This window comes from Roseateles sp. P5_E1, assembly GCF_054049335.1.
The window spans coordinates 1-46,684 of sequence record NZ_JBFUMN010000041.1; the positions used below are offsets into that span (position 1 = coordinate 1).

Annotated in this window: 45 protein-coding genes; 36 read left to right on the forward strand and 9 right to left on the reverse strand. The window is 67.1% G+C overall.

Features of this window, described 5'->3' with window-relative positions:
- The 33 genes from ACXJKJ_RS22690 to ACXJKJ_RS22850 form a co-directional block, all read left to right on the forward strand.
- The coding region (locus ACXJKJ_RS22690; RefSeq protein WP_457392706.1) for an EF-Tu C-terminal domain-related protein at positions 1-249 on the forward strand (249 nt) is incomplete at its 5' end.
- Between the two features lie 65 nt (positions 250-314).
- Positions 315-626: a 30S ribosomal protein S10 gene (gene rpsJ, locus ACXJKJ_RS22695; protein ID WP_056194266.1), complete on the forward strand. Its 312-nt coding sequence runs from the start codon at positions 315-317 to the stop codon at positions 624-626.
- Between the two features lie 263 nt (positions 627-889).
- A complete protein-coding gene (rplC, locus tag ACXJKJ_RS22700) occupies positions 890-1,561 on the forward strand; it encodes a 50S ribosomal protein L3 (protein WP_056194263.1) in 672 nt (223 codons plus the stop codon).
- The gene (gene rplD / locus ACXJKJ_RS22705) at positions 1,561-2,181 is read left to right on the forward strand and encodes a 50S ribosomal protein L4 (RefSeq protein WP_056194259.1); all 621 of its coding nucleotides are present in this window, start codon (positions 1,561-1,563) and stop codon (positions 2,179-2,181) included. Before rplC ends, rplD begins: the two co-directional genes overlap by 1 nt.
- A complete protein-coding gene (rplW, locus tag ACXJKJ_RS22710; protein WP_056194256.1) occupies positions 2,178-2,492 on the forward strand; it encodes a 50S ribosomal protein L23 in 315 nt (104 codons plus the stop codon). The genes rplD and rplW overlap by 4 nt, the downstream gene beginning before the upstream one ends.
- Positions 2,493-3,317 carry a 50S ribosomal protein L2 gene (gene rplB / locus ACXJKJ_RS22715; RefSeq protein WP_056194253.1) on the forward strand — a complete coding sequence of 275 codons (825 nt, stop codon included), beginning with the start codon at positions 2,493-2,495 and terminating at the stop codon, positions 3,315-3,317. It abuts the gene before it with no gap.
- A 10-nt stretch (positions 3,318-3,327) separates the two neighbouring features.
- Positions 3,328-3,606 (forward strand): 30S ribosomal protein S19, encoded by a 279-nt coding sequence (gene rpsS, locus ACXJKJ_RS22720; protein WP_056194250.1) that lies wholly within the window; start codon positions 3,328-3,330, stop codon positions 3,604-3,606.
- 11 nt (positions 3,607-3,617) lie between these two features.
- Positions 3,618-3,947, forward strand: a complete 330-nt coding sequence (rplV, locus tag ACXJKJ_RS22725; protein WP_056194291.1) for a 50S ribosomal protein L22 — start codon at positions 3,618-3,620, stop codon at positions 3,945-3,947.
- Between the two features lie 14 nt (positions 3,948-3,961).
- Positions 3,962-4,825, forward strand: a complete 864-nt coding sequence (gene rpsC / locus ACXJKJ_RS22730; RefSeq protein ID WP_056194248.1) for a 30S ribosomal protein S3 — start codon at positions 3,962-3,964, stop codon at positions 4,823-4,825.
- Between the two features lie 2 nt (positions 4,826-4,827).
- On the forward strand, positions 4,828-5,244 hold the full coding sequence (gene rplP, locus ACXJKJ_RS22735) for a 50S ribosomal protein L16 (RefSeq protein WP_056194244.1): 417 nt from the start codon (positions 4,828-4,830) through the stop codon (positions 5,242-5,244).
- 10 nt (positions 5,245-5,254) lie between these two features.
- Positions 5,255-5,455 carry a 50S ribosomal protein L29 gene (gene rpmC, locus ACXJKJ_RS22740; protein ID WP_056194241.1) on the forward strand — a complete coding sequence of 67 codons (201 nt, stop codon included), beginning with the start codon at positions 5,255-5,257 and terminating at the stop codon, positions 5,453-5,455.
- Positions 5,452-5,730, forward strand: a complete 279-nt coding sequence (gene rpsQ / locus ACXJKJ_RS22745) for a 30S ribosomal protein S17 (RefSeq protein WP_457323017.1) — start codon at positions 5,452-5,454, stop codon at positions 5,728-5,730. The genes rpmC and rpsQ overlap by 4 nt, the downstream gene beginning before the upstream one ends.
- A gap of 93 nt (positions 5,731-5,823) precedes the next feature.
- Positions 5,824-6,333 (forward strand): peroxiredoxin, encoded by a 510-nt coding sequence (locus ACXJKJ_RS22750; protein WP_056194236.1) that lies wholly within the window; start codon positions 5,824-5,826, stop codon positions 6,331-6,333.
- A 263-nt stretch (positions 6,334-6,596) separates the two neighbouring features.
- Entirely contained in the window at positions 6,597-6,965 is a 369-nt protein-coding gene (gene rplN, locus ACXJKJ_RS22755) for a 50S ribosomal protein L14 (RefSeq protein ID WP_056194233.1), read from the forward strand.
- Positions 6,966-6,988: 23 nt separating this feature from the next.
- Complete coding sequence (gene rplX, locus ACXJKJ_RS22760) at positions 6,989-7,303, forward strand: 50S ribosomal protein L24 (RefSeq protein ID WP_056194230.1); 315 nt, start codon at positions 6,989-6,991, stop codon at positions 7,301-7,303.
- Between the two features lie 10 nt (positions 7,304-7,313).
- On the forward strand, positions 7,314-7,853 hold the full coding sequence (rplE, locus tag ACXJKJ_RS22765) for a 50S ribosomal protein L5 (RefSeq protein ID WP_056194227.1): 540 nt from the start codon (positions 7,314-7,316) through the stop codon (positions 7,851-7,853).
- 8 nt (positions 7,854-7,861) lie between these two features.
- Positions 7,862-8,167 (forward strand): 30S ribosomal protein S14, encoded by a 306-nt coding sequence (rpsN, locus tag ACXJKJ_RS22770; protein WP_056194224.1) that lies wholly within the window; start codon positions 7,862-7,864, stop codon positions 8,165-8,167.
- 23 nt (positions 8,168-8,190) lie between these two features.
- On the forward strand, positions 8,191-8,586 hold the full coding sequence (gene rpsH, locus ACXJKJ_RS22775) for a 30S ribosomal protein S8 (RefSeq protein ID WP_056194221.1): 396 nt from the start codon (positions 8,191-8,193) through the stop codon (positions 8,584-8,586).
- Positions 8,587-8,604: 18 nt separating this feature from the next.
- Positions 8,605-9,138: a 50S ribosomal protein L6 gene (gene rplF, locus ACXJKJ_RS22780; protein WP_056194218.1), complete on the forward strand. Its 534-nt coding sequence runs from the start codon at positions 8,605-8,607 to the stop codon at positions 9,136-9,138.
- Between the two features lie 11 nt (positions 9,139-9,149).
- Positions 9,150-9,509: a 50S ribosomal protein L18 gene (gene rplR / locus ACXJKJ_RS22785; RefSeq protein ID WP_056194215.1), complete on the forward strand. Its 360-nt coding sequence runs from the start codon at positions 9,150-9,152 to the stop codon at positions 9,507-9,509.
- An 18-nt stretch (positions 9,510-9,527) separates the two neighbouring features.
- The gene (rpsE, locus tag ACXJKJ_RS22790; protein ID WP_056194212.1) at positions 9,528-10,049 is read left to right on the forward strand and encodes a 30S ribosomal protein S5; all 522 of its coding nucleotides are present in this window, start codon (positions 9,528-9,530) and stop codon (positions 10,047-10,049) included.
- Positions 10,050-10,069: 20 nt separating this feature from the next.
- Positions 10,070-10,252: a 50S ribosomal protein L30 gene (rpmD, locus tag ACXJKJ_RS22795; protein ID WP_056194210.1), complete on the forward strand. Its 183-nt coding sequence runs from the start codon at positions 10,070-10,072 to the stop codon at positions 10,250-10,252.
- A gap of 25 nt (positions 10,253-10,277) precedes the next feature.
- Positions 10,278-10,709: a 50S ribosomal protein L15 gene (gene rplO / locus ACXJKJ_RS22800; RefSeq protein ID WP_056194207.1), complete on the forward strand. Its 432-nt coding sequence runs from the start codon at positions 10,278-10,280 to the stop codon at positions 10,707-10,709.
- 28 nt (positions 10,710-10,737) lie between these two features.
- Positions 10,738-12,045, forward strand: coding sequence for a preprotein translocase subunit SecY (gene secY, locus ACXJKJ_RS22805; RefSeq protein WP_056194205.1), 1,308 nt, complete (start codon positions 10,738-10,740; stop codon positions 12,043-12,045).
- Positions 12,046-12,103: 58 nt separating this feature from the next.
- Positions 12,104-12,322 (forward strand): translation initiation factor IF-1, encoded by a 219-nt coding sequence (infA, locus tag ACXJKJ_RS22810; protein WP_009855680.1) that lies wholly within the window; start codon positions 12,104-12,106, stop codon positions 12,320-12,322.
- Between the two features lie 57 nt (positions 12,323-12,379).
- Complete coding sequence (gene rpmJ, locus ACXJKJ_RS22815; RefSeq protein WP_056194202.1) at positions 12,380-12,493, forward strand: 50S ribosomal protein L36; 114 nt, start codon at positions 12,380-12,382, stop codon at positions 12,491-12,493.
- A 34-nt stretch (positions 12,494-12,527) separates the two neighbouring features.
- A complete protein-coding gene (rpsM, locus tag ACXJKJ_RS22820; RefSeq protein WP_457392711.1) occupies positions 12,528-12,893 on the forward strand; it encodes a 30S ribosomal protein S13 in 366 nt (121 codons plus the stop codon).
- Between the two features lie 26 nt (positions 12,894-12,919).
- Positions 12,920-13,324, forward strand: a complete 405-nt coding sequence (gene rpsK, locus ACXJKJ_RS22825) for a 30S ribosomal protein S11 (protein WP_056194196.1) — start codon at positions 12,920-12,922, stop codon at positions 13,322-13,324.
- A gap of 233 nt (positions 13,325-13,557) precedes the next feature.
- Positions 13,558-14,181 carry a 30S ribosomal protein S4 gene (gene rpsD, locus ACXJKJ_RS22830; protein WP_056194191.1) on the forward strand — a complete coding sequence of 208 codons (624 nt, stop codon included), beginning with the start codon at positions 13,558-13,560 and terminating at the stop codon, positions 14,179-14,181.
- Between the two features lie 138 nt (positions 14,182-14,319).
- Entirely contained in the window at positions 14,320-15,309 is a 990-nt protein-coding gene (locus ACXJKJ_RS22835) for a DNA-directed RNA polymerase subunit alpha (RefSeq protein ID WP_056194188.1), read from the forward strand.
- Between the two features lie 135 nt (positions 15,310-15,444).
- Positions 15,445-15,834: a 50S ribosomal protein L17 gene (gene rplQ, locus ACXJKJ_RS22840; RefSeq protein ID WP_056194184.1), complete on the forward strand. Its 390-nt coding sequence runs from the start codon at positions 15,445-15,447 to the stop codon at positions 15,832-15,834.
- Between the two features lie 161 nt (positions 15,835-15,995).
- Positions 15,996-16,340 carry a PRC-barrel domain-containing protein gene (locus ACXJKJ_RS22845; protein ID WP_457324254.1) on the forward strand — a complete coding sequence of 115 codons (345 nt, stop codon included), beginning with the start codon at positions 15,996-15,998 and terminating at the stop codon, positions 16,338-16,340.
- Positions 16,341-16,348: 8 nt separating this feature from the next.
- On the forward strand, positions 16,349-16,537 hold the full coding sequence (locus ACXJKJ_RS22850; RefSeq protein WP_457324253.1) for a hypothetical protein: 189 nt from the start codon (positions 16,349-16,351) through the stop codon (positions 16,535-16,537).
- A 9-nt stretch (positions 16,538-16,546) separates the two neighbouring features.
- Here the strand turns inward: ACXJKJ_RS22850 and pdeM are convergent, their stop codons facing one another.
- The 4 genes from pdeM to ACXJKJ_RS22870 all read right to left on the reverse strand — a co-directional run bounded on the left by pdeM (position 16,547) and on the right by ACXJKJ_RS22870 (position 23,024).
- Positions 16,547-17,206, reverse strand: a complete 660-nt coding sequence (gene pdeM / locus ACXJKJ_RS22855) for a ligase-associated DNA damage response endonuclease PdeM (RefSeq protein ID WP_457392714.1) — start codon at positions 17,204-17,206, stop codon at positions 16,547-16,549.
- Complete coding sequence (locus ACXJKJ_RS22860; RefSeq protein ID WP_457392716.1) at positions 17,203-19,713, reverse strand: ligase-associated DNA damage response DEXH box helicase; 2,511 nt, start codon at positions 19,711-19,713, stop codon at positions 17,203-17,205. The genes pdeM and ACXJKJ_RS22860 overlap by 4 nt, the downstream gene beginning before the upstream one ends.
- Before the next feature lie 630 nt (positions 19,714-20,343).
- Positions 20,344-21,987, reverse strand: coding sequence for an ATP-dependent DNA ligase (locus ACXJKJ_RS22865; RefSeq protein WP_457392718.1), 1,644 nt, complete (start codon positions 21,985-21,987; stop codon positions 20,344-20,346).
- Complete coding sequence (locus tag ACXJKJ_RS22870) at positions 21,984-23,024, reverse strand: ligase-associated DNA damage response exonuclease (RefSeq protein ID WP_457392720.1); 1,041 nt, start codon at positions 23,022-23,024, stop codon at positions 21,984-21,986. The genes ACXJKJ_RS22865 and ACXJKJ_RS22870 overlap by 4 nt, the downstream gene beginning before the upstream one ends.
- Before the next feature lie 149 nt (positions 23,025-23,173).
- Between ACXJKJ_RS22870 and ACXJKJ_RS22875 the strand changes: the two genes are divergently transcribed.
- Genes ACXJKJ_RS22875 through ACXJKJ_RS22885 form a run of 3 tightly spaced genes read left to right on the forward strand, consistent with a single transcriptional unit; the run spans position 23,174 to position 39,899 of the window.
- Entirely contained in the window at positions 23,174-24,895 is a 1,722-nt protein-coding gene (locus ACXJKJ_RS22875; RefSeq protein ID WP_457392722.1) for a ShlB/FhaC/HecB family hemolysin secretion/activation protein, read from the forward strand.
- A complete protein-coding gene (locus ACXJKJ_RS22880; protein WP_457392725.1) occupies positions 24,895-38,508 on the forward strand; it encodes a two-partner secretion domain-containing protein in 13,614 nt (4,537 codons plus the stop codon). Before ACXJKJ_RS22875 ends, ACXJKJ_RS22880 begins: the two co-directional genes overlap by 1 nt.
- Before the next feature lie 20 nt (positions 38,509-38,528).
- Complete coding sequence (locus tag ACXJKJ_RS22885) at positions 38,529-39,899, forward strand: caspase family protein (protein ID WP_457392727.1); 1,371 nt, start codon at positions 38,529-38,531, stop codon at positions 39,897-39,899.
- Between the two features lie 16 nt (positions 39,900-39,915).
- Here the strand turns inward: ACXJKJ_RS22885 and ACXJKJ_RS22890 are convergent, their stop codons facing one another.
- The 5 genes from ACXJKJ_RS22890 to ACXJKJ_RS22910 form a co-directional block, all read right to left on the reverse strand.
- Complete coding sequence (locus ACXJKJ_RS22890) at positions 39,916-41,100, reverse strand: hypothetical protein (RefSeq protein WP_457356294.1); 1,185 nt, start codon at positions 41,098-41,100, stop codon at positions 39,916-39,918.
- A gap of 93 nt (positions 41,101-41,193) precedes the next feature.
- A complete protein-coding gene (locus ACXJKJ_RS22895; RefSeq protein ID WP_457322327.1) occupies positions 41,194-41,823 on the reverse strand; it encodes a putative 2OG-Fe(II) oxygenase in 630 nt (209 codons plus the stop codon).
- A gap of 25 nt (positions 41,824-41,848) precedes the next feature.
- Positions 41,849-43,420 carry a hypothetical protein gene (locus ACXJKJ_RS22900; protein WP_457356292.1) on the reverse strand — a complete coding sequence of 524 codons (1,572 nt, stop codon included), beginning with the start codon at positions 43,418-43,420 and terminating at the stop codon, positions 41,849-41,851.
- A gap of 34 nt (positions 43,421-43,454) precedes the next feature.
- Positions 43,455-45,128 (reverse strand): hypothetical protein, encoded by a 1,674-nt coding sequence (locus tag ACXJKJ_RS22905; RefSeq protein ID WP_457392729.1) that lies wholly within the window; start codon positions 45,126-45,128, stop codon positions 43,455-43,457.
- 146 nt (positions 45,129-45,274) lie between these two features.
- Positions 45,275-46,684 (reverse strand): type VI secretion system contractile sheath domain-containing protein (locus ACXJKJ_RS22910; RefSeq protein WP_457392731.1); only part of this gene is annotated, 1,410 nt, incomplete at its 5' end.

Here is a 46,684-nt window from a genome sequence, read left to right on the forward strand (position 1 = left end):
TCCAAGGAAGAGGGCGGCCGCCACACCCCGTTCTTCAACAACTACCGTCCCCAGTTCTACTTCCGTACCACGGACGTGACCGGTGCGGTGGAGCTGCCCAAGGACAAGGAAATGGTCATGCCCGGCGACAACGTCGGCATCACCGTGAAGCTGATCGCGCCGATCGCGATGGAAACCGGCCTGCGCTTCGCCATCCGTGAAGGTGGTCGCACTGTCGGCTCGGGCGTCGTCGCCACGATCCTCGCGTAATTCATGCGTGACGTGCGCCGGGCGGCATCCGCTCGTGCTCACCACCTGCTCTTTAAGGAACCGTCATGCAAAAGCAAAAGATCCGCATCCGCCTCAAGGCGTTTGATTACAAGCTGATCGACCAGTCGGCCCTCGAGATCGTCGAGACCGCCAAGCGCACCGGCGCCATCGTCAAGGGCCCCGTGCCCCTGCCGACGCGCATGGAACGTTTCGACATCCTGCGTTCGCCCCACGTCAACAAGACGAGTCGCGACCAGTTCGAGATCCGCACCCACCAGCGTCTGATGGACATCGTCGACCCGACCGACAAGACGGTTGACGCCCTGATGAAGCTCGACCTGCCCGCCGGCGTCGACGTCGAAATCAAGCTGCAGTAATTCCGAGCCTTCGGGCTTGGTAATCCAAGACCCCGGTCCTGCCTCGGCAGGCCGGGGTCTTGTCTTTTGTGCTGGGCGGGGCCTAACGCTTGCATCGGGGCAACCCCGCAGGCTATACTCACCAGCTTTTCCGGGTTGGCCTATGCCTGCTCGGATATTCGCGCGGTGTTTCGCAAGAGATCCTGCACAAGTCAGCCCGGCCAATCGATGTCGGGTGTTCGCAATAGCTTCCGAGGCGTGAGCCGACGGGGCTGGAGAAAAACATGAGTCTGAGCAACCGTCTCGGTTTGCTGGGCCGCAAGGTGGGCATGATGCGCATCTTCACGGACGATGGCGATGCCATCCCTGTGACGGTGCTGGACGTGTCCAACAACCGCGTGACCCAGGTCAAGACCCAAGAGACCGACGGCTACAGCGCCATTCAAGTGGCGTTCGGTACGCGCAAAGCTTCGCGCGTCACCAAGCCTGAAGCCGGCCACCTTGCCAAGGCAGGTGTCGAAGCCGGTGAAATCCTCAAGGAATTCCGCGTCGAAGCCGACGTCGCAGCCCAGTACCAAGCTGGCGCGACCGTTCCGGTGACGTTGTTCGCCGCCGGCCAGCTGGTCGACGTGCAGGGCACGTCCATCGGCAAGGGCTTTGCGGGCACCATCAAGCGCCACAACTTCAGCTCGCAGCGCGCGTCGCACGGTAACAGCCGTTCGCACAACGTGCCGGGCTCGATCTCGATGGCGCAAGACCCGGGCCGTGTGTTCCCGGGCAAGAAGATGACCGGCCACATGGGCGACGAAACCTGCACCACGCAGAACCTGGACATCGTGCGCGTTGACGAAGCCCGTCAACTGCTGCTGGTCCGCGGCGCGGTCCCGGGTTCCAAGAACGGCCACATCGTCGTTCGCCCGGCCGTCAAGGTCAAAGTCAAGAAGGGAGCCAACTGATGCAGCTCGAGCTCCTGAACGAGCAGGGTCAGGCCACCGCCAAGGTGGAAGCGCCTGACACCATCTTCGCTCGCGACTACAACGAAGCCCTGGTGCACCAGGTGGTCGTGGCCTTCCAGGCCAACGCCCGCCAAGGCACTCGTGCCCAGAAGGACCGTGAACAGGTTCATCACTCGACCAAGAAGCCTTTCCGCCAGAAGGGCACCGGCCGCGCTCGCGCCGGTATGACCTCGTCGCCGCTGTGGCGCGGGGGCGGTCGCATCTTCCCGAACATGCCTGACGAGAACTTCTCGCACAAGCTGAACAAGAAGATGTACCGCGCCGGCATGGCTGCGATCCTGTCGCAGCTGGCCCGCGAAGGCCGCCTGGCCGTGGTGGATTCGATCTCGATCGAAGCCCCCAAGACCAAGCTGCTGGCCGCCAAGTTCAAGGCCATGGGCCTGGACTCGGTGCTGGTCATCTCCGATGTCGTGGATGACAACCTGCTGCTGGCTTCGCGCAACCTGGCCAATGTGCTGGTCGTCGAGCCGCGCTACGCCGACCCCCTGTCGCTGGTCTTCTACAAGAAGGTGCTGGTGACCAAGGCTGCGGTCGAGCAACTCAAGGAGATGCTGGCATGAGCGCCCCCAAGTATTCCGAAGGCCGTCTGGCCTCCGTGCTGCTCGCGCCCATCGTGTCCGAAAAGGCCACGCAAGTTGCCGAGAAGCACAACCAGGTCCTGTTCAAGGTCCTGCGCGACGCCACCAAGCCCGAAATCAAGGCCGCTGTTGAACTGATGTTCAAGGTCGAGGTCGAGTCGGTCAACGTCGTCCAGGTCAAGGGCAAGACGAAGCGCTTTGGTGGCCGTGCCGGCCGCCGTGACCACGTCAAGAAGGCCTATGTGGCCCTCAAGGCCGGTCAAGAGCTCAATTTCTCCGGGGAGGCCGCGTAAATGGCCATCGTCAAAGTCAAACCTACCTCGCCCGGTCGCCGTGGCGTCGTCAAGGTGGTGCACAAGCACCTGCACAAGGGCGCGCCCCATGCAGCTTTGCTTGAGCCGCAAATCCAGAATTCGGGCCGCAACAACAACGGTCACATCACGATTCGCCACAAGGGCGGTGGTCACAAGCACCACTACCGCGTGGTCGACTTCAAGCGCAACAAGGACGGCATTCCGGCCAAGGTCGAGACCATCGAGTACGACCCGAACCGCACCGCCCACATTGCGCTGGTGGTGTACGCCGACGGCGAACGCCGCTACGTGATCGCTCCGCGCGGTCTGGAAGTGGGTTCGACCATCCTGAGCGGCGCGGAAGCCCCGATCAAGGCTGGCAACACGCTGCCGATCCGCAACATCCCGGTGGGCTCGACGATTCACTGCATCGAGCTGCAGCCTGGCAAGGGTGCCCAGATGATCCGTTCGGCCGGCACGTCTGCGGTCCTGATGGCTCGCGAAGGCGTTTACGCCCAGATCCGTCTGCGCTCCGGCGAAGTCCGCCGCGTGCACGTCGACTGCCGCGCCACCATCGGTGAAGTGAGCAACGAAGAGCACAGCCTGCGCCAGTACGGCAAGGCCGGCGCGATCCGCTGGAAGGGTATCCGTCCGACCGTTCGCGGTGTGGCGATGAACCCGGTGGATCACCCGCACGGTGGTGGCGAAGGCCGCACCGGCGAGGGCCAGGTCCCTGTGTCGCCGTGGAACACCCTGACGAAGGGCTACCGCACTCGCAACAACAAGCGCACGCAGACGTTCATCGTCTCGCGTCGCAAGAAGTAAGGGCTAGGCCATGACCCGTTCGCTGAAGAAGGGCCCCTTCGTTGACCACCATCTGATGGCCAAGGTCGACAAGGCTGTTGCCATTAAAGACAAGAAGCCCATCAAGACTTGGTCGCGCCGCTCGACGATCCTGCCCGAGTTCATCGGTCTGACGATCGCCGTGCACAACGGCAAGCAGCACGTGCCGGTTTATGTGTCTGACCAGATGGTCGGCCACAAGCTGGGTGAATTCGCACTGACCCGCACCTTCAAAGGCCATCCGGCCGACAAGAAGGCCGGGAAGAAGTAAGGATGCCGACGATGGAAACCAAAGCAATCGTTCGCGGCGTTCGCCTCTCGTGTGACAAGGGTCGCCTCGTGGCTGACCTGATCCGCGGCAAGAAGGTGGACCACGCCCTCAACATCCTGGAATTCACCCAGAAGAAGGCGGCCGTCATCATCAAGAAGGCGCTGGAAAGCGCCATCGCTAACGCCGAGCACAACGACGGCGCTGACATTGATGAACTCAAGGTCACCTCGATCTACGTCGAGCAGGGTGCCACGCTGAAGCGCTTCTCGGCTCGCGCCAAGGGTCGCGGCAACCGCATCAGCAAGCCCACCTGCCACATCTTTGTGGCTGTCGGCAACTAAGGCGCAAGAAGACTATGGGACAGAAAATCCATCCGGTTGGCTTTCGCCTTCCTGTCACCCGTAACTGGGCTTCGCGCTGGTATGCGAACAATCAGAACTTCGCCACGATGCTGGCCGAAGATCTGCGTGTTCGCGAGTACCTGAAGGCCAAGCTCAAGAATGCTGCCGTTTCGCGCATCCTGATCGAGCGCCCCGCCAAGAACGCACGCATCACGATCTACTCGGCTCGCCCGGGCGTCGTGATCGGCAAGAAGGGCGAGGACATCGAAGCGCTGAAGGCTGAACTGACCAAGCGTCTGGGCGTGCCCGTCGCCGTCAACATCGAAGAAGTGCGCAAGCCCGAAGTCGATGCTCAGCTGATCGCCGACTCGATCACCCAGCAGCTCGAGAAGCGCATCATGTTCCGCCGCGCCATGAAGCGCGCGATGCAGAACGCGATGCGTCTGGGTGCCCAGGGCATCAAGATCATGAGCGCTGGTCGTCTGAACGGCATCGAAATCGCTCGTACCGAGTGGTATCGCGAAGGTCGTGTGCCCCTGCACACCCTGAAGGCCGACATCGACTACGGCTTCTCCGAAGCCAAGACCACCTACGGCGTCATCGGCGTCAAGGTCTGGGTCTACCGCGGTGACCGTCTTGCCAATGGCGAGGCTCCGGTCATCAACACCCCCGCAGGCGCCGAAGACGATCGTCGCCCGCGCCGTAACGCCCGTCCGGGCGCTCCTGGTGGCCGTGGCCGTCCGGGTGGCGACCGTGGCCCGCGTGACGGAGCAGATCAGCCCGCTGCCGCCGCCCCCACGGGTGACGCAGCCAAGCCCGCCGCCAAGCGCGTGGTCCGCAAGGTCCCCGCAGCCGGTGGTGAGGCCAAAGGAGAATAAGCATGCTGCAACCCGCTCGTCGTAAATACCGCAAGGAGCAGAAGGGCCGCAACACGGGTGTTGCGACCCGAGGTGCTGCGGTGTCTTTCGGTGATTTCGGCCTCAAGGCCACCGAGCGCGGCCGTCTGACGGCCCGCCAGATCGAAGCGGCTCGCCGCGCGATCTCGCGCCACATCAAGCGCGGTGGTCGAATCTTCATCCGCGTGTTCCCGGACAAGCCCATCTCGCAAAAGCCTGCCGAAGTTCGGATGGGTAACGGCAAGGGCAACCCCGAGTACTACGTCGCTGAAATCCAGCCCGGCAAGGTGATCTACGAGGTTAACGGCGTTCCCGAGCAACTCGCTCGCGAGGCGTTCACGCTGGCTGCTGCCAAGCTGCCGCTGCGTTGCACCTTCGTGGCCCGCCAGGTCGGCACCTGAGGAAGACACCATGAAAGCAACTGAACTCCGCACCAAGGATGTCGCTGCCCTCGAAAAGGAAGTGACCGACTTGCTGAAGGCCCACTTCGGCCTGCGCATGCAAAAGGCCACCCAGCAGCTGACCAACCACAGCCAACTGGGCAAGACCCGCCGCGACATCGCGCGTGCCAAGACCGTCCTGGCACAAAAGAAGAAGGAGGCCACGAAATGACTGAGGCCCAACAAGTCCAAGCCAAGAACACGCGCACCCTGGTCGGTCGCGTGGTCAGCGACAAGCGTGCCAAGACGGTCACCGTCCTGGTCGAGCGTCGCGCCAAGCACGAGCTCTACGGCAAGATCGTGGCCCGTTCCCGCAAGTACCACGCCCATGACGAAAAGGGCGAGTACAAGATGGGTGACGTCGTCGAGATCAGCGAAGGCCGTCCGATCTCCAAGACCAAGAGCTGGGTCGTGACCCGCCTGGTCGAGAAGGCCGAGATCGTCTAAAGACACCGGTCGCATGACCGCTGCACAACCGGCACGCTGGGCAACTGGCGCGCCGGTTTTTCATTTCCGGAACACTCTCTCAGGAGCGACACCATGATCAAGGTTGGCGACAAGCTGCCCGCAGGCAGCCTGCAGGAATTCATCGAAGTGGAAGGCGAGGGCTGCTCGCTCGGCCCCAACAGCTTCGATATCGAGAAGGCCACGGCCGGCAAGACCATCGCCATCTTTGCCCTGCCGGGCGCCTACACGCCGACCTGCTCGGCCAAGCATGTGCCGGGCTACGTCGAGTCGACCGAGGCGTTGAAAGCTGCCGGTGTTGACGAGATCTGGTGCGTGTCCGTSAACGACGCCTTTGTCATGGGCGCGTGGGGTCGTGACCAGAAGACCGCCGGCAAGGTCCGCATGATGGCCGACGGTAGCGCCCAGTTCGCCCAGGCCACCGGCCTGACGCTGGACCTCACCGCCAAGGGCATGGGCGTGCGCTCGCAGCGCTACTCGATGCTGGTCAAGGATGGCGTCGTCAAGACGCTGAACGTCGAAGGCCCCGGCAAGTTCGAGGTCAGCGACGCCAGCACGATGCTGGCGCAAGCCAAGGCCGCCTAAGCAATTGGTCATTCCGCGGGCCGGCAGCAGCCGGTCCTGCAAAAACTTCTGCGACAGGCATTGACGCCCCAAGGGTTCTCACTGCATAATGCGCAGCTTCGCCGAACACCAGTGCACCTGCTACGCAGCTGCCCATGCTGGTTTCGGATCCGCCCTCAACCGTTGGGCAGCAAGTGGCGCAACGCTACAAGCTGACTGACTTACGGGCCCAAGACTGACCGACGCGCAGCTCTGCTGCAACTCGGGGCAAGTTGGGGACAGACATGATCCAAATGCAATCGCGGCTTGATGTCGCGGACAACACTGGTGCGAAGTCCGTTCAGTGCATCAAGGTGCTGGGCGGCTCCAAGCGCCGCTATGCGCACATTGGCGACATCATCAAGGTCAGCATCAAAGAAGCTGCCCCGCGTGGTCGCGTGAAGAAGGGCGAGGTCTACAGCGCCGTGGTGGTTCGTACTGCCAAGGGCGTGCGCCGCCAGGACGGCTCGCTCGTCAAGTTCGACGGCAATGCCGCCGTGCTGCTCAATGCCAAGCTGGAGCCGATCGGCACCCGCATCTTCGGCCCGGTGACGCGTGAACTGCGTACCGAGCGCTTCATGAAGATCGTGTCGCTGGCGCCCGAGGTGCTTTGAGCCCCCACTGTCTGAGGTAAGCCATGAACAAGATTCGTACCGGCGACCAGGTCATTGTGCTGACCGGCCGCGACAAGGGTAAGCGCGGCACTGTGTCCGCCCGCACTGACGACGCCCATGTGGTCGTTGACGGCATCAATGTCGTCAAGAAGCACGTCAAGCCCAACCCCATGAAGGGCACCACCGGTGGCGTCGTCGACAAGACCATGCCTATCCATCAATCCAACGTGGCGATCTTCAACGCCGCTTCCGGCAAGGCCGATCGGGTGGGCGTCAAGCTCGTCGACGGCAAGCGGGTGCGCGTGTTCAAGTCGACCGGCGAAGAGATCAAGGCTTAAGAGGTCCCTCATGGCTCGTCTTCAAACGCATTACCGCGAAAAAATCGTGCCCGGCCTGGTCGAGAAGTTCGGCTACAAGTCGGTCATGGAGGTGCCTCGCATCACCAAGATCACGCTCAACATGGGCGTGAGCGAGGCTGTCGCCGACAAGAAGGTCATGGACCACGCCGTGGGCGACCTGACCAAGATCGCCGGCCAGAAGCCCGTCGTCACGAAGTCGAAGAAGGCAATCGCCGGCTTCAAGATCCGTGACGCGGTGCCCATCGGCGCGATGGTCACCCTGCGCGGCGTCCAGATGTATGAATTCCTGGACCGCTTCGTGACGATCGCCCTGCCGCGCGTTCGCGACTTCCGGGGTATCTCCGGTCGTTCGTTCGATGGCCGTGGCAACTACAACATCGGCGTCAAAGAACAGATCATCTTCCCCGAAATCGAATACGACAAGGTGGATGCTCTGCGTGGTCTGAACATCAGCATCACGACGACTGCCAAGACGGACGACGAAGCCAAGGCTCTCCTGGCTGCGTTCAAGTTCCCGTTCAAGAACTGAGGTGATCTGTGGCTAAAACTTCCATCAAGCAACGTGAACTGAAGCGCGAAGCACTCGTCGCCAAGTTCGCGAAGAAGTACGCAGAACTGAAGGCCATCATCGACGACAGCAAGAAGTCGGATGAAGAGCGCTACGCCGCTCGCCTCGAGCTGCAGAAGCTGCCCCGTAACGCCTACCCGACTCGCCTGCGCAACCGCTGCGAGCTGACCGGTCGTCCGCGTGGCACCTTCCGCAAGTTCGGCCTGGCCCGTAACAAGATTCGTGAACTGGCCTTCAAGGGCGACATCCCCGGTGTCGTCAAGGCCAGCTGGTAATCGGCCGATAGGAGTATTCGCAAATGAGCATGAGTGATCCCATCGCCGATATGCTGACCCGCATCCGCAACGCGCAGATCGTCGAAAAGACGAGCGTTGCCATGCCGTCGTCCAAGCTGAAGGTGGCGATTGCCAAAGTCCTGAAGGACGAAGGCTATATCGATGACTTCGCCGTTCGCGGCGAAGCAGCCCGCCCCGAGCTGGAAATCGCGCTGAAGTACTACGCTGGCCGTCCGGTCATCGAACGTATCGAGCGCGTCAGCCGCCCCGGCCTGCGCATCTACAAGGGCCGCCACGACATTCCTCAGGTCATGAATGGCCTGGGTGTGGCGATCGTCACCACCCCGCAAGGTGTGATGACGGACCGCAAGGCGCGCGCTGCCGGTATCGGCGGTGAAGTGCTCTGCTACGTCGCCTAAGCGAAGGAGAGACGAACAATGTCCCGCGTAGGAAAAATGCCGGTCGCCATTCCGCAAGGCGTGGATGTGACCGTGTCTGCTGACTCGATCAGCATCAAGGGCTCGCTCGGTACGCTGGTGCGTACCGCTAACAAGCTCGTCACCGTCAAGAACGAAGCCGGCAAGCTGAGCTTCGTTCCCGCCAACGATTCGGCTGAAGCCGATGCGATGAGCGGCACGATGCGTGCGCTGGTGGCCAATATGGTCAGCGGTGTGAGCAAGGGTTTCGAGCGCAAGCTGAACCTGGTGGGCGTGGGCTTTCGCGCCCAGGCCCAGGGTCAGAAGCTCAACCTGCAGATCGGCTTCTCTCACCCCGTGGTGAAGGACATGCCGGCTGGTATCAAGGTCGAGTGCCCGACCCAGACGGAAATCGTCATCAAGGGCGCTGACCGTCAGGTCGTCGGCCAGATCGCCGCCGAGGTGCGCGCCTTCCGTCCGCCTGAGCCCTACAAGGGCAAGGGCATCCGTTATTCGGATGAGAAGGTCTCCCTCAAAGAGACCAAGAAGAAGTAAGGAGCAGCGCCATGATGACCAAGAAAGAACAACGCCTGCGTCGTTCGCGCCAGACCCGCGCTCGCATTGCGATCCAGCGCGTGGCCCGTCTGACGGTGTTCCGCTCCAACCTGCATATCTACGCCCAAGTCGTCTCGGAAGACGGCGCCAAGGTGTTGGCTGCAGCCTCCACTGCCGAGAAGTCGGTCCGCGAACAGCTGAGCAGCAACGGCGGCAACGTCGCCGCTGCCACGCTGGTGGGCAAGCTGATCGCCGAGAAGGCCAAGGCCGCTGGCGTCGAGAAGGTTGCTTTCGACCGCTCGGGTTTTGCCTACCACGGCCGTGTCAAGGCCCTGGCCGAAGCAGCCCGCGAAGCCGGCCTGCAGTTCTGACGCATCAAGGAATAAGAAATGGCAAAGTTTCAACCCCGCGGCGCTCAGGCTGAAGGCAACGACGACGGCCTGAAGGAAAAGATGATCGCGGTCAACCGCGTCACCAAGGTTGTGAAGGGTGGCCGTACGCTGTCCTTCGCCGCTCTGACCGTGGTCGGTGATGGCGATGGCCGCATCGGCATGGGCAAGGGCAAGGCCAAGGAAGTGCCGGTCGCCGTGCAGAAGGCCATGGAGTCGGCTCGCCGCAACATGGTCAAGGTCAGCCTGAAGAACGGCACCATCCACCACAACGTGGTGGGCGAGCACGGTGCTGCACACGTCATCATGGCCCCGGCTCCTGCCGGTACCGGCGTCATCGCCGGCGGCCCGATGCGCGCCGTCTTCGAAGTGATGGGCGTGACCGACATCGTGACCAAGAGCCACGGTTCGACCAACCCTTACAACATGGTCCGCGCCACGCTGGACGCTCTGAAGCGTTCAACCACGCCGGCCTCTGTCGCAGCCAAGCGCGGCAAGACTGTTGAAGAAATCTTCAACTGATCGCCCAAGCGGAGCACAAGATGTCTGACAAGAAAACCGTGACGGTCAAGCTGGTGCGTAGCCCCATCGGCTGCCGCGCCTCGCACCGTGCCACCGTGGTCGGCCTGGGTCTGCGTCGGCTGAACAGCCAGAGCACCCTGGAAGACACGCCCGCAGTGCGCGGCATGATCAACAAGATCGCTTATCTGGTGCAAGTGCTCTAAGCGCGGCACACAAGAGGACAAGACGATGGAACTCAACACGATCAAGCCCGCTGAGGGCTCCAAGCATGCCAAGCGCCGTGTCGGCCGCGGCATCGGCTCGGGCCTGGGCAAGACCGCAGGTCGTGGCCACAAGGGCCAGAAGTCCCGCGCTGGTGGCTACCACAAGGTCGGCTTCGAAGGCGGCCAGATGCCGCTGCAACGTCGCCTGCCCAAGCGTGGCTTCAAGTCGCTGACGCTGAAGTACAGCGTCGAGATCAACCTGTCGGACCTGCAAGGTCTGGCCGGCGAAGAGATCGACGTGTCGACGCTGAAGGCGGTCGGCCTGGTGCCCCAACTGGCTAAGTCAGTCAAGGTCATCCTGTCCGGCGCCATCGAGCGCAAGGTCACGCTGAAGGGCGTGAACGCCACGAAGGGCGCCAAGGCGGCCATCGAGGCGGCCGGCGGCTCGGTCGCTTAATTCACAGCGCACAAGGAACTGATCCAGCGTGGCTACCAACGCGAATCAGCTGGCCAAGAGCGGCAAGTTCGGCGACCTGCGTCGTCGGCTTGTGTTCTTGCTGCTGGCTCTGGTCGTCTACCGCATCGGGGCGCATATCCCCGTGCCCGGTATCGACCCGAACCAGCTGGCCCAATTCTTCAAGGGCCAGGCCGGTGGCATCCTGAGCCTGTTCAACATGTTCTCGGGCGGCGCGCTGTCGCGCTTCACCGTGTTCGCGTTGGGCATTACGCCTTACATCTCGGCGTCCATCGTTTTACAGCTGATGACCTACGTCGTGCCGACGCTGGAACAGCTGAAGAAGGAAGGCGAAGCCGGGCGTCGCAAGATCACCCAGTACACGCGTTATGCGACGCTGGGTCTGGCTCTGTTCCAGAGCCTGTCGATCGCATTGGCGCTGGAAGGCTCTGCTGGCCTGGTGCTGAACCCTGGTTTCGGCTTCCGCCTGACCGCAGTGTCCAGCCTGGTGGCCGGCACGATGTTCCTGATGTGGCTGGGTGAGCAGATCACCGAGCGCGGTCTGGGCAATGGCATCTCGATCCTGATCTTCGGCGGTATCGCCGCGGGTCTGCCGGGTGCGATCGGTGGCCTGTTCGAGCTGGTGCGTACCGGTGCGATGGGTTACGGCTCGGCGCTGATCGTGATCTCGCTGGTTGTGCTGGTGACCTTCGCCGTGGTCTTCGTCGAACGTGGCCAACGCAAGATCCTCGTGAACTATGCGAAGCGCCAGGTCGGCAACAAGGTCTACGGCGGCCAGTCGTCGCACCTGCCGCTGAAGCTGAACATGTCCGGCGTGATCCCGCCGATCTTCGCCTCGTCGATCATCCTGCTGCCGACAACGGTGGTGAGCTGGTTCGCGACGGGTGATGGTCTGCGCTGGTTGAAGGACCTGGCCGGCATGGTCAGCCCGGGTCAGCCGATCTATGTGCTGCTGTATTCGGCTGCCATCGTGTTCTTCTGCTTCTTCTACACGGCGCTGGTGTTCAACAGTCGTGAGACCGCAGACAACCTGAAGAAGAGTGGCGCGTTCATTCCGGGCATTCGTCCGGGTGAGCAGACCGCCAAGCACATCGACAAGATCCTTTCGCGGCTCACGCTGGCTGGTGCGATCTACATCACGTTGGTCTGCCTGCTGCCCGAATTCCTGACGCTGAAGTACAACGTTCCGTTCTACTTCGGTGGCACTTCCCTGTTGATCATCGTCGTCGTGACGATGGACTTCTGGGCCCAGGTGCAGAGCTACATCATGAGTCAGCAGTACGAGTCACTGCTGAAGAAGGCCAGCTTCAAGCCCTGAGGGCGCGGAGCTGATCGTTAACCAAGATTGATTCCAACAACAATCCTGAACGTACGGCATGGCGAAAGACGACGTCATTCAAATGCAGGGCGAGATTCTTGAGAACCTCCCCAACGCCACGTTCAGAGTCAAGTTGGAGAACGGGCATGTCGTTCTCGGTCACATCTCCGGCAAGATGCGGATGCACTACATCCGCATCCTGCCTGGCGACAAAGTGACCGTAGAGCTGACACCCTACGATTTGAGTCGTGCTCGCATCGTGTTCCGGGCGAAGTGAGCTGTTTGAACCCCCGGACGCGTGTGAGCGCAAAGAAGTTAGGCCAAGGAGCAGACCATGAAAGTTTCGGCATCCGTTAAGCAGATGTGCCGCAATTGCAAGATCATCCGCCGCAAGGGCGTGGTGCGTGTGATCTGCACCGACCCGCGCCACAAGCAGCGCCAGGGCTGAGCCCCAGCTCGCACGACAGGACTAGAGGACAACCATGGCACGTATTGCTGGTATCAACATTCCGCCGCAAAAGCACACTGAGATCGGTCTGACCTCGATCTACGGCATTGGCCGTACGACCGCTCAGCAGATCTGCACGAACTGCGGCATTCCGTTCGACAAGAAGGTCAAGGACCTGAACGACGGCGATCTCGAAAAGATCCGTGACGAGGTCAACAAGTTGACCATCGAAGGTGACCTGCGCCGTGAGCAGTCCATCAACATCAAGCGTCTGATGGACCTCGGTTGCTACCGCGGCTTCCGTCACCGCCGTGGCCTGCCGMTGCGTGGTCARCGCACCCGTACGAATGCCCGTACCCGCAAGGGTCCGCGCAAGTCGGCTGCGACCGGCAAGAAGTAAGCTGCCCGAACTGAAAGAAGCTCATCATGGCAAAAGCACCCAACAATTCGGCTGCCCAGCGGGTTCGCAAGAAGGTCCGCAAGAACGTTGCAGACGGCATCGCGCACGTCCACGCCTCGTTCAACAACACCATCATCACCATCACTGACCGTCAAGGCGGCGCCCTGTCGTGGGCTTCGTCGGGTGGCCAAGGCTTCAAGGGCTCGCGCAAGTCGACCCCCTTTGCAGCCCAGGTGGCAGCTGAAGTGGCTGGCCGCGCTGCACAAGAGCAGGGCATCAAGAACCTCGACGTCAAGATCAAGGGCCCCGGCCCGGGTCGTGAGTCGTCGGTTCGCGCCCTGGCAGCGCTGGGCATTCGCATCAACTCGATCTCTGACGTGACGCCCGTGCCGCACAACGGCTGCCGTCCGCAGAAGCGTCGCCGTATCTGATCCCATTCACCTCTAGGTGACAGGGACATTGCAGATTCGGATGGCGGTGCGATAATCGCGCGTTTTCCCGGAGCCGGCGGGCACTTTGTGCCGCGCCGGCTTCAGTCTTGAGTCGATCTCATTTTCGAGACGGCTCATAAGCCCACCGTCCAAGCCCATAAAAACACCGGCTGGACTCGCGTCAACAACCTCGGATTTGAGGCTTGGCGTCAGATTGAACAAGGACACGCAAAGTGGCACGTTACCTCGGCCCCAAGGGCAAACTTTCCCGCCGCGAAGGCACCGACCTCTACCTGAAGAGCGCCCGCCGCGCCATCAGCGACAAGGTCAAGTTCGACTCCAAGCCCGGCCAGCACGGCCGCACCTCCGGCCAACGCACGTCCGACTTCGGCCTGCAGCTGCGCGAGAAGCAGAAGGTCAAGCGCATGTACGGCGTGCTGGAGCGCCAGTTCCGCCGCTACTTCGCCGAAGCCGAGCGCCGCAAGGGCTCGACCGGCGTGAACCTGCTGCAGCTGCTGGAATCGCGTCTGGACAACGTCGTCTACCGCATGGGCTTCGGCTCCACCCGCGCAGAAGCCCGCCAGCTGGTTTCGCACAAGGGCGTCACGGTGAACGGCGAGGTCGTCAACATCGCTTCCTACCTGGTCAAGGCCGGTGACACCGTCGCCGTGCGCGACAAGGCCAAGAAGCAATTGCGCGTCACCGAGTCGTTCAAGCTCGCTGATTCCATTGGCCTGCCGGCCTGGGTCAGCGTCGACGGCACCAAGCTCGAAGGCGTGTTCAAGAAGGCTCCGGACCGCGATGAGTTCGGCGCCGAGATCAACGAATCGCTGATCGTCGAGTTGTACTCGCGTTAATGATTTCCCCCGCCGACCACGCCTGCTTTGGGCGCGGTCGGCGTTTCCTCGTCCGGGCTTTTGCCCTTCGTAGGCTCTGCCCGGCTGGTCCTCAGCCTTATCGGTGTAACGAACCGAGGGTATTGAAAGAAAGACCTCATGCAAACCAACTTGCTCAAACCCAAGTCCATCAACGTGGAGCCCCTGGGCGGTCATCGCGCCAAGGTCACCCTGGAGCCGTTCGAACGCGGCTATGGTCACACCCTGGGCAACGCCCTGCGCCGTGTGCTGCTCTCGTCGATGGTGGGGTATGCGCCGACGGAAGTGACGATTGCCGGCGTGCTCCACGAGTACTCGGCCATCGACGGCGTGCAAGAGGACGTGGTTCACATCATGCTGAACCTCAAGGGCGTCGTCTTCCGCCTGCACAACCGTGAAGAAGTGACCCTGGTCCTGCGCAAGGAAGGCGAAGGCCCCGTCACCGCGGCCGACATCCAGACCCCGCACGACGTCGAGATCATCAATCCCGAGCACGTCATCGCCCACCTGTCGCAAGGCGGCAAGCTGGACATGCAGATCAAGGTCGAGAAGGGCCGTGGCTATGTGCCCGGCACGATGCGCCGTTTCGGCGACGAGCCGACCAAGAGCATCGGCCGCATCGTCCTGGACGCCTCGTTCTCGCCCGTCAAGCGCGTCAGCTACGCCGTCGAAAACGCCCGCGTCGAGCAGCGTACCGACCTGGACAAGCTGGTCATGGAAATCGAAACCAACGGCGCCATCTCGCCCGAGGAAGCGATCCGTGCTTCGGCCAAGATCCTGGTTGAGCAGCTGGCCGTTTTCGCCCAGCTGCAAGGCACCGACCTGGTCGACGCCTTCGACCAGCCGGCCCAGCGCTCCAGCAGCTTCGACCCGATCCTGCTGCGCCCGGTCGACGAACTCGAGCTCACCGTGCGTTCGGCCAACTGCCTSAAGGCCGAAAACATCTACTACATCGGCGATCTGATCCAGCGCACCGAGACCGAGCTGCTGAAGACCCCCAACCTGGGTCGCAAGTCGCTCAACGAGATCAAGGAAGTCCTGGCTTCCCGCGGCCTCACCCTCGGCGCCCGCCTGGAAAACTGGCCCCCGCAAGGCCTGGACAAGCGGTAATCCGCTTCGCTCGAACAGAAAAGACGGCCTGAAGGCCGTCATCGGATGACAAACGCACTTTGGTGCGTTTGATCGTGCAACCAGCAGTACCTGATCCGGCTGCTGGCATTAACAAAGTGAAAAAGGAATAGCACCATGCGTCACCGTAACGGCCTCCGTAAACTCAACCGCACCAGCGCCCACCGCGCTGCCATGCTGCGCAATATGTGCGTGTCTCTGCTCGAGCACGAAGCCATCAAGACCACGGTCCCCAAGGCCAAGGAACTGCGCCGCGTTGTTGAGCCCCTCATCACGCTCGCCAAGGAACCTACGCTGGCCAACCGCCGCCTGGCTTTCGACCGCCTGCGCGACCGCGACATCGTCAGCAAGCTGTTCAACGTGCTGGGCCCGCGCTTCGCGGCTCGTCCGGGCGGCTACACCCGCATCCTGAAGATGGGCTTCCGCGTCGGCGACAACGCGCCCATGGCTTTCGTTGAGCTGGTGGATCGCGCCGAAGGCGAGACCGCTGGCGAAGCCGTCGAATAAGTTCAGCCCGCGCTGATCCATGAAGCCCGCCTCGTGCGGGCTTTTTCATGGGCGCTCGCGGCGTCGGCCCCCTCCTACGCGCAAGGCAAACCCAGCCTGACGACACCGCGGCCCCGGCGCGTGCACAGTGGAACGCCGCTTCCACTTCGCAGGAGCCCGCCATGAGCCTCCACCCCACCATCTCCTCGGCCAAGGTCGAGGGCACTGCGGTCTACGACCTCGCCGGCGACAAGCTCGGCGCCATCGACGACCTCGTCATCGACAAGCGCACCGGCCATGTGCGTTATGCCGCACTGGAATTCGGCGGCTTTCTCGGCCTGGGTACCGACCGCTACCCGCTGCCCTGGGACATGCTGAAGTACGACACCAGCAAGGATGGCTATGTCGTCAACCTGGATCGCGACCTGCTGACCGATGCGCCGCGGTACGCCAAGGACGCAGCGCCGGCCTACACCGAGGACTACGGCCGCAGCGTCTATACCCACTACGGCTTCAACTGGCAGTGAGGCGCACCATGAGCAAGTCCCATCTTGGCCGCAGCCACAACGCCCAGTCCGGCCCTGTGACGCACACCGCCAGCGAATTCGCCACAACCAAGGCCACCCAAGGGCAGACGCTGACCAAGCAGGCCAAGGCGCCGGCGCGCCAGAAAGACGGCACGGCGCGTGAAGCACCCCAGGGCCCGCCTCAGCACAAGATCTGACCAGCCGCGTTAACGGCGCAAAGGCAGCCAGTGCAGATCGCCGTCGCCAAGCACCGCCACTTGCGCGCTGTGCCGGGCAAGGTCCGCGCGCCGCAGCGTCAGCGCACCGGTGAGGCCGCCGAAGGCCGGCAGCACCAGGGCGTGCGGGTAGCGCACGAAGCAAGGCCGGCGCAGTCGGTCCCCCGCACGGCTGGCGATGACGACGGCGGGGTGCCAATGCCCTGCAAGCGTAAAGCCCGCTGCGCCGGGTGGCGGTGGCTCATGCGCAGCTGTCAAAGGGCCTAACGCCCATGCCGTGCTGACAACCTCCATCGGCAAGCCGGGCGGATGAATGCGCCGGTCGTGGTTGCCGAGTACGAGCACGGTCTGTACGCGTCGCGCAAAGCCGTCGACCGATTCGAGCAGGGCCGGCGTCAGCCCCTCGGCGCTGTGCCAGAAATCACCCAGCACGACGAGTCGAGTCGCGCGGTGCGTCGCTACCAGCGCTTCCAGCCGCGCCAGTGTGCGCGCGCTGCTGCCAGCCGGCACCGCCTGACCTTGCGCACGAAAGGCAGCGCCCTTGCCCAGGTGCAGGTCGGCAGCGAACAGCGTGCGCGCGGTGGGCCACCAGACCGCGCCATCCGGTAGCAGCCACAAGGTCTCGCCGGCAGCTTCGATGCTGAGGCTCACCGCCGCCCCCGCCGCGCACCTCTGCGTTTAGCGGTCTTGTCGCTCTCCTGCGCGAAGGCCAGCCGCTCGCCCACATCCTGCGGTATCGCACCGCTGCCCGCCGCCGCCTCCAGCTCCGCCAGCATGCGCGTGAGCCGCTGTGCCAGTGACTCGGTCGTCACCCGTTCTCGCAGCATCTCCACCAGCAGCGGAAAGGCCAGCGGCGAGGTCTGCTTTGGCCGCTGCAAGTCCAGCGGCATTGCAGCCAGCCGGTCCAGCGTGCGCGCCAGCGAGTCCTCGTCCAGTTCGGCCGACAGCAGCTCCTCCTCGGCCTGGCGCAGCAGGCGGTTGCCCGGGTCGTGCTGGCGAAAGACATCGAAGTACAGCGAGCTCGATGCCTRCAGCTGTCGCTGGCTGCGCACCTCGCCGGGATGGCTCTGGAAGATCAGCCCCGAGATGCGCGCGATCTGCCGGAAGCGCCGCCGCGCCAGCTCGCTGGCATTGATGCTGGCCAGCACCTCCTGGCGCAGCGTGTGGCGATCGACGGCCGCAAGCAGCTGCGGCAGGCGCGTGGCCCAGTCGACGTCGGTGGCGCTGAGCAGCTCCATGCCGTACTCGTTGATGGCGACGGTGAAGGTGGCCGGCGTGTCGCGCCCCACGCGCCAGGCCAGCAGCCAGGCCAGGCCCAGGTGCACCGTGCGGCCGGCGAACGGGTAGAGGAAGAGGTGATGGCCGTCCGACGAGGTCTGCACCTCGGCCAGCAGCCGCTGCGGCCCGGGCAGGGCCGACCACTCGGCCTGCAGCTTCAGCAGCGGTGCGACGAAGCGCATCTCCTTGTCCAGATAGCGACCCTGCGCCGCTTCATCGAAGCGCTCCAGCATCGCATCGGCCAGCGTGTCGGAGATCGGGAACTGCCCGCCGTTCCAGCGCGGCAGCAGCGCGCGGCCCGGCTTGCCGATGCGCACATAGGCGGTCAGCCCCTCGACGCGCACCAGCTCCAGCGCCCGGCCACCCAGCAGGAAGACATCACCGGGCTTGAGCCGCGCGATGAAGCTCTCCTCCACCGTCGCGATGCGCCCCCCGCCCAGGAACTGCACGCTCATCATGGCGTCCGACACGATGGTGCCGATGTTGCTGCGGTGGCGCCGCGCCAGCCGCACGTCCGGCACACGCCACACGCCCTCGTCGTCGGACACCACGCGCTGGAAGTCCGGGTAGGCGCGCAGGCTCTCGCCGCCGTGGCGCACAAAGGCCAGGGCCCATTGCCAGGCCTCGTCGCTCAAGCCGCGATAGCTCGGCGCTGTACGCACCTCGGCCAGCAACTGCTCGGGCCGGAAGCCTCCGCCCAGTGCCACCGTCACGAGGTGCTGCACAAGCACATCCAGCGGCGCCACCGGTGCGTGGCGCGGCTCGATGCGGCCGGCCTCCACGGCGGCGCGCAGGGCCGAGGCCTCGACGATCTCCAGGCTGTGCGTCGGCACCATGGTCACGCGCGAGCGCCGCCCCGGCGCATGGCCGCTGCGGCCCGCGCGCTGCAGCAGGCGGGCCACACCCTTGGCCGAGCCGATYTGCAGCACCTGGTCCACCGSCRGRAARTCCACGCCCARRTCCAGGCTGGCCGTGCAGACGACGGCCTTGAGCTGGCCCGCCTTCATGGCCGCCTCCACCCAGCGACGCAGCTCGGCATCGATGGAGCCGTGGTGCAGTGCGATGGCGCCGGCCCAGTCCGGCCGCGCGTCCAGCAGCGCCTGGAACCAGCGCTCGCTCTGAGAGCGCGTGTTCGTGAACACCAAGGTGCTGGCCGCCTTGTCGATCAGCTCGGCGACGGCCGGCAGCATGGTCAGACCCATGTGGCCGCCCCAGGCGAAGCGCTCGATGCGAGCGGGCAGCAGCGTCGCGATGTCGATCTTCTTGTCCTGGGCGCCGCGCACCAGCACGGTGTCAGGCGCCAGCATGTGGCGCGCTTCGTCGAGGTTGGCCAGCGTGGCCGACAGGCCCCAGGTCATCAGCGCCGGGTTCCAGCGCCGCAGCCGCGCCAGCGCCAGCTGCAGCTGCACGCCGCGCTTGGTGCCGAGCAGTTCGTGCCATTCGTCGACGACGACGAGGCGCACGCGCCTGAGCACGTCGGGCGCATCGGCGCGCGACAGCATCAGGCTCAGCGACTCCGGTGTCGTCACGAGGGCGGTGGGCCAGCGGCGCTGTTGAGAGGCACGCTCGTTGGTCGATGTGTCGCCGGTGCGTGCAGCCAGCGTCCAGTCCGGCGCGAGCGCAGACGCCGCGTCCTGCAGGGCTAGCAGCGTGTCGTGGCTGAGCGCGCGCATCGGGGTCACCCAGAGCACGGTCAGCGGAGCTTCCTTGGCACCGAACGCCTGCAGTGCGCCGAGCCAGACGGCCAAGGTCTTGCCGGAGCCGGTGGTGGCGTGGAGGAGGCCGGAGTGGCCTTGCTTCATTTCCTTCCAGACGGTGCGCTGGAAGGGGAAGGCTTTCCAGCCCTTGCTTTCAAGCCAACTGGTGGTAGGGCTAGGCATTGGGAGTCTTTGCCTGGCGTGCGCTTGATCGCCGCATTGCCGGGAGTCCGTCCCGGCGGCCGGGTAACTTTCTTCTGCGGCGCCAGAAGAAAGTCACCAAAGAAGAGGCSCTGAACCGCACACCAGCGCGACGCCGCCAAGAGCGGCGCGCGAAAACGCTCGGTGGATTGCACGACGACGCGACCCGCTGCGCTCTCGCYGCTGTCCCTGTGACGAGCACCATCCGCTGCCGCTTCACGCCGCTTAACGTCGGCTGCACGCCGAACTCATCAACGAATACTGCGTCGCTGGGGCGACGCCACGGCGAGACGGCGCGGGCTTCGCGTCGCCCGAGCGACGCTGTATTGGCTGTTCCTGGTGAGCACGGCGTGCAGCCGCGCGTTAAGCGGGCAGGTGGTGCGATGGATGGTGCTSGTSACAGGGACAGCGGCGAGAGCGCAGCGGCTCGCGTCTGCCCACTCACCGAGCGGCTGTTGCACGGCGCAGCTCGTGCATGTGGTGCTGGTGTGCGGTTCAGGGCCTCTTCTTTGGTGACTTTCTTCTGGCCCCGCAGAAGAAAGTTACCCGGCCGCCGGGACGGACTCCCGGCAATGCATCGATCAAGAGCACTCGTCGCAAAAGCAACCAACATCACGCCACCGCATCCATCAAGGCCCTCAACGACGCCAACGTATCCGCCTCCCACAACGGCTTGTCATCCCTTATCCGCAGCATGCGCGGAAACCTTACCGCGATGCCACTCTTGTGCCGCGAGCTCGCCTGGATGCCCTCGAAGCCCAGCTCGAACACCATCGTCGGCCGCACGCGCCGCACCGGCCCGAACTTCTCGACCGTCGTCTTGCGGATCTCGCGGTCCACGCCCTTGATCTCCTCGTCGGTCAGCCCCGAATAGGCCTTGGCGAAGGGCACCAACGTCAGGTCGCCGCCCGTTGAATCCAAAGCCGCCTCGGCCTCCGCCGCATCCCGTGGCGCGCGGTTCCAGACGGCAAAGCTGTAGTCGGTGTAGAGGTTGGCGCGGCGGCCATGGCCGGCCTGGGCGTAGATCAACACGGCATCCACGCTCAGCGGTGCGACCTTCCACTTCCACCAAACGCCGACGGTGCGGCCGATGCCATAGGCTGACTCACGGTGCTTCAGCATCAGGCCTTCGACACGACGCTCGCGCGAGCCTTCGCGGGCGGCGGCTAGCTCAGACCATTCGTCCGCTTCCACCAGCGGCGATGTCGCGATGCCCAACTGCTCCAGCCGCGCGCGACGGATGTGCATGGGTTCCTGTCGACGATCAACTCCGTCGCTCTCCAGCAGGTCATAAGCCAGCAGCCGCACCGGCGCCTCGGCCAGGATGGCCTTGGACAGCTTGGTGCGGCCGATGCGCTTTTGCAGCAGCGCAAACGGCGCCGGCTCGGCCTCGCCGTGGCGCCAGGCTAGCAGCTCGCCGTCCACCACCGTGCCATCCGGCCAGGTGCTCGCCTCGAGCACGACTTCGGGAAAGCGTTCCGTCACCAGCTCCTCGCCGCGCGACCAGATCCACGCCTGGCCGTCGCGCTTGACCACCTGAGCGCGGATGCCGTCGTACTTCCACTCCGCCAGCCAGTCGCCCCGCTCACCGAGCGCAGCGGGCTCGCCGGGCAGCGCATGCGCCAGGAAGAAGGGGTAGGGCTGGCCGCCACGAGAGCCGCTTGTGTCCTCGGCCAGCAGCGCCTGGAAGCGCGCGGCCGTCGGCGGCGTGTCGATCTGGGTGTAGCCCATTATGCGCTGCGCGATGCCGGCCGCGTCGGCCCCAGACCACTCGGCCAGCGCCCGCTGCACCAGCAGCTTGCTGACACCGACGCGAAAGCCCCCGCCCACCAGCTTGACGAACATGAAGCGCTCGTCCGCCGACAGGCCCTGCCACGCGCTCAACACGGCTTCGCGTCGCGCCGCTGCGTCGAGCGCACGCAGCGGCAGGATGCGCTGCTCCATCCAGTCGGCCAGCGGCTCGTCGAGCTTGTCCTGCGGGTCGGGAAGCACGTAAGCGATGGCCTCCGCCAGGTCGCCGGTGACGGCATAGCCGGCCTCGAACAGCCACTCCGGCAAACCCGCCGCCTCGCAGGCCAGCGCTCGCAGCTCGCTCGTGGGCACCGCTCGGCGCGGCGTGCCGCCGGCCAGCAGATAGACGGCCCAGGCCGCATCACGCGCGGGCGCGTCGGCCAGGTAGCGTTTCAATGCCGCCACCTTGGCCAGTGTGGACGTGCTGGCGTCGATGGCGAGGTAGAGGGCGACAAAGCGCTTCATTGCGCCGCCTCCACGCCATGCGTCTCGTCGCCGTACTCGGTCGCAAAGGCCTCGGCCTGCAGGCCCAGTTCGCTCAGGTAGCGCACCAGCGCGCCTTCGTCGCCATGCGTGACGATGACGCGCTGGGCGCCGGTCGATTGAATGGCCGACAGCAGCCCCGGCCAGTCGGCGTGGTCGCTGAAGACGAAGCCGCGGTCCACGCTGCGGCGCCGGCGGGCGCCGCGCAACCGCATCCAGCCGCTGGCAAAGGCGTCGCTGTGCGGCCCCAGCGCTTTTGCCCAGCGGCTGTCCTGCACGGCCGGCGGCGCGATGACGAGCGCATCGCGCAGCGCCTTGAAGTTCGTTTCCGGCGTCACGGTCTCCGCCTCCGGCAGGGCCACGCCCGCCGCGCGATAGGCCTCGTTCAGCCGCGCAACCGCCGCATGCACCAGCACCGGCCCAGGTGCGTCGGCGGTTGCCAGCCCCGCCACCAGCCGCTGCGCCTTGCCCAGGCTGTAGCCCATCAGCAGCGCCTGCTTGCCCTGGGCTGCGCAGTCGGCCCACCACGCACGCATCTCGGCCAGCACCTCGGTCTGCGGCGCCCAGCGGTAGATGGGCAGGGCAAAGGTGGCTTCGGTGATGAAGACATCGCAGCGCACCGGCTCGAAGGGCGCGCAGGTGGTGTTGGCCTCCCCCTCAGCATTCACCGCGCCGCTGACGAAGTAATCGCCCGACACGACCCAGACCTCGCCGCGGTGCGCCACGCGCACCTGGGCCGAGCCCAGCACATGGCCGGCCGGGTGCAGGCTGACGGTCACCTCGCCCAGTTGCAACGGCTCGCCATAGRCCAGGCCCTGGAAGGCCATGTCGGGACCCACGCGGGAGCGCATCAGCCCTTCGGCGTCGCTGTGGGCGAGGTAGGCGCCGTGGCCCTCGCGGCAATGGTCGGCATGGGCGTGGGTGATGACGGCACGCGCCACCGGCCGCCAGGGGTCGATATGGAAACCGCCCGCCTCGCAATACAGGCCCTCGGGGCGGCGGGTGATCAAGTCAGCCATGGACCCAGTGTGCCCAGGTCGGCGCAGCACGCTTGTCGGACGGCATCCGCTCATTTACGGGACCCGCGCGGAACTCAAACGCCACTGCCGTGACTCACCACGGGTGCGACCGCCAGGTCATGCCCGCCGCCACTGCTACGGACCCGACCTTGCTGCTCGATCCCCGCCATCGCCGATGCTCGCCCTTGCGCCTCAGCCTGCTGGCTGTGCAAACGCTGGCCTGCGCCTCGGGCTGGGCAGCCGGCACGCCGCCGGTGGTGCCCACGCCGGCCGAGCTGACCCGCCCGCCCGAGGCTCGCAACACCGAGCTGCCGCCCGAGCGTCCGCAGCAGGTCACGCGCGAGCTCGGCAAGCCCGACGACGAGCTCAAAATCGACGTCACCGCCTACAGCCTGTCGCCCGACGCCCCAGCCGCCCTGCGCGAGGCCCTGCCGCGATTGACTGCTGCCTTCGTCGGCAAGGACCGTGGCTTCGAGGATCTCGTCAACGCTGCCAACGAGGTGACCCGCTTCCTGCAGCGCGACCTGGGGCTCTACCTGGGTTACGCCTACATCCCGGAGCAGACCTTCGATGGCCAGACGGTGCGCATCGCCGTGCTGGAGGGGCGGCTGGACCGCGTCGTGCTGAACTGGAGCGACGGCCTGCCGGTGGACCGTGAGGTCGTCGAGGCCTATCTGGCACGCCTGAAGCCGGGCGACGTGCTGACGGTGGACGCCGTCGAGCGCACAGTCTTCCTGATCAACGACCTGCGCGGCATCGTCACGCGGGCCGAGGTCAAGGCCGGCAGCGCGCCGGGCACCGCCATCCTCGAATTCACGCCGCGCGCCGAATCGCGCTACAGCGGCAGCGTCGACGGCGACCTCAATGGCTCCAAGGTCATCGGTGCCCAGCGCCTGGGGGCCCAGGTCGTCATGGCCAGCCCGCTGGGCCGCGGCGACGGTCTGTCGGCATCAGTGCTGGCCTCCACCGGCGGCGGCCTGCTGTTCGCGCTGCTGGGCTACACCAGCCCCATCGGCGCCGACGGCTTCAAGGCGGGCGCCTCGCTGTCGGCGGTGCGCTACCAGCTCGACAAGAAGGAATTCCCCCTCGGCCTGGACGGCACCGGCACGACGCTCAACCTCTTCGCCCTCTACCCCTGGGTGCGTTCGCGCAACCTCAACCTGTTTGCGCTCGGGGCGGTGGACGCCAAGCGCTATGTCGACAAGGTCGCGGCCCTGTCGACGAAGAAGCATGTGGACGATGCCAGCGTCGGTGTCAGCGGCGATTTTCGCGACAGCCTGCTGACCGGCAGCGTCAACACCTTCGAGCTCAACCTGGCGCAGGGCCGGCTCAACTTCCCGGCCGGTGCGCCCAGCGGCGGCGACGACGCGGCGAGCTTTCGCAAGCTCAGCTTCGCGGCCTCGCGGCTGCAGAACGTCCTCAGCAACCGGTTGCTGGCCTACTTCACGATGCGTGGGCAGTGGGCCCTGTCCAACCTCGACTCGACCGAGCAGTTCCGCGCCGGTGGCCCGAACGGCGTGCGCGCCTATGCGCCGGGCGAGGGCACGGGTGACAGCGGTGCCGTGGCCAGCCTGGAGCTGCGCTGGCTGCCGCCGGCCAGCCTGTTCGGGCGCTGGGCCAGCGAGCTGGTGCTGGCGGCCTTCTACGACGGCGCCTTCATCCGCTACCGCCACGATCCCAACCTCGTGCTGCGCGAGCCCGGCTACGTGAACCGCGCCTGGCTGGGCGGCGCGGGGCTGTCCCTGGTATGGGCGCGCGGCAACGCGTATGCCTTCCGCATGAGCCTGGCTACGCCCACGCACGGCCATGCCAGCACCGAAAGCCAGTCGAGCAAGCTGCGCCTGTATGCCCAGGGATCGTGGAGCTTCTGATGTGGCGCCTGCAACCCCTCGCCCTCGCTCTGTGCCTTGCCGCAGCCTATCCGGCTGCCCATGCGCTGCCTCAAGGCGCCCAGGTCGTGCAGGGCCAGGTCGCAATTCGCCCGGGCCTGATCCAGCAGAGCAGCGACAAGGCCATCGTCAACTGGCAGAGCTTCTCCATCGCCGCGGGCGAGGGCCTGCGTATCCAGCAGCCCAGCGTCAATTCGGTGCTGCTCAATCGTGTCGTCGGTGGCGACCCGTCCCTGATCCTCGGCCAGATGCAGGCCAACGGCCGGGTCTTCCTGATCAACCCGCGCGGCATCGTCTTCGGGCGGGGATCGCAGGTGGATGTCGGCGGTCTCGTCGCGTCCACGCTGGACCTGTCCGACACCGCCTTCATCGCCGGCAACTACCGCTTCTCGGCGGGCGCGGGCGCCAGCGCGCTGCAGGCTGATGGCAGCATCAGCGCGCCGGGCGGCACGGTGGCGCTGGTCGCCCCCCAGCTCAGCGTTGGAGGCAGCATCGCGGCGCGGCGCGTCGGGCTGGGTGCAGCCAGCACGGTGCAGGTGGATGTGGAAGGCGACGGCCTTGTCCTCTTCAATCTGCGCAACGACGACAACCGCGACGTCGCACTGAAATTCAGCGGCCGCGTGCAGGCCGAGAGCAGCGCCGAGATGCGCGCCCAGGCTCGTGGCGGCGCGGCCGGCCAGGTGCTGAACATGGACGGCATCGTGCAGGCGCGGGGCTTGAGCCAGCAGGGCGGGCACATCGTCATCGACGGCGGCACGGCCGGCATCACCACAGTCAACGGCGGCCTGGACGCCAGCGGCGAACGAGGCGGCAGCATCACCGTGCTGGGCCAGAAGCTCGCGCTGCTGGACGGCGCCCGGCTGGACGCGTCCGGGCGCCTCGGCGGCGGCAGCCTGCAGGTCGGTGGCGGCTTCGAGGGCAGGGGCACCGAGCACAACGCCGAGCAGACCTGGATAGGTGCCGGCGCTGAGCTGCGCGCCAATGCCACCGAACGGGGCGATGGCGGCCGCATCGCTGTCTGGGCTGACGGACGCACCGACATGCTCGGCAGCATCTGGACCCGCGGCGGGCGTCTGGGGGGCAATGGCGGCATGGTCGAGACCTCGGGCCGCCAGCAGCTCAACCTGCTCGGCCGCGTTGACGCCAGCGCACCGCTGGGGCGGTCGGGCCAGTGGCTGCTCGACCCCAACGACGTGGTCATCAAAGCCAACAGCGGCACCAACACCAACGTTGGCGCGGCGCCGAATTTCGCCAGCACGGACGATGCTGCCGTGGTCGACGTTGGCGCCCTCAACAATGCGCTGTCCGGCGGCACGTCGGTGACGGTGCAGACCCTGGCCTTGGGCACCAACGGCCAACATGGCGACATCGACGTCCAGGCCGCCATCGTGCCTACCGGCGCGGCCACGCTGAACCTGATCGCCTTGCGCAACATCAGCTTCAGCGCCGGCAGCATCGGCGCGGGGGCAGGTGCCCTCAACGTCGTCCTGCAGGCCGGCGGCGACATCACCGGCAGCACCCTCAATACAGGCGGCGGCAGCCTCACCGCGGCGAGTTCGGGCGCGGGCACCGTCGCACTGGGCAGCGTCACCAGCGCAGGCCTGACCCTCAGCAGCGTCGGCGGCGACGTCGTCCTGCCGACCGGCACGGTCACGGGCAATGTCGGCGTCACCACCAGCGGCAGCGGCGCGATCACGCAGGCCGGCGCGTTGGCGGTGACTGGCACGACGGGCGTCACCACGGGGTCCGGCAACATCACGCTGACGGCGGCCAGCAACAACCTGCAGGGCGCGGTCAGCCTGACGACCACCGGCATCACCCAGGTCAGCAATGGCAGCGGCCATGCGCTGACCCTGGGCACGCTGAACACCCATGCCCTCACCGCCAGCGCCACCGCCGCCAACCTGAACCTGGGCAGCGGCACGGTCACCGGAAACCTCAGTGCGACGACGACCGGCACCGGCACCCTCACCCAGGGTGGCGCGCTGACGGTGACCGGCACCACGGCCTTGAGCAACGGCAGCGGCAACATCACGCTGGCCTCGGGCAACGACCTGCGGGGGCTGGTGAGCGTCACCACCACCGGCAATGCGCAACTCGTCAATGGCAGCGGCAAGGACTTGTCCCTGGGCGCGCTGAGCGCCGGCGGCCTGACCGTCAGCACCAGCAACGCCGATCTGGACCTCGGCAGTGGCGGCATCACCGGCAACCTCAGTGCGACGACGACCGGCACCGGCACGATCACGCAGAGCGGTGCGCTGACGGTGACCGGAACGACGGGCCTGAGCAACGGCAGCGGCAACATCACGCTGACCACGGGCGCCAATGACCTGCAGGGCGCGGTCAGCATCACCAGCACCGGCGCCACGCAACTCAGCAATGGCAGCGGCAAGGCGCTGACGCTGGGCACGCTGAACACGCACGATCTCACCGTCGGCGCCACGAGCGCCAGCCTGGGCCTTGGCAGCGGCAGCATCACCGGCGCTCTCGATGCGACGACGACGGGCGGCGGCGCCATCACCCAGACCGGCGCACTGACGGTGACCGGCGCCACGACCCTGAGCAACGGCAGCGGCAATATCACGCTGACCTCGGGCAACGACCTGCAGGGGGCGGTGGACATCACCACCACCGGCAGCACGCAGATCAGCAACGGCAGCGGCAAGGCGCTGACGCTGGGCACGCTGAGCACGCGCGCGCTGACCGTCAGCACCAGCGGCGCCGCCCTGGCCCTGGGCAGCGGCACGGTCACCGGCGCCCTCAGCGCGACGACGACGGGCACCGGCACCCTCACGCAAGGCGGCGCGCTGACGGTGACGGGCGTGACGGCCCTCAGCAATGGCAGCGGCAATATCACGCTGACCACGGCCGGAAACGACTTCCAGGGCGCGGTCAGCATCACCAGCACCGGCGCCACSCAGCTCAGCAATGCCAATGGCAACACCCTGACCCTGGGCACGCTGAACACCGGCGTGCTGACCGTCAGCGCCAACCATGCCGACCTGGTGCTGGGCAGCGGCACCGTCGGCGGCAACCTCAGCGCGACGACGACGAACAACGGCACGCTCACGCAGAGCGGCGCGCTGACGGTGACGGGCACCAGCAGCCTCAGCAATGGCAGCGGCGATATCACGCTGACCTCGGCCAACGATCTGCAGGGGGCCGTCAGCGTCACGACGACCGGCACCACGCAGATCAGCAATGGCAACGGCAAGGCCCTGACCCTGGGGACGCTGAGCGTGCGCGACCTGACGGTCAACACCAGCGGCGCCAACCTGGGCCTGGGCAGCGGCACCATCAGCGGCAACCTCGGCGCGACGACGACCGGCACCGGCGCCATCACGCAGAGCGGTGTGTTGACGGTGACCGGCACCAGCGGCCTCAGCAGCGGCAGCGGCGGCATCACGCTGGCGGCGGCCAACGACCTGCAGGGCGCGGTCAGCCTCACCAGCACGGGCAGCAGTCAGGTCGTCAACGGCAGCGGCAAGGCCCTCGCCCTGGGCACGCTGAACACCGGCGCGCTGACGGTCAGCACCAGCAATGCCGACATCGACCTGGGCAGCGGCACGGTGGCCGGCACCCTGAGCGCCACGACGACGGGCAGCGGCACCATCACCCAGAGCGGCGCGCTGACAGTGACCGGCAGCAGCGGCCTCAGCAACGGCAGCGGCAACGTCAACCTGACGTCGGGCAACAACCTGCAAGGTGCGGTCAGCGTCACGACGACGGGCACCACGCAGCTCAGCAATGCCAGCGGCAACGCGCTGACCCTGGGCACGCTCAGCACTCGCGCCCTGACGGTCAGCACCAGCAATGCCAATCTCGGCCTGGGCAGCGGCACCGTCACCGGCAACCTCAGCGCCACCACCACCGGCACCGGCGCCATCACGCAGGGCGGTGTGCTGACGGTGACCGGCACCACGGCCTTGAGCAATGGCAGCGGCAACATCACGCTGACCTCGGCCAACAACCTGCAGGGTGCCGTCGGCATCACCAGCACCGGCACGACGCAGATCGCCAATGGCAATGGCAACGCGCTGGTGCTGGGCACGTTGAACACCCACGCCCTGACCGTCTCCACCAGCAATGCCAACCTGAGCCTGGGCAGCGGCGCAGTCACCGGCAACCTCAGCGCGACGACGACGGGCGCCGGTGCCATCACGCAGGGCGGGGCGCTCACGATCAGCGGCACCACAGCCTTGGGCAACGGCAGCGGCAACATCACGCTGACCTCGGCCAACAACCTGCAGGGCGCGGTCAGCCTCACCACCAGCGGCACCACGACGCTGGGCAACGGCGGCGGCAACCCGTTGACGCTGGGCACGCTGAACACCGGCGACCTGACCGTCAGCACCACGGCCGGCGGTGCGCTGAACCTGGGGCAAGGCAGCATCAACGGCACACTGAATGCCAGCAGCCACGGCGGCACCCTCAGCCAGACCGGCGCGCTGCTGGTCAGCGGCATTGCGACGCTGGACGCCACCACCAGCGGCGACATCAGCCTGCCCAACACCAGCAACCAGTGGCACGGCCTGAACCTGGTCGGCAACTCGCTGGACCTGCACTCGGGCGGCGACCTTGAAATCCTCAGCCTGACCCAGCCCGCCAACCGCGCGCTGACGCTGTCGGCCGGCGCCAACCTCATCCTCGGTCCGGTGGCCAGCATCAACACCGGCACGGCCGACCTCACGCTGACCAGCGGCGGCAGCTTCACCATGGGCGGCACGCTGGCCGGCCACAACGTCGAGCTTCAGGCCCAGACCGGCCTCAGCCTGGGCCAGAACATCACGGCCAGCGGCACGCTGAAGCTGACGACGGCCAGCGGCGACGTCAACCAGACCGGCGGCAGCCTGCTCGTCACCGGCACGACGGCGGTCTCGGCCGGTAGCTCGGTCATCAGCCTGAACCAGCCGGGCAACCATTTCAGCGGCGCCGTCAGCCTGAGCGGCGGCGTCACCGGCGTGACGGACAGTGCCGCGCTGGCGCTGAGCACGTTGAACACCGGCGACCTGACGGTCACATCGACCGGCAACCTCGGCCTCGGCCAGGGCAGCGTCACCGGCACGCTGAACGCGACGAGCAACGGCGGCGCGATCACGCAGACCGGTGGCCTGACGCTGACCGGTGCGACGACGCTGAACGCCGGCGCAGCGGACATCACGCTGAACCAGGCCAGCAACGATCTGCAGGGCGCCATCACCGCCACGGGCGGCGCGGTGTCACTACGCAGCGCCAACAACCTCAACCTCTTCGCGCTGGCTCAGCAGCCCAACAAGGGCCTGGAGCTGGAGGCGGGCGGCACCCTCATCCTGCCTGCCGGCACGAGCAATATCGACACCGGCACCGAGGCCTTGACCCTGTCCAGCGGCGGCGTGTTCAGCACCTTCGGCACGCTCAAGGGCGGTGCCGTTACGCTCAAGGGCCAGTCAGCCACGCTGGCGCATGACATCACGGCCACCGCTGCCCTCGCCGTGACCAGCACCAGCGGTGTCATCAACCAGACCGGCGGCCGCATCAGCGCCGCGGGCACGAGCAGCTTCGATGCCGGCAGCCAGGCCATCACGCTGGACGCGGCGACCAACCAGTTCACTGGCCTGGTCTCGCTGACCGGCGGTACCACCCAGATCAGGAGCCAGGGCGCGCTGGGGCTGGGCAGCCTGGCGACCGGCTCGCTGCAGATCCTGGCTGGCGGCGCACTGGGCTTTGGCACGGGCAGCATCGGCGGCGCCCTCAGCGCCACCAGCAGCGGTGCCGTCACGCAGGCTGCTGGCGGCTTGAGCGTCACCGGCACCGCAACCCTCAACGCCGGCGGCGCCGACATCACGCTGGGCGATCTGGCCAACAGCTGGACCGGCGCGGTCGCGCTGACCGGCAGGAATGCCGTGCTCACCGGCAGCAGTGCTGTCACGCTGGGCCATGTCAATGCCACCTCGCTGACGCTGACGACGGGCGGCGCCGTCAGCCAGGGCGCGGGCACGACCATAGCCCTGACCGGCGCCCTGGGTGTGGACGCGGGCAGCGCGGCCATCACCCTGGCCAACACCGGCAACCAGCTCGGTGGCGTGGTCACGCTGAAGGGTGGCGCCACGCAGCTGCGCACCACCAACGCGCTGACGCTGGGCACGCTGGACACCGGCGCGCTCACAGCCAACAGCACCGGCGCCCTGAACCTGGGCCACGGCACTGTTGCCGGCAACCTGAGTGCCACCAGCGGCAACGGCGTCGTCACGCAGGCCGCTGGCGGCTTGAGCGTCAGTGGCACTTCCAGCATCAATGCGGGCACGGCCGACATCACGCTGGACGACGCGGCCAACAGCTGGACGGGCGCCGTGGCGCTGACCGGCCGCGACGTGCGCCTCACCGACACCAGTGCCGTCGACCTCGGCGCAGTCAGCATCCACTCCCTCGTGCTGAAAGCCGGTGGCGATGTGACCCAGAGCGCGCCGCTCAGCCTGACCGGCGCCTTGAACGTGGATGCGGGCAGCGCCGCCATCACCCTCAACAACACCAGCAACCAGCTCGGCGGCCTGGTCACGCTCAAGGGCGGCGTCACGCAGGTGAAAACCGCGGCCGGGCTGACCTTGGGGCCGTTGACCACCGGCGACCTCACGGTGGGCGCTGCCGGCCCGCTGAACCTGGGCCAGGGCAATGTCACGGGCAACCTCGTGGCCAACAGCGGCAATGGCGCCATCAGCCAGTCCGGCGCGCTGCACGTGACCGGCTCCGCCGCCTTCACCTCCGGCAGCGGCAACATCACGCTGGCCAACGCCGGCAACCAGTTCCTCGGCGCGCTGAGCCTGACCGGCAATGCGGTGACCCTCTTCAACCAGCCCAGCCTGAGCTTCGGCACGCTGAGCTTCAACAGCCTGGACGCCACCAGCAACGGCAGCATCACGCTGGGTAGCGGCACGCTCAGCGGCGCGTTGACCGCGCGCGCCCTCGGCGGCGCCATCACGCAGATCGCCGGCGGCCTTACCGTCGCCGGCAACGCGACGCTGCAGGCGACGACAGGCATCACGCTGACCGATGCGGCCAATCACCTCAACGGCGTCGTCAGCCTGAGTGGCAGTGCCAGCGCGGTCACGAACGCCAGCGGCCTGCGCCTGGGCACGCTGGCCACCGCCGGCCTGACGCTCAACGCGGCCGGCACGCTGGACCTTGGCAGCGGGTTCGTTGGCGGCATCCTCACAGCCGTCAGCAGCGGCGCCATCAGCCAGTCGGGTGCCCTGTCAGTGAGCGGCGGCACCAGCCTGAATGCGGGCAGCGCCGGCATCTCGCTCGGCCAGGCCGGCAATGCCTTCGCCGGCAGCGTCGACCTGCGTGGCGGCACCACCGTCATCACGGGTGCCGGCGCGCTGAGCCTGGGCAGCCTCAATGTCGGCGGGCTGACGGCGTCGGCCTCCGGCGCGCTGCGCCTGGGGACAGGCACGGTGGGGGGCAACCTCAATGCCGGCGGTGCGGCCATCACCCAAGTCTCCGGCGGCCTGGCGGTCAGCGGGGCGTCCACGCTGAGTACCGGCAGCGGCAACATCGATCTTGCCGAGGCGGGCAATGCCTTTGCCGGCGCGGTCAGCCTGGTGGGGGGCGATGTGACCCTGGCCAACAGCGGCGCCCTGCACCTGGGCAGCTTCGCGGTGCATGACCTCAAGGCCAGCGCCGGTGGCGACCTCGACCTCGGTGGCGGCACCGTGAATGGCGAGCTCACGGCCACCACGCGTGGCAGCAGGATCAGCCAGTCCGCGGCGCTGACGGTCAACGGCGTGGCCAACTTCGTCGCCGATGGCGGCCTGGCCACTCTGGTGCTGGACCAGCCGGGCAACCAGTTGCTGGGCGGCATCGCCATGCGCGGAGTAAATGGCGGCAGCTTCGCCAGCGCCGACATCAGCAGCGCGCTGGACCTGAGCTTCAGCGGCGATGTTCAGACGCTGAAGCTCAGCAGCGGCGGCCTGCTGACCCTTGGCGGTGGCCGGAGCACGACGCTGACGGCCGCGGCCCACAGCGGCATCGTGCAAACCGGCGCGCTGCAGGTCAGCGGCCTGACGACCCTGATCGCCCAGGGCGGCACGGTCATGCCAGTCGACATGGTCCATGCTGGCAACGACCTGAACCGCGTGCAGTTGCAGACCCAGGCCGGCGGTAGTCTCGGCCGTGTGCAGCTGCGCGATGGCGACGGCAGCCGGCACGACGGCCTGCAGTTGCTGGGCGACGCGACCAGCCTGGAGATCACCTCAGCCGGTGCGCTGGACTTGGGCGGCGGCCGCTACGGCAGTCTGATGGCTGACACGAGCGCCACCGGCGCAGCCTTCACGCAGAGCGGCGCTCTGGCGGTCAGCGGCCCGGCGACGCTGAAGGCTGGCGGCGGCGCGATCACGTTGATCCGCCCCGACAACGACTGGGGCGGCCTGGTGCAGCTCGGCGGCGGCACAGTGCAAATCACCGCCGCCGGCGCGCTGACCCTGGGCGATATCGCCACAGACAGCCTGAGCRTGAATTCGGCCGGTGCCCTCAACCTGGGCCAGGGCGTGATCGGCGGTGCCCTGCTCGCAAGCAGCGGCGGCAACGCCATCACGCAATCTGGCGCACTGCAGTTCGGTGGCATGGCCACGCTCAACGCCGGTGGCGCGGACATCGCGCTGCCCCACGCCGGCAATCAGTTCCTCGGCGTCATCAACCTCGCCGCCCGCGACGCGACGCTGTTCAGCCTGCCCGGCCTCAGCCTCGGCACATTGGCTCTGCGCAGCCTGGACGCGAGCAGCAACGGCGGCATCATCCTGGGCACCGGCAACCTGAGCGGCGCGCTGAGCGCACGAGGCGCCACGATCACTCAGATGGCGGGCGGCCTCGCCGTGGCGGGCGGCAGCACGCTGCAGGCAGCGGGCGACATCACGCTGACAGAAGCGGCCAACCAACTGGGCGGCCTCGTGAATCTGACTGGTGGCACGACGGCCCTGAGCAATGCCGGCGACCTAAGTCTGGGCAGCGTCGCGACCGGTCCCCTGACGCTGGAGGTGGCCGGCGCGCTGAACCTCGGCGGCGGCCGGATTGGCGGCGAGCTGAAGGCGGTCAGCCGCGGGCTACTGACCCAGACCGGTTCGCTCGCGGTCAGCGGCGCAGTCACGCTGGACGCTGGCGCCGCGGCCATCAGCCTCGGCCAGGCCGGCAACGCCTTTGCCGGCACAGTCATCAACCTTACCGGCGGCAACACCCTGCTCATCAACAGTGGCCCGCTCAGTCTCGGCCTGCTGGACGTGGGCGACCTGACGGTCGCCTCGAATGGTGTGTTGCGGCTTGGTAGCGGCACGGTCGGCGGCGAGTTGAAAGCGAGCAGCGGCGGGGGCGCGATCGGCCAGGTCGCTGGCGGCCTCAGCATCGCCGGCGCGTCGACACTGGACGCAGGCAGCGCCGCCATCCAGCTCAACGAGGCCGCCAATGCCTTCGGTGGCCCGATCCATCTGCTGGGCGGCGATGTGAGCCTCGTGGCCAGCGGCGCGTTGCGCCTGGGCAGCTTCACAACGCGCGATCTCAAGCTGGGCGCCGGCGGCGACATCTCGCTGGGCGGCGGCCGCGTCAGTGGCGATCTGACGGCACTGATCCGGGGAACGACCCTCACCCAGACCGGTGCGCTGTTTGTCGCAGGCTCGAGCGATTTCATCGCCGACGGCAGCCTCGTGAATCTCGTGCTGAACCAGCCCGGCAACCAGTTGCTCGGTACGGTCAGCATGCGCGGAGTGAACGGCGGCAGCTTCGCCAGCGCCGACATCAGCAGCGCGCTGGACCTGACGTTCAGCGGCGATGTGAAGACGCTTACGCTCAGCAGCGGCGGCCTGCTGACGCTGGGCGGCGGCCACAGCGACAGCCTCAGCGCCGCGGCGGCCAAGGGCATTCTGCTGACCGGGCCGCTGCAGGTGAGCGGCCTGACGACGCTGATCGCCAACGGCGCGGCCGTGCCCGTCGACCTGGCCACCCATGGCGCGGGCAACGACCTCAACCGTGTGGAGCTCAAGGCCCAGGCCGGCGCCAGCCTCGGACAGGTGCAACTGCGCGATGGTGACGCCGCGCGCCATGACGGTCTCAAGGTCACGGGCGACGCCGCCCAGCTCGAAGTCACGTCGGCCGGCGCGCTGGACCTCGGTGGCGGCAGCTACGGCAGCTTGGGCGTGGACACCGCGGCGACCGGCGCTGCCGTCACGCAAAGCGGCGCGCTGACGGTCGCGGGTCTCGCGACCATCAAGGCTGGCAGCGGCAATGTCACGCTGACCCGGCCCGACAACAGCCTGGCGCGCTTCGCGATCGACAGCGCCGGCATCGCCAGCCTTGTCAGCGCGGCCGACTACAGCGTCAACGCGAGCAATGTCTCGACCCGGCTCGAACTCGGCGGGCCCGGCGCCATCAGCCTGGTGGGCCCGCTGTCGGGCAGCGGCGAACTGGTCATGAGCGGCAGCGGCAGCCTGACGACGACGACGGCGCAGAGCTACAGCGGCGGCACGCGCATCAACTCGGGCACCGTGGTGCTGTCGGGGCCCTCGGCCCAGGCCGGCAGCGGTGCGGTGCAACTCGAAAGCACAGGCCAGCTCGATCTGCGCGACGGTGCCGTCATGAGCGCGGAGCTGGTGGCCAATGGTGGGCGCGTGATCAACACCGCGGGTGCTGGCACGCTGGCCGGTGCCGTGACGCTGAAGGCGGCCGTGACGGAGTTCCTGCCTGGCACCGGCGGGCTGACGATCAGCGGCTCAATAGTCGACGGCGATGCCGGCTTCGGCCTGCGCCTGGCCAGCAGCGGCACACTGACGCTGGCTGGCAGCAATCACTACGGGGGCATGACCGACATCGCCTCCGGCACCCTGCGCGTCACCGGTGAGCTGCCCTCGGCAAGCGCGGTGCAGATCGCCAGCGGTGCGCTGTTGGCCCTGGGCAAGGACCAAGCCATCGGCTCGCTCGCCGGCGCGGGCCGCGTCGAGCTCGGCAGCTTCACGCTGGGCACGGGCCTGGATGGCACGAACACGAGCTTTTCGGGCAGCCTCACCGGCAGCGGCGGCCTGACCAAGCTGGGCAGCGGCCGCTTCGTACTGAGCGGCAGCGGCGCCCACACCGGCGCGACGCGCGTGGCGGCGGGTGAACTGGTGCTGGCGAGCAGCACCGCGCTGAACGACGTCACGGCCGTGAGCGTGGAGGCGAACGCCACGCTGACGGTGCAGCAAAGCCTCAACCTCGGCTCGCTCGCCGGCGCCGGCACGGTGGACGTGCAGGCGGCGCTGCTCGGCGTCGGCAGCAATGGCGGCAATACGCGTTGGGATGGCGCCATCATCGGCAGCGGCGGCCTGGCCAAGCTCGGCACCGGCGTCTTCACGCTGGCCGGTCACAACACGCTGGCGGGCGATCTGCAGGCCAATGCCGGCACGCTGCAGCTCGAAGGCGCCGGCGCTGTCAAACCCTTGGCCGCCGGCGCAGCAACAGCGCCGGTCGTGCCGACCTCGGCTGGCGTCAACGTGGCCGACGGTGCGACGCTGGAGTTGCTGACCGACGTCGACCTTGGTGCGCTGAGCGGTGCCGGCCAGGTGCAGCTCAATGCCAACACGCTGGTCCTGGGCGCCAGCGGCCGCAGCAGCCGCTTCGACGGCGTCATCGGCGGCGATGGCGGCCTGAGCAAGGCGGGCAGCGGCACGCTGACGCTGGGCGGCGCCAACCTCTACACCGGTGCCACGCGGGTCGACGGCGGCAGCCTGGTGCTGGATGCGGAACAAACCCTGGCGGCGGCCAGCGCTCTCGTCATCGAGACGCCGGGGCAGGTGCAGGCCAATGCGCGCCAGACGGTGGCCTCGCTGAACGGTGGCGGCAACCTGGTGCTGAACGGCGCTTCCCTGGCGGCCGGCGCCGATGGCGCCGACGGCCGCTTCGACGGTGTCGTCAGCGGCAGCGGTGGCCTGGTCAAGCAGGGCGCCGGCATGCTGACGCTGACGGCCGCGCACCGCAACAGCGGCGCCACCGTCATCGAGGCCGGCACCCTCCAGCTGAGCGGCAATGGCGCCCTGGGTTCGGGCGAGATCCAGAACCAGGGCGAATTGCGGCTGTCGCGCGGCGACGCGCTGGCGCTGGACCAGGCCATCATCGGCCGCGGCAGTCTCGTCGTCACCCAGGGCCAGGTGACGCTGGGCAGCGCCGGCAACAGCTACAGCGGCGCCACCCAGGTACTGGGCGGCAGCCTCATCACGACGGCGGCCGAGCGCCTGTCCGACGCCAGCGCGGTGCAGGTGGCCGCCGGCGCCCAACTGCAACTGGGGGGCGCCGAGACCATCGCCTCGCTGCAGGCCGCCGGCAGCGTGCGCCTGGCCGGCAACCTGACGACGCGGGCCGAGCAGGTCTACACCGGCAGCCTGACCCTGGCCAATGCGGCCGGGCTGACGCTCACCGGCACGCTGATCGACGCCAGCCGCAGCAGCAACCAGTTCGGCAGCGCGTCGCTGGGCCTGAGCGGCGGCCAGGCCCTGGTGGCCGCCAAGGACAGCCTGCAACTGGGCGACGTGACCCTGTCGAGCGGCGGCCGCATCGAGGCGGGGCGCCTGGCCATCAACGGCAAGCTGCAACTCACGGGCGGCAGCCTCGCGCTGGTGGCCCAGGCCGCGCCTGACGACGCCAAGGCCACGCTGCAGGGCACGGCCCAGGTGCCGGTCGCCGGCCAGCCGCTGGCGGTGGCCGAGGCGACCGTGCAGCAGGGCAGCGCGAGCGCCATCACGGTCGCCGAGGGTGCCTCCCTGTCGGTGCAGGCCGCCGGTGGCGGCTCGGTGCTGCTGGCCCAGGATGCCAACAGCTTCAAGGGCCAGCTCTCGGCGCTCAGCGGCGCGAACTACAACTCCGCCTGGGCGCCGAATGCCAAGGGCGGCCAGGCCGTGCAGTCCGAGGTGCGCGTGTCCGGCCAGCAGGTGGGGGTGGGGGGCAGCGGCATCGAGGCCGACCTGATCTACATCCGCGCCGACCAGCTCGCCACGGCCGGCGACACCAAGCTGGTCGCCCGCATGCCGTTCGACGAGATCGTGCTCGGCAGGGCCCTGTCGGCACCGGGCATGGTGCTGGAGCTGGCGCCCGGCGCCTTCGGCACGCCCGGCAGCTTTGGCGCCGTCAACGGCCAGCCCATCCGCATCGAGGTGGGTTCCACGGCAACGGGGGGCCGCACGGTGGGACCGAACGCCGGCTATCTGACCGTGCTGCCCAAGGCCGGTGCGCAAGGCTCGACAGCGGTCGTGCTGATCGGCCCCGAGGTTGGCAGCCAGCCCACCACCGGCGGCACGGCCTATCGCTTCTTCCATGATGGGGCCAGTCAGGCAACGGAGATCCCGGTGGTCTATAACGGAGTCCTGCCGCTGACGCCGGCGGCCTCTGGAGCCCTGTCTTCCATCAATGGCGACGCCGAGGACGCCCGCCGTGCCCGCTTCCAGGAGACCGTGCGCACCGAGAACGTGACGGTGCGCCTGCGTTCCGGCGTCATCGCCGAGGTCGGCCCCGGCCGGCCGTCCACCCAAGGCAGCGAGGGCGCCAAGCCGCCCGAACTGTGCGACCCCGCCGCCCAGCCTGCGCTGAGCTGCAAGCCTGCGAGCCCATGACCGTGCAGTCCGAACCCCCCATGTCCCCCCGCCTCGCGCGCCGCCGCTTCCTGTGGGGCTCGTTGCTCGGCGCAGGACTGGCCGTGCGGCCCGTCGCGCGGGCCGCCGCGGACTCTCAGCTGCCGAGCACCGAGATCCGCCTGGCGCTGCTGCTGGGCAACCGCAACTATCCCCAGCCCTTCGACCTGCCGCCGATCCCGAAGAACCTGCGCGACCTGGAGGCCGTGCTGGAGCGGCGCGGCTTCAAGGTCACGTCGGCGCTGGACCTGGACCTGCCGGCAGCGCGCCGTGCGCTGGAAGTCTTCATCGCCGAGGCTGCAGCGAGCCCGGCGGATGCGACCGTGTTCTTCTACTTCAGCGGCCACGGCGTGCAGGTGGACGCGTCCAACCTGCTGCTGCCCGCCGGGCTCAACCCTTCGGCCAAGGGCGAGCTGTTGCAAAACAGCAGCATGCAGCTGCTCAGCGACGTCGTGCGCCGCCTGCCCGCGCGCCGCGAGGGCATGATCATCGCGGTCGTCGATGCCTGCCGCACCGGCCTGCGCGCCGGTGAGCTGGTTGGCCTGAACCAGGTCGAGGCGCCACCGGGCTGCCTCATCACCTTCTCCACCGGGGCCGGCAAGCCGGCCATCGCGCCGGCCGTCGAGACGCAGAACACCTTCTACACCGGGTCGCTGGTCAAGCTGATGGGCAGCGTGTCCGACCAGACGACCTTCCCCGAGCTGATGCAACTGGTGCGCAGCGACGTGCGCGAGACCATGCTCAACCACCCGGTGGCCGCCATCCGCCAGCTCGCGCAGGACCCCTTCATCGCCGACCACACCCGCGTGCGCCTGAACGTGGAGCCCAAGCGCGCAGGTGCCGTGGCGCCGGCGGCGCCCGACATCGACGAGGACGCGGTGCTGAAGAAGCTGGAGCAACTGGCCTGGCCCGCCGAAGTGGTGCAGGTGGCCGAGGACTTCCTGAAGGCCCGGCCCGAGAGTCCCTTCGCACCTGGCGTGCAGGTGGCACGTGACGGCGCGCGCAGTGCGCTCAAGGCACTGCAGCGCAGCGACGTGCGCTTGTACCGCTCGGCCTTTTCCTTCAACCCGGACATGCCGGCCGAGYAGCGCCAGGATCTGCTGCGCTGCGGCCGCGGCGACAAGGACGCCGCCGCGCGCATGGCCTGGCGCGTTCGTGGTCAGAACACTGGCGGCTATGGCTCCTCGGCCGCGCAATCGCGCTACGAGGGCTGGATGCAGTTCGCCGTGGCCCTGGGCAACGGCATTGCCAGCTACGAGCTGGCCCTGCATTTCCGCAACACCGGCCAGCCGCTGCTGGCGTCGCAGTTCGAGGCGCGTGCCCGCGACCTGGGCTATACGCCGCCGCCCGACCTGGACAACGTGCGCAAGTAGGGCCGGGGCAGCAGCCTTACTTCACGGCGCCCTTCAGGCCGGCCGCAGAGCCGCCGACCGAGCTGATCAGGTCGGCGCCATTGATCAGCGTGTCCATGTTGGCGTACTGCTTCACGGTCTCAAGGAGGGTGCGCGGGGCCAGGACCGGGATCTTCTCAAGGTCGCCGACGACGCCGCGGGCCTTGTCGATGAAGGCCTCGAACTCCTTGTCGCGCTGCTGGGCCTGTTCGATGGCGGTCTGCGCCTTGGTTTGCTCGTCGTGCAGCTTCTTCAGCACGGCAGCCTGCTTGGTGATGCCCTTGAAGTCGCCGGCCGCCTTGACCACCTCCATCTTGTCCTGGGCTTCCCGGGCCTTCACGGCGAGCTTGTCCAGCACGGCGCGGGTGGCCTGGATCATGCCGCGGCGCTCGGTGCACATGCGGGAAGCATCGTCCAGATGCTTGGGCAGGCCGGCCGTCTTGTTGGCGATGCTGCCCAGGTGGGTCTGGATGACCTTCAGATCGGCCTCCAGATTGGCCAGGGCGCGCTTTTCCAGGTCGTACTTGCCCTTGATGTCCCGGCCAACCTTGACCAGGGCGGTCAGCCCGCCGAGGCTGGCGAAGGCGACACCCAGCGCGGCAATGGCAGGCGCCGCGGCGCCAAAGGTGACGATGGTCAGTGCAATGGCGGCGGCGGCGGCGCCGAGGATCAGCACGCCCTTGATGACGGCGCCGGCCACGTGGCGGAACTTCTTCCAGCGGATGTCGCTCTTGATCTTCTTCTTGGCCTCGACCTCGGCATCTTTCTCGATCTTCTCGGCCCAGACCAGGATCTGCTGCTCGACGGTGTTCTTGACCGCGTCCTTGAGGTAGTCGTTGTATTCCTTGATCTTGGTGTCGAGCGACTTCTTGCTGCCCGACGCCGCCTTGATCTGCTCCACGAGCTTGAGCGGGTCGGTCTCCGTGGTCATGTCGTTGTAGGCCTTCTTCATCGCGTCGATTTCCTTTTGCATGGAACTCAACGGCAGCGCAAAGCCCTCGATCTGCTTCTTGAACTTCTTGCGCATCTCGGCTTCGAAGTTCTTGGCGATGTAGTCGAACTTGACTCGCTCATGGGCCTCGTCGCTGCCACTCTCGAATTCGTAGGTGGCCTCCAGCTTGGGCGGCTTGAGATCGTCCGTACCCGGGATGTCCTCGGTGATGGTGATCGTCTTCTTGACCATGGTGGTGTCTCAGTCGGAATGAAATGGCAGCGGCGATGCGCATGCAAGGCGCCGCCATGTGTGACTGCGCCGGTCCGGAAGTTCCCCGGCTGCTTACCGCGCGCGGCGCTGCACTTCGATGTTGGCCGCGATGACGATGCGCGGCCGGTCGCCCTGGTAGGGCTCCACCGAGTGCCTCAGCCAGCCGGGGAAGATGGCCAGCAAGCCGGTGCGCGGTGTGACGCTGAAGGTCGTCGGGATCAGCTCCGCGCCCGGCATGGAGCGGTGCGAGCCGATCGGATTGATCCAGCTGATGCGGCCCGACGCGGCGTCGTCGCAGTCGCCCGCGTCGACGTAGTACACGGCCGACCAGTGCGCATCCACGTGATCGTGGACCTGCACATAGTGCCCGCGTTCGAGCACCGTCGCCCAGGCCTGCAGCATGAAGCGGGCTTCGTAGTCCACGCCGCTGCCGACGCGGGCATGGACGCCGCGCACCTGTTCGATGAGCGTGCCGAAGAAGGCGTCCAGGGGCTGCACGCGCCGTGCCGGCAGATCCGCCCTGGAATGCCAGCCGCCGACGACGCTGCGTTGCACGCCTTCGCCAAGCTCGCGCTCCAGCAGGATCCATTCCGCCAGCTCGGCGTTGGCGGCCTCGTCCAGCACGCCTTCCGCCAACGCCAGCGGCACGGCGAACAGCTGCAGCAGCTGGGCTGCTGGCCCCTCATCCGGTGCAGGCGTCATCGTCGATGTCCCGCCGGGCGCGGCTTCAATCCTTGTAGACCAGCATGCCCTTTTCCTGCATCCAGGAATAGGCGGCGGGGTAGGCTGACTTGCCCTTCTTGCGAACGTCGGCATTGCCGTTGTTCACGGTGGCATAGAACTCCGCAAACCATTCGCCGGGGGCGCGGTACTGGTACATCGAGACCATCTTCTTGCGCGTGGGGGCGGCGAAGCTCACCCAGCCGTCGTCGCCCAGGCCGGAATCCAGATAGACGCGGCCGTTGTGCGCCACGGGATCGGGGCCGAGGCTGAAGAAGGCGTTGGGCTGGATGCCCTGGCGGACGACCTTGAAGAAGGCCTGGCCCAGGTCGAGCGCGTCCTTCAACACCGTCATCTTCTGCCCGCGGGCCGCAACCTTCTTCATGGCCTCGGACTTGGGGCCGAAGAATTCGAAGGTGGCGGTCGCGAAGTCCTGCTTCAGGCCGACGTCATTGCCTTGCAGCTTGGTCGCCTGCACGGTGTTCAGCCAGCGCAGCAGCTCGGGCTTGGCGTCGTCGGCCATGTCGAGCCTGGACTTGAGTTCCGCAGCCAGGGACGTGACGAGGTCGTCCAGCTCCGTCACGACGGCGGCCAGCGTCTTGTGGCCACGCCACTGGCCGCCGTCCATGGAGTCGGTCAACGCCTTGCCGTTCTTGGTCGCGTGGACGGCGTGGCCGAGTTCATGGCGCACCATCACATCGAAGCACTTGGTCCCCTCCAGCGGATCGCCAGCCACCGCGTTGAGGTAGTCCTGATCGAAATTGGCATCGTCCTCGCCGAAGTCGAACTGGGCAAGCTGCGTCTCCGGGATGTAGGTGCCGGACGTTCCCTTTCCCGGTACCGCGTTGAGCTTCCACTTCTCGGGCAGATGCTCGGCAGGGAAGGTCGCCAGGATGTCCACGGCCTTGTCGAGGACGTGCGGTGGCACGGGCGCCGGCGCCTCCCCGTTGTCGTCGGTCTTGACGCTGTCCAGCGAGCAGGCGAAGGCCTTCTCGAACACCTTCTGGCGCAGCGCCGTGTCCGTCTTCGGCGCTGACCGCAGCGCGTTCAGCAGCTCCTTCTTCACGCCCTCGGTCGGCTTGCCCTTGACGGTCTCGAGGTAGTCCATCACCTCGCCGCGGAACTTGGGTTCGGCCAGCTTGCCTGCCAGTTCGCCCTTTTCCATGGCTTCCTGGACATTCTTGAGTGCCGGCGGCAGCACTTCCGGCACGGGAGCGTCCTTGCCTTTGGGCTCGCTGCCCTTGACGGGCGCCTGCGCCTTGGGGCCTTTCGGCGCCTCCTTTGGCGCCTCCTTCTGCAGCCGGTCGATCAGCCGCTCCAGCGGCGCCAGCGCTTGCACCAGCGGCTCGGCGTGCGAGCGGGCCAACTGGCTGTCGGTGCGCACCTTGAAGGTGATGTCCAGCGCGCGCTTGGCGCCGTCGCGCACCTTGACGAGGTCTTCCAGAGCGTCGGTGTGCTGGCAGCCCTGCACTTCCTTCAGGTGCATGTCCAGCAGCGCGACAGCATCCTTCTCCTCGGTCATCCCGTCCTTGGTCGAGCCGATGGCTTCGAGCACTTCGCGGAGATTGGTCTTTCCCATGACTGAGTTCCTGTGATCCGTTGGATGGAGGCGTTCAGGCCGTGATGGCCGTGCGCAGCTGGCTCAGGGCACCCAGCAGCGGCGTGCGGATGTCTTCGGCCAGCTCGCACACATCGGCGACGACGTCGTCGTCGGCCAGCCAGCGCTGCAGCTCGTTGACCTGCTGCAGCGTGGCCGGCTCGGCCGTCAGGTTCTTGATCACGGCCTGCAGCTCGATGATGGCCTTGGCCGAGCTGGCATGCTTGGCATTGGCCACCTTGGTGGCGACCGACTTGAGCGAGTTCACTGCCGCCGCGCGGCGGGTCTTCCATTCGTCCATGGCCTGGGCGGCACTCTTGCCAGAGCCTGAGCTGCCGCCGCTGCCCTTCTTCAGCAACACTTCGATCGCGTCGAGCACCTTCTCCGAGTCGGCGAATTTGCCGGCCTTGGACAGCTGGGTGATGCCGGCCACCAGCTCCTTGAGGCGGGCGGCGTCTGCGCCGGCCAGCCCGGCCTTGATGCCCGCCTGCAGGCCAGCGAAGCGCTTCATGAAGCTGGCCTGCGCGCCGCCAGACGCCTTCTCGGTCGACGCGTCCGCGTCCTGCTCGTCCTCCTGCTCGTCGGCCTCTTCATCCTCGCCGCCGGCAAGCAGGGCCTCGATCTCGTCGAGCTCGGCGTCGGCATCGCCATACTTGTCGGCCTTGGTCAGCTTGGCGATCTCGGCCATCAGCTCCTTGATGCGCGCCGCCGAGGGGCCGCGCAGGCCGGCCTTGATGTCGGCATCCAGCGCGGCCATGCGTTCCACGAACTCCTCGCGGCCGAGGTCGTCCGCGGCATCGGCCGGATCGGCCTTGAGCAGGTGTTCGGGGATGTCCTCGCCTTCGGTCTCCTCGACCTCGCCGGTCGACTTGCGCACCCGCATCTTCAAGTTGAGCTTGAGCAGCTTCTTGAGCCAGAGCTGCACCTTCTTGAGGGTGGTGCTGGCCAGGCGGTCACTGACGAAGGTGAGCGCGTTCTTCTCCCACACCACGACGGCCTTCATGTCCTTCAGGACCTTGAAGGGCGCTTCGCCGGGCATCAGGCCCTTGAGGAGCTTTTCCTGCGCGGGGCCGACCGCATAGGCCAGGGCCAGGCTGGCACTGGTCTTGCCCAGCACGATCACGAACCGCATCGGCCGTGCGTTGGGCTGGGGCTTGCGCAGCAGGGCGATGGCCGTCAGCAGCTTGCTCTTCAGCAGCTTGGTCTGCTTGGCGACCACGGCGCTGCTCGGGCCGCTGGCGGACTTCTGCGCGGCCAGCTCCTGCGTCTTGGCGTCCAGCGCCTTGCGGGCCGCCGTGACGGCCGTGTCCACGTCGGCACGGTACTCCTTGGCCGCCTTGACGATGGCCGCTGCCGCCGTGAGCGGCTCCTTGGGGAAGATCTTGTCCTTTTTCGCTTCGCTCTCGAAGCTGGTCGCCGCGGTCTCCACCGTCTGCGCCTGGCTCAGCAGCGCCTTGATCTTGCCCTTGACGGCCGCATCGAGCTCGGCGGCGCGGGCCTTGGCGTCATCGGCGGTCTTGAGCTTGTCGGTGCCGTAGGCATCCCAGTCGAGCGCGAGATGCTGCTTGGTGAGTTCCTTGAGCGCGTCCGGCAACTTGGTGGCCGGGGCTTTCGCGGCCTTGGCCAGCGCGGATTTCTGCTTGTCCCAGTAAGCGACGCCAAGCGTCTGCGGCAGATTGACCTGAGCCATCATTCCCCCTAGTAGGCGGTTGATTGAAAAGAGTGGCCGAGGCTCCCGGCATCGGCGTCATGCTGCGTCGGGAGCTTCGATGAGTGCGTTGCGGCGCGTGTCTGGCGTGCTGACTCCAAGCGTCGGGGTCATCACTGCCCTTGCGATCAACTCAGTGACTTCAACAGCGCTTCCAGTTCCGCATCCACATCGAATTCGCTGTCTGCGGCGGCAGATTCGGTCGCCGGGCTGTCGTCGTTCAGGCTCGCGAGCAGCGCATCGAGGTCGTCGCTGTCCGATGCCGCTGGTTCGGGTGCGGGCGCGGCGTCATCCGAATTCAAGCCGGCGAGCAGAGCGTCCAGGTCGCTGCTGTCGTCCGGGCTGTCTGATGAGGTGGCGGTGGTGGTGGTATCGGCCTGGGCCTCGGCATCCGCAGCCGCTTCTTCCGAGGCCTCTGGTTCGGCATTGGCGGCGCCCTTGCGCCCTGGCCGCTGGACGGGCTCGGCCAGCTTGCTGCGCACGGCCAGCTCCACGCCCATGCGCGCGCCCGGCTTGGCGGCGCCGGCGGCCGGCGGCGTGAAGACACCCGCCACGGTGTCCGGGCCGGTGAGCTGCACCAGCGGCTCGCCCTTGTGCGCCATCAGCGCCTTGATGCCGTAGCGGCCCAGTTCGGTCGCCACCATCGAGGAAATGAAGCGCTCGGTGCAGGGCAGGGCCGTGCTGTCGCCATCGGCATCGACGAAATGGTGGAAGGGCAGGTCGTTGACGTTGGGAGCGCCGTTCTGGCCGGCCAGCACTGTCAGTGCCAGCAGCGCCGGGTGACCCCACAGCAGCCCGCCCAGGCCGTCGGCCATCGTGAATTCCTCGAAGGCGAAGGACGAGATCGGATCACTGCGCTTGCCGTAAGGGTGGCGCATCAGGAAGCGCGGGCCGAGCAGGGCCAGGCGCTTGGACTCCGGCAGGCCGCGCAGCGCGGCGAAGGCGTCCACCACCAGCGGGTGCGGCGGCACGCGCGGGTTGCTGAGCTCGTCCACGGCCATCGCGGTGAAGAAGGTCGCACCGGCCGCTGCGGCGACCTTGGCCATGCGGCCCAGCAGCTCGGTGTGCGGCGGCGTGGCCTCGAACTGGTAGAGGCCGGCGACGTAGGTGTAGCCGCCGTCCTTGGCCTCGGCGGGCTTGCTCACCAGCAGGCGGTACAGGCCGCTGTCGCTCAGGTCGTCGCTGGCGCTGAGGTCGGCGGCGAACTCCTCGGCGCTGATGTCGATCAGATGCACCTGCAGCATCGGCCCGGTCTCGAGGCGGCGCAGCAGGAAGTCCACGCCGCGCCACAGCGACTCGGTGGCCTGGAAGTCGGCCTGGTGCAGCACGGCACGCATGCCGTCGGCAATCGCGGCGTCCAACGTGTTCAACAGACCCGCCTTCTCGGGCTTGGCCGCCGGCACGACGAAGGGGCCGATGACGTTGCGCAGCAGCGTGTCGATGCCGCCGCCGCTGTCAGGGGCGCTCGCGCGGCCGGTCAGTCGCGCGAAATCGTCCAGCCGGGCGCCGGCCGACGGGCTGGCGCCGCGAGCGCGCGC

Excerpts from the sequence above, each read along its gene's own strand:
- rplO (WP_056194207.1), top strand. The coding sequence starts at position 10,278 with ATGGAACTCAACACGATCAAGCCCGCTGAGGGCTCCAAGCATGCCAAG.
- ACXJKJ_RS22905 (WP_457392729.1), bottom strand. The coding sequence starts at position 45,128 with ATGGCTCAGGTCAATCTGCCGCAGACGCTTGGCGTCGCTTACTGGGAC.
- rpsS (WP_056194250.1), top strand. The coding sequence starts at position 3,328 with ATGACCCGTTCGCTGAAGAAGGGCCCCTTCGTTGACCACCATCTGATG.
- ACXJKJ_RS22895 (WP_457322327.1), bottom strand. The coding sequence starts at position 41,823 with ATGACGCCTGCACCGGATGAGGGGCCAGCAGCCCAGCTGCTGCAGCTG.
- rplV (WP_056194291.1), top strand. The coding sequence starts at position 3,618 with ATGGAAACCAAAGCAATCGTTCGCGGCGTTCGCCTCTCGTGTGACAAG.
- rpsH (WP_056194221.1), top strand. The coding sequence starts at position 8,191 with ATGAGCATGAGTGATCCCATCGCCGATATGCTGACCCGCATCCGCAAC.
- rplF (WP_056194218.1), top strand. The coding sequence starts at position 8,605 with ATGTCCCGCGTAGGAAAAATGCCGGTCGCCATTCCGCAAGGCGTGGAT.
- rpsQ (WP_457323017.1), top strand. The coding sequence starts at position 5,452 with ATGACTGAGGCCCAACAAGTCCAAGCCAAGAACACGCGCACCCTGGTC.
- rpsC (WP_056194248.1), top strand. The coding sequence starts at position 3,962 with ATGGGACAGAAAATCCATCCGGTTGGCTTTCGCCTTCCTGTCACCCGT.
- ACXJKJ_RS22890 (WP_457356294.1), bottom strand. The coding sequence starts at position 41,100 with ATGGTCAAGAAGACGATCACCATCACCGAGGACATCCCGGGTACGGAC.
- ACXJKJ_RS22900 (WP_457356292.1), bottom strand. The coding sequence starts at position 43,420 with ATGGGAAAGACCAATCTCCGCGAAGTGCTCGAAGCCATCGGCTCGACC.
- rplR (WP_056194215.1), top strand. The coding sequence starts at position 9,150 with ATGATGACCAAGAAAGAACAACGCCTGCGTCGTTCGCGCCAGACCCGC.
- rplQ (WP_056194184.1), top strand. The coding sequence starts at position 15,445 with ATGCGTCACCGTAACGGCCTCCGTAAACTCAACCGCACCAGCGCCCAC.
- infA (WP_009855680.1), top strand. The coding sequence starts at position 12,104 with ATGGCGAAAGACGACGTCATTCAAATGCAGGGCGAGATTCTTGAGAAC.
- ACXJKJ_RS22865 (WP_457392718.1), bottom strand. The coding sequence starts at position 21,987 with ATGAAGCGCTTTGTCGCCCTCTACCTCGCCATCGACGCCAGCACGTCC.
- rplN (WP_056194233.1), top strand. The coding sequence starts at position 6,597 with ATGATCCAAATGCAATCGCGGCTTGATGTCGCGGACAACACTGGTGCG.
- rplE (WP_056194227.1), top strand. The coding sequence starts at position 7,314 with ATGGCTCGTCTTCAAACGCATTACCGCGAAAAAATCGTGCCCGGCCTG.
- rpmC (WP_056194241.1), top strand. The coding sequence starts at position 5,255 with ATGAAAGCAACTGAACTCCGCACCAAGGATGTCGCTGCCCTCGAAAAG.
- rplB (WP_056194253.1), top strand. The coding sequence starts at position 2,493 with ATGGCCATCGTCAAAGTCAAACCTACCTCGCCCGGTCGCCGTGGCGTC.
- ACXJKJ_RS22845 (WP_457324254.1), top strand. The coding sequence starts at position 15,996 with ATGAGCCTCCACCCCACCATCTCCTCGGCCAAGGTCGAGGGCACTGCG.
- rpsK (WP_056194196.1), top strand. The coding sequence starts at position 12,920 with ATGGCAAAAGCACCCAACAATTCGGCTGCCCAGCGGGTTCGCAAGAAG.
- rpmD (WP_056194210.1), top strand. The coding sequence starts at position 10,070 with ATGTCTGACAAGAAAACCGTGACGGTCAAGCTGGTGCGTAGCCCCATC.
- rplX (WP_056194230.1), top strand. The coding sequence starts at position 6,989 with ATGAACAAGATTCGTACCGGCGACCAGGTCATTGTGCTGACCGGCCGC.
- rpmJ (WP_056194202.1), top strand. The coding sequence starts at position 12,380 with ATGAAAGTTTCGGCATCCGTTAAGCAGATGTGCCGCAATTGCAAGATC.
- rplD (WP_056194259.1), top strand. The coding sequence starts at position 1,561 with ATGCAGCTCGAGCTCCTGAACGAGCAGGGTCAGGCCACCGCCAAGGTG.
- rplW (WP_056194256.1), top strand. The coding sequence starts at position 2,178 with ATGAGCGCCCCCAAGTATTCCGAAGGCCGTCTGGCCTCCGTGCTGCTC.
- rpsJ (WP_056194266.1), top strand. The coding sequence starts at position 315 with ATGCAAAAGCAAAAGATCCGCATCCGCCTCAAGGCGTTTGATTACAAG.
- rplP (WP_056194244.1), top strand. The coding sequence starts at position 4,828 with ATGCTGCAACCCGCTCGTCGTAAATACCGCAAGGAGCAGAAGGGCCGC.
- rplC (WP_056194263.1), top strand. The coding sequence starts at position 890 with ATGAGTCTGAGCAACCGTCTCGGTTTGCTGGGCCGCAAGGTGGGCATG.
- rpsE (WP_056194212.1), top strand. The coding sequence starts at position 9,528 with ATGGCAAAGTTTCAACCCCGCGGCGCTCAGGCTGAAGGCAACGACGAC.
- ACXJKJ_RS22850 (WP_457324253.1), top strand. The coding sequence starts at position 16,349 with ATGAGCAAGTCCCATCTTGGCCGCAGCCACAACGCCCAGTCCGGCCCT.